At 60.8% G+C, this 55,262-nt stretch carries 57 protein-coding genes, 1 tRNA gene and 2 pseudogenes (2 of these 60 cut by a window edge); 37 read left to right on the top strand and 23 right to left on the bottom strand.

Annotated features, from left to right (window positions below):
• Both ACZ5YD_RS13530 and ACZ5YD_RS13525 read left to right on the top strand, forming a co-directional pair.
• Window positions 1–27 carry the final stretch of a hypothetical protein gene (locus ACZ5YD_RS13530; RefSeq protein ID WP_379741239.1) on the top strand. The gene continues 471 nt to the left of window position 1, outside the view, so the window shows 27 of its 498 coding nt (coding positions 472–498); its start codon lies beyond the left edge, outside the window; it ends in the stop codon at window positions 25–27.
• 87 nt (window positions 28–114) lie between these two features.
• A complete protein-coding gene (locus ACZ5YD_RS13525; RefSeq protein ID WP_379741242.1) occupies window positions 115–765 on the top strand; it encodes an HAD family hydrolase in 651 nt (216 codons plus the stop codon).
• Between the two features lie 43 nt (window positions 766–808).
• Here the strand turns inward: ACZ5YD_RS13525 and panB are convergent, their stop codons facing one another.
• From panB to ACZ5YD_RS13510, 3 genes are read right to left on the bottom strand one after another with little or no spacing between them, the layout of a single operon-like run.
• Window positions 809–1,630, bottom strand: a complete 822-nt coding sequence (gene panB, locus ACZ5YD_RS13520) for a 3-methyl-2-oxobutanoate hydroxymethyltransferase (protein WP_379741245.1) — start codon at window positions 1,628–1,630, stop codon at window positions 809–811.
• Between the two features lie 54 nt (window positions 1,631–1,684).
• Window positions 1,685–1,996 (bottom strand): DUF7521 family protein, encoded by a 312-nt coding sequence (locus ACZ5YD_RS13515; RefSeq protein ID WP_379741248.1) that lies wholly within the window; start codon window positions 1,994–1,996, stop codon window positions 1,685–1,687.
• A 58-nt stretch (window positions 1,997–2,054) separates the two neighbouring features.
• On the bottom strand, window positions 2,055–2,396 hold the full coding sequence (locus tag ACZ5YD_RS13510; protein ID WP_379741251.1) for a winged helix-turn-helix domain-containing protein: 342 nt from the start codon (window positions 2,394–2,396) through the stop codon (window positions 2,055–2,057).
• 408 nt (window positions 2,397–2,804) lie between these two features.
• Here ACZ5YD_RS13510 and ACZ5YD_RS13505 point away from each other — a divergent pair, with 408 nt between their 5' ends.
• The 3 genes from ACZ5YD_RS13505 to ACZ5YD_RS13495 all read left to right on the top strand — a co-directional run bounded on the left by ACZ5YD_RS13505 (window position 2,805) and on the right by ACZ5YD_RS13495 (window position 5,723).
• A complete protein-coding gene (locus ACZ5YD_RS13505) occupies window positions 2,805–3,350 on the top strand; it encodes a hypothetical protein (RefSeq protein ID WP_379741253.1) in 546 nt (181 codons plus the stop codon).
• A gap of 45 nt (window positions 3,351–3,395) precedes the next feature.
• Complete coding sequence (locus tag ACZ5YD_RS13500) at window positions 3,396–3,659, top strand: DUF5822 domain-containing protein (protein ID WP_379741256.1); 264 nt, start codon at window positions 3,396–3,398, stop codon at window positions 3,657–3,659.
• Between the two features lie 192 nt (window positions 3,660–3,851).
• Window positions 3,852–5,723 (top strand): acetyl-CoA carboxylase biotin carboxylase subunit, encoded by a 1,872-nt coding sequence (locus ACZ5YD_RS13495; RefSeq protein ID WP_379741259.1) that lies wholly within the window; start codon window positions 3,852–3,854, stop codon window positions 5,721–5,723.
• Window positions 5,724–5,766: 43 nt separating this feature from the next.
• On the opposite strand, the gene ACZ5YD_RS13490 is transcribed toward ACZ5YD_RS13495, so the two are convergent.
• From ACZ5YD_RS13490 to ACZ5YD_RS13480, 3 genes are all read right to left on the bottom strand, one after another.
• On the bottom strand, window positions 5,767–6,147 hold the full coding sequence (locus ACZ5YD_RS13490) for a DUF5820 family protein (RefSeq protein ID WP_379741262.1): 381 nt from the start codon (window positions 6,145–6,147) through the stop codon (window positions 5,767–5,769).
• A gap of 104 nt (window positions 6,148–6,251) precedes the next feature.
• Window positions 6,252–6,692 (bottom strand): disulfide bond formation protein B, encoded by a 441-nt coding sequence (locus ACZ5YD_RS13485; protein ID WP_379741265.1) that lies wholly within the window; start codon window positions 6,690–6,692, stop codon window positions 6,252–6,254.
• 189 nt (window positions 6,693–6,881) lie between these two features.
• A tRNA-Glu gene (locus ACZ5YD_RS13480) sits at window positions 6,882–6,956 on the bottom strand.
• A gap of 153 nt (window positions 6,957–7,109) precedes the next feature.
• Here ACZ5YD_RS13480 and ACZ5YD_RS13475 point away from each other — a divergent pair.
• A complete protein-coding gene (locus ACZ5YD_RS13475; RefSeq protein WP_379741268.1) occupies window positions 7,110–7,715 on the top strand; it encodes a DNA-3-methyladenine glycosylase family protein in 606 nt (201 codons plus the stop codon).
• Window positions 7,716–7,776: 61 nt separating this feature from the next.
• On the opposite strand, the gene moaA is transcribed toward ACZ5YD_RS13475, so the two are convergent.
• From moaA to ACZ5YD_RS13460, 3 genes are all read right to left on the bottom strand, one after another.
• On the bottom strand, window positions 7,777–8,811 hold the full coding sequence (gene moaA / locus ACZ5YD_RS13470) for a GTP 3',8-cyclase MoaA (protein ID WP_379741271.1): 1,035 nt from the start codon (window positions 8,809–8,811) through the stop codon (window positions 7,777–7,779).
• Window positions 8,812–9,086: 275 nt separating this feature from the next.
• Entirely contained in the window at window positions 9,087–9,299 is a 213-nt protein-coding gene (locus ACZ5YD_RS13465) for a hypothetical protein (protein ID WP_379741274.1), read from the bottom strand.
• A gap of 86 nt (window positions 9,300–9,385) precedes the next feature.
• Window positions 9,386–9,835, bottom strand: coding sequence for a UPF0179 family protein (locus tag ACZ5YD_RS13460; protein ID WP_379741353.1), 450 nt, complete (start codon window positions 9,833–9,835; stop codon window positions 9,386–9,388).
• A gap of 176 nt (window positions 9,836–10,011) precedes the next feature.
• Here ACZ5YD_RS13460 and tmcA point away from each other — a divergent pair, with 176 nt between their 5' ends.
• Both tmcA and ACZ5YD_RS13450 read left to right on the top strand, forming a co-directional pair.
• Window positions 10,012–12,537 carry a tRNA(Met) cytidine acetyltransferase TmcA gene (gene tmcA, locus ACZ5YD_RS13455; protein WP_379741277.1) on the top strand — a complete coding sequence of 842 codons (2,526 nt, stop codon included), beginning with the start codon at window positions 10,012–10,014 and terminating at the stop codon, window positions 12,535–12,537.
• Window positions 12,538–12,636: 99 nt separating this feature from the next.
• Window positions 12,637–13,584, top strand: coding sequence for a D-2-hydroxyacid dehydrogenase (locus ACZ5YD_RS13450; protein WP_379741280.1), 948 nt, complete (start codon window positions 12,637–12,639; stop codon window positions 13,582–13,584).
• Between the two features lie 36 nt (window positions 13,585–13,620).
• Here the strand turns inward: ACZ5YD_RS13450 and ACZ5YD_RS13445 are convergent, their stop codons facing one another.
• Window positions 13,621–14,346 (bottom strand): fumarylacetoacetate hydrolase family protein, encoded by a 726-nt coding sequence (locus ACZ5YD_RS13445; RefSeq protein ID WP_379741283.1) that lies wholly within the window; start codon window positions 14,344–14,346, stop codon window positions 13,621–13,623.
• Window positions 14,347–14,499: 153 nt separating this feature from the next.
• Here ACZ5YD_RS13445 and ACZ5YD_RS13440 point away from each other — a divergent pair, with 153 nt between their 5' ends.
• On the top strand, window positions 14,500–17,589 hold the full coding sequence (locus ACZ5YD_RS13440; protein ID WP_379741287.1) for an FAD-binding and (Fe-S)-binding domain-containing protein: 3,090 nt from the start codon (window positions 14,500–14,502) through the stop codon (window positions 17,587–17,589).
• Window positions 17,590–17,636: 47 nt separating this feature from the next.
• Here ACZ5YD_RS13440 and ACZ5YD_RS13435 read toward each other — a convergent pair whose 3' ends face one another.
• Both ACZ5YD_RS13435 and asd read right to left on the bottom strand, forming a co-directional pair.
• Complete coding sequence (locus ACZ5YD_RS13435; protein ID WP_379741290.1) at window positions 17,637–18,338, bottom strand: SDR family NAD(P)-dependent oxidoreductase; 702 nt, start codon at window positions 18,336–18,338, stop codon at window positions 17,637–17,639.
• An 88-nt stretch (window positions 18,339–18,426) separates the two neighbouring features.
• Complete coding sequence (gene asd, locus ACZ5YD_RS13430) at window positions 18,427–19,467, bottom strand: aspartate-semialdehyde dehydrogenase (RefSeq protein ID WP_379741293.1); 1,041 nt, start codon at window positions 19,465–19,467, stop codon at window positions 18,427–18,429.
• A gap of 156 nt (window positions 19,468–19,623) precedes the next feature.
• On the opposite strand from asd, the gene ACZ5YD_RS13425 reads away from it, so the two are divergent.
• From ACZ5YD_RS13425 to ilvD, 4 genes are all read left to right on the top strand, one after another.
• Complete coding sequence (locus ACZ5YD_RS13425; protein WP_379741296.1) at window positions 19,624–21,303, top strand: Na+/H+ antiporter NhaC family protein; 1,680 nt, start codon at window positions 19,624–19,626, stop codon at window positions 21,301–21,303.
• 924 nt (window positions 21,304–22,227) lie between these two features.
• The gene (locus ACZ5YD_RS13420) at window positions 22,228–24,552 is read left to right on the top strand and encodes a hybrid sensor histidine kinase/response regulator (RefSeq protein WP_379741299.1); all 2,325 of its coding nucleotides are present in this window, start codon (window positions 22,228–22,230) and stop codon (window positions 24,550–24,552) included.
• 329 nt (window positions 24,553–24,881) lie between these two features.
• Window positions 24,882–26,249, top strand: coding sequence for an Nramp family divalent metal transporter (locus tag ACZ5YD_RS13415; protein WP_379741302.1), 1,368 nt, complete (start codon window positions 24,882–24,884; stop codon window positions 26,247–26,249).
• Window positions 26,250–26,329: 80 nt separating this feature from the next.
• A complete protein-coding gene (ilvD, locus tag ACZ5YD_RS13410) occupies window positions 26,330–28,021 on the top strand; it encodes a dihydroxy-acid dehydratase (RefSeq protein WP_379741305.1) in 1,692 nt (563 codons plus the stop codon).
• A 128-nt stretch (window positions 28,022–28,149) separates the two neighbouring features.
• Here ilvD and ACZ5YD_RS13405 read toward each other — a convergent pair whose 3' ends face one another.
• Window positions 28,150–28,950, bottom strand: coding sequence for a DUF8170 family protein (locus ACZ5YD_RS13405; RefSeq protein WP_379741308.1), 801 nt, complete (start codon window positions 28,948–28,950; stop codon window positions 28,150–28,152).
• A 115-nt stretch (window positions 28,951–29,065) separates the two neighbouring features.
• On the opposite strand from ACZ5YD_RS13405, the gene ACZ5YD_RS13400 reads away from it, so the two are divergent.
• The gene (locus tag ACZ5YD_RS13400) at window positions 29,066–29,554 is read left to right on the top strand and encodes an ArsR family transcriptional regulator (RefSeq protein WP_379741311.1); all 489 of its coding nucleotides are present in this window, start codon (window positions 29,066–29,068) and stop codon (window positions 29,552–29,554) included.
• A 69-nt stretch (window positions 29,555–29,623) separates the two neighbouring features.
• Here the strand turns inward: ACZ5YD_RS13400 and ACZ5YD_RS13395 are convergent, their stop codons facing one another.
• Window positions 29,624–29,821, bottom strand: a complete 198-nt coding sequence (locus tag ACZ5YD_RS13395; protein WP_379741314.1) for a helix-hairpin-helix domain-containing protein — start codon at window positions 29,819–29,821, stop codon at window positions 29,624–29,626.
• A gap of 75 nt (window positions 29,822–29,896) precedes the next feature.
• On the opposite strand from ACZ5YD_RS13395, the gene ACZ5YD_RS13390 reads away from it, so the two are divergent.
• From ACZ5YD_RS13390 to ACZ5YD_RS13380, 3 genes are all read left to right on the top strand, one after another.
• Window positions 29,897–30,897 (top strand): IS630 family transposase gene (locus ACZ5YD_RS13390; RefSeq protein ID WP_379801110.1). Its coding sequence is split into 2 segments (ribosomal slippage): window positions 29,897–30,389 and window positions 30,389–30,897, totalling 1,002 coding nucleotides; the frame shifts between segments, so codons are not numbered across the junction.
• A gap of 143 nt (window positions 30,898–31,040) precedes the next feature.
• Complete coding sequence (locus ACZ5YD_RS13385; protein WP_379743760.1) at window positions 31,041–31,559, top strand: hypothetical protein; 519 nt, start codon at window positions 31,041–31,043, stop codon at window positions 31,557–31,559.
• A 23-nt stretch (window positions 31,560–31,582) separates the two neighbouring features.
• Window positions 31,583–32,275: a hypothetical protein gene (locus ACZ5YD_RS13380; protein ID WP_379743763.1), complete on the top strand. Its 693-nt coding sequence runs from the start codon at window positions 31,583–31,585 to the stop codon at window positions 32,273–32,275.
• Between the two features lie 145 nt (window positions 32,276–32,420).
• Here ACZ5YD_RS13380 and ACZ5YD_RS13375 read toward each other — a convergent pair whose 3' ends face one another.
• Window positions 32,421–32,771: a nuclear transport factor 2 family protein gene (locus ACZ5YD_RS13375; RefSeq protein WP_379743766.1), complete on the bottom strand. Its 351-nt coding sequence runs from the start codon at window positions 32,769–32,771 to the stop codon at window positions 32,421–32,423.
• Window positions 32,772–33,153: 382 nt separating this feature from the next.
• Here ACZ5YD_RS13375 and ACZ5YD_RS13370 point away from each other — a divergent pair, with 382 nt between their 5' ends.
• The 6 genes from ACZ5YD_RS13370 to ACZ5YD_RS13345 all read left to right on the top strand — a co-directional run bounded on the left by ACZ5YD_RS13370 (window position 33,154) and on the right by ACZ5YD_RS13345 (window position 37,098).
• A complete protein-coding gene (locus tag ACZ5YD_RS13370) occupies window positions 33,154–33,990 on the top strand; it encodes a tyrosine-type recombinase/integrase (RefSeq protein ID WP_464384451.1) in 837 nt (278 codons plus the stop codon).
• 220 nt (window positions 33,991–34,210) lie between these two features.
• Complete coding sequence (locus ACZ5YD_RS13365; protein ID WP_379743772.1) at window positions 34,211–34,459, top strand: hypothetical protein; 249 nt, start codon at window positions 34,211–34,213, stop codon at window positions 34,457–34,459.
• A 161-nt stretch (window positions 34,460–34,620) separates the two neighbouring features.
• A complete protein-coding gene (locus ACZ5YD_RS13360) occupies window positions 34,621–34,968 on the top strand; it encodes a hypothetical protein (protein ID WP_379743775.1) in 348 nt (115 codons plus the stop codon).
• 42 nt (window positions 34,969–35,010) lie between these two features.
• A protein-coding gene (locus tag ACZ5YD_RS13355) for an IS630 family transposase (protein WP_379743778.1) occupies window positions 35,011–36,011 on the top strand; the annotation gives its coding sequence in 2 pieces (ribosomal slippage) (window positions 35,011–35,503 and window positions 35,503–36,011; 1,002 coding nt in all).
• A 268-nt stretch (window positions 36,012–36,279) separates the two neighbouring features.
• The gene (locus tag ACZ5YD_RS13350) at window positions 36,280–36,945 is read left to right on the top strand and encodes a hypothetical protein (RefSeq protein ID WP_379743781.1); all 666 of its coding nucleotides are present in this window, start codon (window positions 36,280–36,282) and stop codon (window positions 36,943–36,945) included.
• A 9-nt stretch (window positions 36,946–36,954) separates the two neighbouring features.
• Window positions 36,955–37,098: a hypothetical protein gene (locus ACZ5YD_RS13345; RefSeq protein WP_379743784.1), complete on the top strand. Its 144-nt coding sequence runs from the start codon at window positions 36,955–36,957 to the stop codon at window positions 37,096–37,098.
• Window positions 37,099–37,128: 30 nt separating this feature from the next.
• Here the strand turns inward: ACZ5YD_RS13345 and ACZ5YD_RS13340 are convergent, their stop codons facing one another.
• Complete coding sequence (locus ACZ5YD_RS13340) at window positions 37,129–37,539, bottom strand: zinc-ribbon domain-containing protein (RefSeq protein WP_379743788.1); 411 nt, start codon at window positions 37,537–37,539, stop codon at window positions 37,129–37,131.
• Between the two features lie 165 nt (window positions 37,540–37,704).
• Here ACZ5YD_RS13340 and ACZ5YD_RS13335 point away from each other — a divergent pair, with 165 nt between their 5' ends.
• From ACZ5YD_RS13335 to ACZ5YD_RS13290, 10 genes are all read left to right on the top strand, one after another.
• Complete coding sequence (locus ACZ5YD_RS13335; protein ID WP_379743791.1) at window positions 37,705–39,345, top strand: hypothetical protein; 1,641 nt, start codon at window positions 37,705–37,707, stop codon at window positions 39,343–39,345.
• Window positions 39,311–39,673 (top strand): helicase-related protein, encoded by a 363-nt coding sequence (locus ACZ5YD_RS13330; protein ID WP_379743794.1) that lies wholly within the window; start codon window positions 39,311–39,313, stop codon window positions 39,671–39,673. Before ACZ5YD_RS13335 ends, ACZ5YD_RS13330 begins: the two co-directional genes overlap by 35 nt.
• A 58-nt stretch (window positions 39,674–39,731) precedes the next feature.
• Window positions 39,732–39,929 carry a hypothetical protein gene (locus ACZ5YD_RS13325; protein WP_379743797.1) on the top strand — a complete coding sequence of 66 codons (198 nt, stop codon included), beginning with the start codon at window positions 39,732–39,734 and terminating at the stop codon, window positions 39,927–39,929.
• Window positions 39,929–40,399 (top strand): PIN domain-containing protein, encoded by a 471-nt coding sequence (locus ACZ5YD_RS13320; protein WP_379743800.1) that lies wholly within the window; start codon window positions 39,929–39,931, stop codon window positions 40,397–40,399. The genes ACZ5YD_RS13325 and ACZ5YD_RS13320 overlap by 1 nt, the downstream gene beginning before the upstream one ends.
• Before the next feature lie 311 nt (window positions 40,400–40,710).
• Window positions 40,711–41,088, top strand: a complete 378-nt coding sequence (locus tag ACZ5YD_RS13315) for a hypothetical protein (RefSeq protein ID WP_379743803.1) — start codon at window positions 40,711–40,713, stop codon at window positions 41,086–41,088.
• Between the two features lie 252 nt (window positions 41,089–41,340).
• Window positions 41,341–41,697, top strand: a complete 357-nt coding sequence (locus ACZ5YD_RS13310) for a hypothetical protein (RefSeq protein WP_379743805.1) — start codon at window positions 41,341–41,343, stop codon at window positions 41,695–41,697.
• Between the two features lie 200 nt (window positions 41,698–41,897).
• A complete protein-coding gene (locus tag ACZ5YD_RS13305; RefSeq protein ID WP_379743808.1) occupies window positions 41,898–43,838 on the top strand; it encodes a hypothetical protein in 1,941 nt (646 codons plus the stop codon).
• 197 nt (window positions 43,839–44,035) lie between these two features.
• A complete protein-coding gene (locus ACZ5YD_RS13300) occupies window positions 44,036–44,662 on the top strand; it encodes a hypothetical protein (RefSeq protein ID WP_379743811.1) in 627 nt (208 codons plus the stop codon).
• 497 nt (window positions 44,663–45,159) lie between these two features.
• Window positions 45,160–45,390 (top strand): hypothetical protein, encoded by a 231-nt coding sequence (locus tag ACZ5YD_RS13295; protein ID WP_379743814.1) that lies wholly within the window; start codon window positions 45,160–45,162, stop codon window positions 45,388–45,390.
• Entirely contained in the window at window positions 45,380–45,610 is a 231-nt protein-coding gene (locus tag ACZ5YD_RS13290) for a hypothetical protein (protein ID WP_379743817.1), read from the top strand. The genes ACZ5YD_RS13295 and ACZ5YD_RS13290 overlap by 11 nt, the downstream gene beginning before the upstream one ends.
• 335 nt (window positions 45,611–45,945) lie before the next feature.
• Here the strand turns inward: ACZ5YD_RS13290 and ACZ5YD_RS13285 are convergent, their stop codons facing one another.
• Complete coding sequence (locus tag ACZ5YD_RS13285; protein WP_379743820.1) at window positions 45,946–47,031, bottom strand: tyrosine-type recombinase/integrase; 1,086 nt, start codon at window positions 47,029–47,031, stop codon at window positions 45,946–45,948.
• 441 nt (window positions 47,032–47,472) lie between these two features.
• Here ACZ5YD_RS13285 and ACZ5YD_RS13280 point away from each other — a divergent pair, with 441 nt between their 5' ends.
• Together ACZ5YD_RS13280 and ACZ5YD_RS13275 are read left to right on the top strand one after the other, a co-directional pair.
• Window positions 47,473–47,838: a hypothetical protein gene (locus tag ACZ5YD_RS13280; protein ID WP_379743823.1), complete on the top strand. Its 366-nt coding sequence runs from the start codon at window positions 47,473–47,475 to the stop codon at window positions 47,836–47,838.
• Window positions 47,839–48,026: 188 nt separating this feature from the next.
• Complete coding sequence (locus tag ACZ5YD_RS13275) at window positions 48,027–49,049, top strand: DUF7961 domain-containing protein (RefSeq protein WP_379743826.1); 1,023 nt, start codon at window positions 48,027–48,029, stop codon at window positions 49,047–49,049.
• Between the two features lie 274 nt (window positions 49,050–49,323).
• On the opposite strand, the gene ACZ5YD_RS13270 is transcribed toward ACZ5YD_RS13275, so the two are convergent.
• The 6 genes and pseudogenes from ACZ5YD_RS13270 to ACZ5YD_RS13245 all read right to left on the bottom strand — a co-directional run.
• Window positions 49,324–49,593, bottom strand: a complete 270-nt coding sequence (locus ACZ5YD_RS13270) for a type II toxin-antitoxin system HicB family antitoxin (protein ID WP_379743829.1) — start codon at window positions 49,591–49,593, stop codon at window positions 49,324–49,326.
• Between the two features lie 328 nt (window positions 49,594–49,921).
• Window positions 49,922–50,365 carry a toxin-antitoxin system TumE family protein gene (locus ACZ5YD_RS13265; protein ID WP_379743832.1) on the bottom strand — a complete coding sequence of 148 codons (444 nt, stop codon included), beginning with the start codon at window positions 50,363–50,365 and terminating at the stop codon, window positions 49,922–49,924.
• Window positions 50,362–50,937, bottom strand: a complete 576-nt coding sequence (locus ACZ5YD_RS13260; RefSeq protein ID WP_379743835.1) for a DUF7342 family protein — start codon at window positions 50,935–50,937, stop codon at window positions 50,362–50,364. Before ACZ5YD_RS13260 ends, ACZ5YD_RS13265 begins: the two co-directional genes overlap by 4 nt.
• 512 nt (window positions 50,938–51,449) lie before the next feature.
• Window positions 51,450–51,890, bottom strand: a complete 441-nt coding sequence (locus tag ACZ5YD_RS13255) for an HNH endonuclease (RefSeq protein WP_379743838.1) — start codon at window positions 51,888–51,890, stop codon at window positions 51,450–51,452.
• An 86-nt stretch (window positions 51,891–51,976) separates the two neighbouring features.
• Window positions 51,977–52,231 (bottom strand): hypothetical protein, encoded by a 255-nt coding sequence (locus tag ACZ5YD_RS13250; RefSeq protein ID WP_379743841.1) that lies wholly within the window; start codon window positions 52,229–52,231, stop codon window positions 51,977–51,979.
• A gap of 87 nt (window positions 52,232–52,318) precedes the next feature.
• A pseudogene (locus tag ACZ5YD_RS13245) lies at window positions 52,319–52,405 on the bottom strand (adenine-specific DNA methylase); the annotation flags it as partial.
• Between the two features lie 127 nt (window positions 52,406–52,532).
• On the opposite strand from ACZ5YD_RS13245, the pseudogene ACZ5YD_RS13240 reads away from it, so the two are divergent.
• Both ACZ5YD_RS13240 and ACZ5YD_RS13235 read left to right on the top strand, forming a co-directional pair.
• A pseudogene (locus ACZ5YD_RS13240) lies at window positions 52,533–53,013 on the top strand (IS6 family transposase); the annotation flags it as partial.
• Between the two features lie 43 nt (window positions 53,014–53,056).
• Window positions 53,057–55,262 carry the 5' portion of a helicase-related protein gene (locus ACZ5YD_RS13235; protein WP_379743843.1) on the top strand. 1,622 nt of this gene lie beyond the right edge of the window, so the window shows 2,206 of its 3,828 coding nt (coding positions 1–2,206); it begins with the start codon at window positions 53,057–53,059; its stop codon lies beyond the right edge, outside the window.

Raw genomic sequence — 55,262 nt, 5'->3', positions numbered from 1 at the left:
CTGCTTGGTCGAGGCAGCGATCGCTGAGGTCCTGCTCGCGTCGCGACGGCGGGCCGGGGAACGGACGCCTCGACGACCACAAGGGCCATCTTCGTCGGGTCCGTACGTTCGGACATGCTCGATAGCGCGTACGACGTTCACCTGTTCGACCTCGACGGGACGCTGGTCGACGCCGAGTGGGCGTACACGCGCGAGGTCTTCGACCGGGTCGAGGATCGGATGGGCCACGCGTTCTCGGACGATCGCGTCCGGATCCTCTGGCACGGACTGGCCGGGTCGCGAAACGAGACGCTACGGACCTGGGGGATCGATCCCGACGAGTTCTGGCCGGCCTTCCACGCCGCGGAGGACCCCACCGCGCGCGCCGAGGCGACCTACCTCCACCCCGACGCCGAGCGCGTGCTCGCCAACATCGAGGGGCCGACGGGGCTCATCACGCACTGTCAGTCGTTTCTGACCGAGCCGATCCTCGACCGGCTCGACCTTCGCGACCACTTCGACGCGGTCGTCTGCTGCGATGCGGACACGGGGTGGAAGCCGGATCCCGACCCGCTTCGGACGGCGATGGCGGAACTCGACGTCGACCCGACCACACACCGGGGGTATTACGCCGGCGACGGCGAGGCCGACGTGGGCGCCGCCTGGAACGCTGGGCTCGATGCGGTCCACGTCGAACGCCTCGGCCACCGCGAGCGGGGGCGATGCGTGCTCGGCGACCACCGCGTCGAGCGTCTCGACGAACTCCTCGAAAGCGAGGTCGGATGACGTTCCAGGGCGAGCCGATCGGAGTGTCACCAGTCAGCCGGGATCACTCGCGATCGTCGAAGCCCTCCAGGTCCTCCTCGATCGAGGCGTGTTCGGGACCGGGGAACTCCCCGTTCTCGACGGCCTCCCGGTAGGATTCGGCCGCCCGTCGCATCTCGCCGCGAACGTCGCCGAACCGCTCGGCGAACGGCGGCGACCAGTCGGAGAGGCCGAATACGTCCGTGCTGACGAGCACCTGTCCGTCACAGTCCGGGCCGGCGCCGATCCCGATCGTGGGGATCTCGAGCCGGTCCGTGATCGCCGCGGCGAGGTTGGCGGGGACGTGTTCGATCACGACGGCGAAGGCGCCGGCGTCCTCGTGGGCCGCCGCGATCTCGAGCGTCTCCGCGGCGGCGTCCCGTTCGGTCCCCTGGCGGTGGTACCCGCCGATCTCGTTGACGTGTTGGGGCGTCAATCCGATGTGGGCCATCACGGGGATTCCCACGTCCGAGAGTGCCTCGGTCAAGGCGACGGTGTGGGGGCCGCTTTCGATCTTGACGGCGTCGGCGCCCTCCTCCTTGAGGAGCCGTCCGGCGTTGTGGATCGACTCCGACTGCTCGACGCCGAAGGAGAGAAACGGGAGATCGGCGACCACGAGCGCGTCCTCGGTGGCGCGGACGACGGATCCCGTCCTGCTCGCGACGTCCTCCATCGTCACCGGGACCGTCGAGTCGTAGCCCATCACCGCGTTCCCCATGCTGTCTCCGACCAGGATCACGTCGATGCCGACCTCGTCGACGATCGCCGCCGTCGGCGCGTCGTAGGCGGTCAACATCGTGATCGGCTCCTCCCCGGCCTTTCTCCGGAGATCGCGTGTGGTCGTCATACACGAGGATTCCGCGGTCGACGTTTTAAGTCTTGCAGCCTCGATCGACGCGGATCAAAGCGAGTAGATCGAGTAGAAAAACAGGCCGAACCCGGCGAGGATGAGGACGCTTTCCGCGCTGTTGATCGCGAGGAGTTCGGCGCCGACGAGTTCGTACGCGCCGTGGACCTGAAGGTCGTACAGGGCGTAAATCCCCTCCAGCAGCACTCCAGCGGTGAAAAGCAGGAACGCGTACGTGGCGAACCTGAACGACGCGTTCTCGTTGCGCCGCGACGTCCGGTAGCTGATGACGGTCAACCCTCCGCCGGCGAGTAGGAGTAACCCCTTAAGCGCGATGAACGACCAGAACACGATCGGCGCGACCATGGAACTCACCTCCGGAAAGGTATTCGCGCGGTCGGTATGTATCTTTTCGCCGCTCCGGTCACTGCAGCTCCCTCCAGAACTCCTCGAACTTGTCGCTCATGTCCCGCTTGTAGGTCACGTCCACCTCGATGTGGCCATCCTCGAGTTCGAACGTCACGCTCTGTAGATTGCTCTCGTAGACGTTCCGTCTGTTTTTCTCCTCGTCGAATCGGATGCTCGGCGTGACGAGATCGAGGTCCTGTAGCACGGTGAGGCGTCGATAGACCGTCGGAAGGGAACTGTTGCAGCGATCGGCGATGGCCTTGGCCGTCATCGGCTCGGAGTGGACGAGAGCCAGTATCTCACGGGTGTAGTCGTCGCCGAAGACGTCGAAAATGGAGTGAGAGTCGTCGGGTCTCACATGTTGTGAGTTCGATCACGGGTTGCCCGGATTTAACTGTTTTCGGAACGCCTCGCGCTCCGAGGACGCCATGGGTGAATCCATACCGGGTTCGGATCCCGATTTTCCGCCTCGGAAAACGGTTGTGGGACTTTTGGAGGTGAGGAGGGATACGTGGATCCATGGTGTCTCGAAGGTGGCTCGGCGACGAACGGGGGATCGCCTCGGGAGGCGATCGCGGGAGACATGAAACGGGAGCCGGCGGTCGATGACCTCGAAACGATCCGTCTCGACGGTCGAATCGAACCCTCACGGTACCGGGGAACCGGCGCTGCGGATCTCCGGAGGCCCGGTGGCGATCGTGTGTGCGCTCGAGCGTGAGCCCATCGCCGACGGACGTTCCGACAGGGGACGCCCGCCACGATCGCCATGACGAGCGGCCCCCGAACGAAACGGCTGCTGACCGAGACCCTGTGGGAGCACCTCGTAAGCGATCGTGAAGTCAACGGCGATCGGGACCGAAAGTACCGCCAACGGATCAGGGACCGTATCACGGACGCGTTCCGGGAGTTCGGACACCTCTATCCGTACTGGTCATCCACGGAGGTCCGCAAGGCGCTTGAGGATCCGGACGTCGAACTCCGCGACGGGATGCGTGGCGTCGTCGCCATCCTGTATCTCGCCTTGGGTCAACGCGAGTTCGAGGAGCTCGTGGGCACGTCGGTCAACATGGTCGAACAGGAGCTGGATCGGACGGCGGTGGACTACGTCGAGTGCAACCTGGAGTTCCACCGGCCGACCGCGATCATGGATCGCGACAGACTCCGACGGAAGCTGTCGGAGAACCCGAGCGCGCTCACCACCCAGGAGGTCGGCATCCTGATGCAGTACGTCGACCTCTCGGAGGACGAGATCGAGCGTCTCCGTTCATCCGCGGGAGATCCGATCGAAGCCGGACAGCTGAGCTCGGACTGAGGAGAACCCCGCGGATTGATACGGTCCGGGATCCAAGTCGCTCGCGTGCAACCCGTCGAACGAACCGAGGTCGAGGGCGTCGACTACGGGTGGGTGATGCAGACCACGTTCGTCGCCACGATCCTCGTCGGCGCCCCGATCGTGGCGTTGTTGTCGACGCAGGTCGCCCTGGAGACGTGGGGCGAACGCGTGCTCTTTGCCGTTCGCGTCGGCGCGCCCGTCTGGTTTCTGACCGCGGTCGTGGTCTACGTATACGCAAAGCGCACCGACGCCGGCGACGTCGTCGACCCGGACTCCGAGACCGAGTGAGGATCTCGGTCGAGCGGGACACAGCTCGGATCGAGAGCGGGACACAGCTCGGATCGAGAGCGGGACACAGCTCGGATCGAGAGCGGGACACAGCTCGGATCGAGAGCGGGAGCGAGTTCGACGATCGACGACCCGCGATACCACGAAGAACCGATAGAGTCAGGTACCCGCTTGCGGAAACCACCCACAGGAATGTTCGATACGGTCCTTGTGGCAAACCGCGGCGAGATCGCGGTCCGCGTGATGCGCGCGTGCGAGGAGTTGGGGATCGAGACGGTCGCGGTGTACAGCGACGCCGACAAGCACGCCGGCCACGTGCGGTACGCCGACTCGGCGTACAACGTCGGTCCCGCCCGCGCGGCCGACTCCTACCTCGACCAGGAGGCGATCGTCGACGCGGCACGACGGGCCGACGCCGACGCGATCCACCCGGGATACGGCTTTTTGGCCGAGAACGCGAGCTTCGCCGACCGGGTCGAACGCGAGGAGGGGATCACGTGGATCGGCCCGGCCAGCGAGGCCATGGAGCGTCTCGGCGAGAAGACGAAGGCCCGCCAGTCGATGCGGGAGGCGGACGTTCCCATCGTTCCGGGGACGACCGAGCCGGTCGAGGACGTCGAGGCGATCCACGAGTTCGGCGAGGAACACGGCTATCCGATCGCCATCAAGGCCGAGGGCGGCGGCGGCGGCCGCGGAATGAAGGTGCTTCAGGGGCCCGATGAGGCCGCCTCGAAGCTGGAGTCGGCGAAACGTGAGGGCGAGGCCTACTTCTCGAACGACTCCGTCTACCTGGAGCGGTACCTGGAGACGCCGCGCCACGTCGAAGTCCAGATCGTCGCGGACCGCCACGGGAACGTGGTCCACCTCGGCGAACGGGACTGCTCGCTCCAGCGGCGCCACCAGAAGGTGATCGAGGAGGGTCCCTCCCCGGCGCTCTCAACGGAGCTTCGCGAGCGGATCGGGGAGGCGGCACGCCGCGGCGTCGCGGCGACGGGCTACTACAACGCCGGGACCGTCGAGTTCCTCGTCGAGGAGGATCCCGACCGCGATCGCGACGAACCGCTCGGCCCGGAGACGAACTTCTACTTCCTCGAGGTCAACACCCGAATCCAGGTCGAACACACCGTGACCGAGGAGCTCACGGGACTCGACATCGTCAAGGAACAGCTGCGGGTCGGAGCCGGCGAGGAGCTGTCCGTCTCCCAGGAGGACGTCGACCTCGACGGCCACGCGATCGAGTTCCGGATCAACGCGGAGAACGCCGCCGAGGACTTCCAGCCCGCGAGCGACGGAACCCTCGAGACCTACGACCCGCCCGGCGGGATCGGCGTCCGGCTCGACGACGCGCTCCGTGAAGGCGACGAGCTGGTGACGGACTACGACTCGATGATCGCGAAGCTGATCGTCTGGGGGGGCGACCGCGAGGAGTGTCTCGCTCGCTCCAGGCGCGCGCTCGCCGAGTACGACATCGAGGGCGTGACCACCATCGTCCCGTTCCACCGGCTGATGCTCGAGGACGACCGGTTCCTCGAGGGTACCCACACGACCAAGTACCTCGACGAGGAGCTCGATCCCGACCGGATCGCGGACGCGCAGCGCCGATGGGGACCGGACGCGGACGACTCGGCCCCGACGGCGGAGGGGGACGACGACTCCGACGAGGAGGCCGGAGAGCGCGAGTTCACCGTGGAGGTGAACGGCAAGCGCTTCGACGTCTCGTTGGAGGAACACGGCGCACCTGCCATCCAGGTCCCGGAGACCGCCGGCTCAACCGATCGGTCCTCGCGTCCGTCCGCGCCGTCCGATTCCGACGAGGAGTCGGGCGACGACGGCGTCGAGGTGGCCGAGGGCGGCGAGTCCATCGACGCGGAGATGCAGGGGACGATCCTCTCCGTCGAGGTGTCCGAGGGCGACGAGGTCGGCGCCGGCGACGTCGTCTGCGTGCTGGAGGCGATGAAGATGGAAAACGACGTGGTCGCCGAACGCGGCGGCACCGTCGCCGGAGTCCACGTCGCCGAGGGCGACAGCGTGGACATGGGTGACGTACTGATCGTCCTGGAGTGACGAACGAAGGGTCACGGAGCCGACTCGTCGTTTCGATCCCGAATCACTCGCCGACGAGTCGGTCGAGTTCCTCGAAATAGCGCTCTCGTGGCCGTTGGTATGGGTCCCGATAGTCGATCGCGCCGTCCGAAAACCGGCGTGCGACGTCCGCCGCCGACTCGAGCGCCGTCTCGCGTTCCCCGTACGTCTCGGCGAGCGCCTCGATCTCGGGTTCGAGGAACAACACGACGTGCCACTCCCCGGTGCGGTACTGGCCGGCGCCGGGGCGACGGCGACGGGACCCGTTGGTCACGTAGATCGTCGGCAGACACTCCGCGGGAAGGGCGTCGCCGGAGAACACGTCGGGACGGAAAACGAGGATGACCCGACCCTCGGGCTCCTCGTTCCAGACGCGCCAGCCGTCCGGCAGTTCGGGGAGACTCATACCCTCCGTTGGACGCGATCGCTTGAAAGGGGCGCGCTCTCGATCCGTCGGTCACGCCGCCCGGAATCACGTCGACCCAGGACCACGTCAACCCGGAATCGCGTTCACCGCCGCTCAGAGGAGCAGAGGGTGAGCGGATCGGCGATCCCGCGGTCGCAAAGCGCCAGAAGGCCGACGCCGAGGGTGACGAGGAGAAACGCCAGAAGCGACAGCCGCGGGATCGTGAACACGCCGAGCCCGTGCCAGAGGATCGCCCCGCACGACCCGTCGATCCCACAGGAGAGCCCGGAGGAGCGCTGGAGGACAACGTGATAGGCGGCGACGACGGTCCCGAGCGTCGACATCGGGAGTGCGGTCCGCCAGACGCCGACTCGTCCCTCGAGCGTGGCGACGCCGAGGACCACGACGAGCGGGTACATCAGGATTCGCTGGTACCAACACAGCACGCACGGGACGAGTCCCAAGGCCTCGCTGAAGTACAGGCTTCCGGCGGTCGCGATCGCCGCCGTGAGCGTGCAGGCGGCGAGGAGGGTTCGGTGGCGCACGGTCGATACCCGAGGGACGGACGCGAGGACGAAAAAGAACACGTTCGATCGGTTCCTCGGTCGAACCCGTGAACGGTTCCTCGATCGTATCGTCGATAGGCGTTCGATACCTGCAGCGATTCGGGACAGGACGGAACCGGATGGACCGGATGGTCGCCGTCGCTCGCGTCCCGTGGTCGAGTCGAGAAATGCTCGGTCGGGGATTTGAACCCCGGTCATCGGCTCGAAAGGCCGAAATGATTGGCCGGACTACACCAACCGAGCGCCCTGGTGGGCATTCGTAGGGAGTGTGGGGACCCTAATAAATCCCTTCAATCGTCGCCGCCGTGGGTGGTCGACCCGAGGGGAAAGCCGCGGCCGACGCGGCGGGCCACGCGCGGCGAAACCGGTTTCGTTCTCGAGTTCCGATCGGAGAACGTGTCGACGGAAACGCTTCCCCCGGACGTCGAGTCGGTCCTCCGCGAGGACCCGGTTCTCGCGGAACTCGTCGATCGCCACGGCGCGCTCGCGGTGACGCCGGCCGAGAACCCGTTTCGACGGCTGTGTACCTCGATCATCAACCAGCAGCTCTCGACCGCCTCGGCCGAGGCGATCCGTGAGCGGACGTTCGCGCTCCTCGACGGCGAGGTGACGCCGCGTTCGGTACTGGCCGCGGACGAACCTCGCCTGCGGGAGGCGGGCCTCAGCGACTCGAAGGTCCAGTACCTCCAGAACGCGGCCGAAGCGTTCCACGAACGTGATCTCACGGCGTCGGGTCTCTCGGACGCGAGCGACGAGGAGGCGATCGCGGCGCTCACGCGCATCCGCGGGATCGGCGAGTGGACCGCCCGGATGTACCTCATCTTCGTGCTCGGCCGCGAGGACGTCCTGCCGCTTTCGGATCTCGCCGTCCGACGTGGGATCGAGGAACTGTACGCGGATGGCGGGGCGATGAGCCGCGAGGAGATGCGCGAGATCGCAGCGGCCTGGCGACCGTATCGCAGCTACGGAACGCGATACGTCTGGGCCGCATACGAGGGATGAATCGGCGGAACGAAGGATCAACCGGCCGGACGAGAGGTGATCCGTCCGGACGACCGACGGGTCAGTCCGCGACCGACGGGGTCGCCAGGTACTCGTCGTTGATCTCGTAGTCGCCCTCCTCCGTCTCGATCAGGTACTCGCCGTAGTAGGGGACCCGGTTCGCCACCACCGTCTCGAAGGTCTCCGCGATCTCCTCGCGGGACATCTCGCCCATCGAGCGAAGGTCGTCGTTCCGGTTCAGACAGCCCTTGAGGTACCCCTCGTGGGTGACGCGCACCCGCCCGCAGTTCGCACAGAACTCCTCGTTCTCGACGGGATCGACGATCTCGACCATGCCGCCGGGACCCTCAGTATCGGCCGCGTCGCCGTCGTCGTCGCCGACTATACCCTCGCCGACGAAGTACCGCTTCCGGTCGTGCATCTCGCGGTGTTCGACCCGGTCCGCGACGTCGGCGAGCCAGTCGTGGACGCGCTCGATGTCGATGTTCCACTCCGGTCGCCCGGTCAATTCGGGCATGTACTCGATGAGCTGTAGCTGGAGACCGTCGTTTCGCGCGACGTGTTCGACCATACCCTCGACGTAACCGGCGGTGTGCTCGAAGACGACCATGTTGAGCTTGACCGGAGCGAGGCCGGCGTCGAGGGCGGCCTCGACGCCCTCGATCACCCGGTCGTAGGCGCCCGATTTCGTGATCTCCGCGAACGCCTCCGGCTCGAGGGCGTCCTGTGAGACGTTCACGCGATCGAGGCCCGCCTCCGCGAGGGCCTCGGCGCGTCCGGGGAGGAAGGTCCCGTTCGTCGTCATCGAGACCTCCATCGAGTCGGGGGTTCGAGCGATGATCTCCTCGAGGTCCTCCCGGAGCATCGGCTCGCCGCCGGTGAACTTCACCTTTCGAACGCCGTAGCCCTCGACGACCTCGAGAAACCGGACGATCTGGTCCGCGGTCATCTCGTTCTCGCTCGGCTCCATCGGCCCGCGCGTGTCGCCGAGCCCCTCGTTGTGACAGTAGACGCAGTCGAAGTTACAGCGATCGGTCAACGAGACCCGGACGCCGGTGACCTCCCGACCGAAATCGTCCGAGAGCGGTTCGTTCATGTTCGCATGAAGTCCCCATGCGCGCTTAAACACCGGGGTCGGATCCCCGTCCGCGTAACCTTCCAAAGTTACGATCAGGGGGGACCGATCCGACGGTTTATCACAGATTACGACCCAGCCGCCCCGTGCGATAACGACCCGCCGCGCGGCGAGCAGCGATCGTCCGGCGTCCTCCCCGCGCGACCGTCAAGCGATGCCGGCTGTTCGCCATCATCGGTTCGGAAAGCGATCGCTCACCCGCCCTTCAGATCGCACTCCGTGATCCGGATCGGAGTTCACTCGCCGATCCGAACGAGGCCCGAAACGTCGAGGAGACCACGAAGGGTCAGGTAGACGGCGAGGATTCCGCCGAGGACAAGCGAGGGGACCGACACAAGGATCGCCGTCTCGTAGCCGGCGACGAGACGGGCCAGACCGCGGGAGACGAACGAGAGAAGCAGCAGCCCGAACGCGAGCACGGCCAGCCGAACGAACCGCGATCGGTTCATCGATTCATCGATCCGTTATCCGCTCCGATCGTCGACCGGAGGTCGTCCCATCGATCGGTGCCGTCGGAATCGCCGCCATCGGCCGATCACTGCTCCTCGGGAGCAAACTCGACGAGGGTGAGGTCGCGATCGAGGGGACAGTGGTCGTGTGGGGGCTCGCCGAGAACCTGCTGGATCGTCCGTTCCTCCTCGAAGTCGACGCCGTCGGGCACGCAGTACTGGTGGCTCGGACACTCCGTGTGCGGGCAGTCGCCGGCGAGAGCGGTCGTGCTTCCGGCGTAGGCCCGCCTGGAGGGGACGTTCGCGGGCACGGAGGCGGGTTCGACCTCGACGGCGCGAACGCCGCCGTCGTGGACCGCACACTCGAGCGTCTGCGCGTTCTCGCGGACGTCCGTGATCCGGTAGCGCGTTCCCTCCGTGAGATTGAGACACTGCCCGCGATAGGGACAGCCCTCGCAGGCGTCCGATTCCCCCCCGTAGACGAACTCGCGGCCGACGTCCGCGAGTCGGGTTCCGACGAGCGTGACGGTCGACATGCTCCGATCGAGGTCCCCCGGCGCGTTAAGCCTCTCGGCTGGCGACGGCCGCTTTCCGAACGCGATCGCCAGGTCCGAGGCGACGGAGACCGATCGGTCTCGTGATCCGATGGGGTCGGGACGGGCGACGTCCTCCCCCGAAAGCGACATACGCTCGCTCGACCAATTCGAAACGAATGACTGCGGACCGAGCGGTCCAAGGGGATCCCGCGTTCTTCGATCTCGTCTCGCGTCTCCGCGCGGAGGCGATCCGGACCGACGAACGACGGGGAGTGGTACTCGCCGGGGATCGAGACGCCGGCATCGACGCCGCGTTCACGGCCGTGGACGCGGCGAACGTGGACGGCGCCGACGTTACCATCGTCTCGACGCGGGAGGGGTTTCGCTTCGATCGCGTCTCGCCGAGGAGGTCCAGGGAGCTTCTGGGTACGACGCGTGAGGTCGTGATCCTCGACTGTCACGGCCGGTTCCGGCCGAACACGCTCGGACAGGTGCTCGGCGCCGTCGACGGTGGCGGGCTCCTCGTACTCCTCACCCCGGATCTCGACGATTGGCCCGGGATTCACGACGGGTTCGACGAGGGGCTCGCGGTGCCGCCGTACACGATCGACGACGTGACCGGCCGGTTTCGTCGCCGACTCATCGGAGCGCTTCGCGAACACGAGGGGATCGCGATCGCGAGCGTTCGCGAGGGGGAGGAGACGAACGGCCCCCCCGAGGTGCGGGTCAGGGTTCGGGGACTCACTGAGTCGACGGAGCGTCGGGGAGGATCCGCCCAAACGTCGATGCGATCGTCGGCGAACGACGCGTTTCCGGACCTCGTCTACGACTCGTGTCTCACGCGTGACCAGGTTCGAGCGGTTCGTGCGCTCGAGTCGCTTCGCGGACCGACGGCGAACGCGGCGGTCGTCCTCGAGTCGGACCGGGGTCGCGGAAAGTCGAGTGCGGCCGGCCTCGCGGCCGCAGCCCTGGCCGCGGCGGGCGAGCGGGTACTCGTCACGGCCCCCGAGACGTCGAACGTCTCGAGCCTGTTCGATCGAGTCCGTGAGGCCCTGACCGGTCTCGAAGCGGTCGAAACCGTCGACGAGGACGGGCGACGGTTCGAAACCGACGCGGGCGGGGCCGTCGAGTACGTGTCGCCCGAGACCGCCGCCGCGAGCGTGGACGGACGGGGGACGACACGGCACACGGAAGGGGTACAACACACGGAACGGATGCGTGATGAAACGGACCGTTCCCGTTCGGACGCCCTCATCGTCGACGAGGCCGCCGCGCTTCCGGTCGCGACCCTGGAGCGGCTGCTGTCGGCGGACGCGATCGCGTTCGCCACCACGATCCACGGCTACGAGGGCGCCGGGCGGGGATTCTCGGTTCGGTTCAGGGACCGACTCCGGGAGGCGGAACGCGAGGAGGACCGAACGGTCCGCGACGTCCGCCTCGAGGAGCCGATCCGGTACGCCCGCGGCGATCCGATCGAGCGGTTCGGCTTCCACGCGCTGCTTCTCGACGCGGCTCCGGCACCCGAGCCCGCGATCGATGATCTGCGGATCGAGGACGAAGGGAGGTCGGAGCAGGAACTCTCGACCGGAGTCGCTGTGGGCGAGCCCCTCGACGGTTCCCCGATCGAGTACCGATCGCTCGAGCCGGAAGCACTGCTCGCCGACGAGCAGCTGCTGTCCGAGGCATTTGGGCTGCTCGTGTTCGCCCACTACCGGACGGAACCGAACGACCTGGCTCGGCTGCTCGACGCGCCGAACCTGTCCGTGCGCGCGCTGATGGCGCGTGGACACGTGCTCGCGGTCGCGTTGCTGGCTCGCGAAGGGGGACTCGATCCGGAGCGTCGAGCCTCGATGTACGAGGGATCGCGGGTTCGGGGGAACATGATCCCGGACGTGCTCACGAGCCAACTCCGAGACGAGGAGGCCGGACGCCCGGTCGGACTGCGAACGATGCGGATCGCGACCCATCCGGCGCTTCGAGGCCGGGGGCTCGGAAGCCGCCTCCTCGATCGGATCCACGCCGAGTTCGCCGCCACGGGAGACCAACGCGGGGTCGACGGCGAAACGGGGGGCGCCTTGGAGGACGAGGGTGCGGTCGACTACTTCGGTGTCAGTTACGGGGCAACGCCGCGGCTCGTTCGGTTCTGGCGCCGGGCGGGCTATTCCACCGTCCACGTCTCGGCGACGCGGAACGCGGCCTCCGGGGAGCACTCGGCGGTCATGCTCCGTCCCGCGAGCCAGGCCGGGGAGGGGCTGCTCGCGCGGCACGCGGACGCGCTCGCGGACCGTGCCCGTGATGGCCTCTCGGACGCGCTTCGGGCGGTCGATCCGGACGTGATACGGGCGTGTCTCGGCGCGTGTCCGGCGTCGCGATCCGACGAACTCGACCTCTCCGACCGGGAGTGGCGCGCCGCCGCGGCCGCGGCCGTCGGCCCCGGAACCTACGACGCCGTCCCCGGCGCGATCCGAGATCTGGCCGTCGCGTACCTCCTCCGTGGGACGGACGGAGAACTCTCCGCACGCGAGGAGCAAGTGCTCGTCGCGAAGGCGTTGCAGGGTCATCCGGCGGAGCGAGTCGCAGAGGACCTCGGTTTCGAGTCCGAACGCGCGTGTATGCGAACGCTCGGCTCGGCGATCGACGGGCTGCTCGACGTCTACGGCGGCGACGTCGCCGACGCGGAACGCGCGCGGTTCGAGGGGTAGCGTTCGCCTCCAGTCGAGGGCCGGAAGTCGGTCTTCGACGACGAGGACGGACATGCCGCGAGCCGGGGGCTTATCCGATCGCTCGACGAACGCCCGCGCATGTCAGATCCGGACGTGCTGGTCCAACGACAGAAGATCCACGGAATGGACGGGACGACCTACGCCGCGGCGCTTCGCGAGCGGCGTCCGGACCTGACGGTCGTCCACCCCGACACGCCGGAGGAGGAACGCGAGCACCTGCGGACGGTCCGGGCGTCGACCGGATTCGCGCTCTCGCCCGAACAGCTCGAGATCGCAAAGAACCTGGAGCTCTTCGCCGGCGTCTACGCGGGGACCGGCCACCTCGATCTCGACGCCTTCGAGCGCCACGGCGTCGCCGTCACGAACGGCGCCGGGGTCCACGTTCCGAACATCTCCGAGTACGTGATCGGGATGTTGATCGCCCACGCGAGGCGGTTCCCGCGGTCGATTCGCAACCAGGAACGCGAGAGCTGGCACACCCACCCGGTCTCGGAGGTGTCCGGTTCACGCGTCGCGGTCGTCGGACTGGGCGCGATCGGCAGGGGGATCGTGGAACGGCTCGACGCCTTCGACGTCGAGACCGTCGGCGTCCGATACTCGCCAGAGAAGGGAGGCCCCACGGAGGAGGTCTACGGGTTCGACGAGGTTCACGCGGCCGTCACCGACGCGGAGTACGTGGTGCTCGCGTGTCCGCTCACCGAGACGACGGCGAAGCTCGTCGACGCGGATCTCCTTCGAACGATGCGTTCCGACGCGGTCCTCGTCAACATCGCCCGCGGCGGCGTGGTCGACACCGACGCGCTCGTCTCGGCGTTGCGGACGAACGACATCAAGAGCGCGGCGCTCGACGTGACCGATCCCGAGCCGCTTCCGGCGGGCCATCCGCTGTGGCGCCTCGAGAACGCGACGGTGACGCCCCACAACGCCGGGAACACGCCGGAGTACTTCGAGCGATGTGCGGACATCCTCGCGGAAAACCTCGAACGACTCGACAGCGGTGAGACGCTTCGAAATCGGGTCGTGTGAACGGTGCGAACGGACAGCAGGCGGGGTGTCGACGCCCTATGGAAACGCGGCGTCCACGACGGTGTTCTCGAGCGTTCCCACGCCCTCGTAGGTGATCGACACCGTCTGTCCGGGCTCGACGAGGCCGGGGTTTGCGGGGCTCCCGAAGGCGATGCAGTCGCCGGGACGGAGCGTGAACCGCCGCGAGAGGTGTGAGACGATCTCGTGGGGATCGAACAGCATCAACTCGGTGGTCGCCTCCTGGCGGCGCTCGTCGTCGACGAACGTCTCCATCTCGACGTCGAAGGGGTCGACGTCGGTCTCGATCCACGGCCCGAGCGGGGCCGAGCCGTCGAATGCCTTTCGGGCCGTTCTGCCGACCTGATCGAGGGCGTCGACGTCGTTCATGATCGTGTAGCCGCGAACGACGTCCGGAACCTCGCCGGGTTCGAGATCCCGGCACCGTTCGTCTATCACGGCGACCAGCTCGCCGGCGTAGGTCAGCTCCTCGGTCCACTCGGGGTAGGGGATCGACTCGCCGTGAGCGCGGAGGCTCGTCGGCGGCTTGATGAAGAAGTCCGGCTCCTCGGGGCGCTCGTAGGACATCTGATCGAGCGTCTCGGCGTAGTTTCGGCCGACGCAGTAGAGCGCCGACGGTTCACAGGGAGCCAACAGCCGGCCGTCGGTCCCGACCTCGTAGACCCCGTCGTCGGCGACGACCGTCCCGTCCTCGTAGCGCCCCTCGATCGGTCCCTCCGGCGTGAGCAGCCGTGCGAGTCGCATACCGCGTGTGGGTTCGGTGTCGGTAAAAACGACCCGGAAAAACGACCCGGTGTGGACGCTCCGATGAAACCGATCCGGTGAAAACGACGAGGGGACCGGATCCTCCCGATCGTTGACGACAGTCTTTATGGGGCGGGGACCGAGTCGGGAGGTATGGCTGTCGACGAGCGGCCGGACCCCGATCCGGCGGCATCAGCGGCGACGCTCGGCCACGCCAGGCCGGACGTCGAGGAGTACGCGGCGCTCGCCGGGGATCTCCGCGAACGCGTCGCGGGCGAGGTCCAGTTCGACGAGTACGCCCAGGTACTGTATGCGACCGACGGAAGCGTCTACCAGGCGCGTCCCGCCGGCGTCGTCTTCCCGACGGACGTCTCGGACGTTCAGGCGGCCGTTCGGACCGCTTCCGACCACGGCGTTCCGGTGTTGCCCCGCGGGACGGGGTCCTCACTCGCCGGACAGGCGGTCGGGCCGGGGTGTGTCGTCCTGGACTTCACGCGGTACATGGACGACATCCGGGAGATCCGACCCGAGGACCGTCGAGCGGTTGTCGAGCCCGGCGTCGTCCAGGACCACCTCGACGACGCGCTCGCGGAACACGGGCTGAAGTTCGCGCCGGATCCGGCCTCCTCCGGCCGGGCGACGATCGGCGGGGGGATCGGGAACAACTCGACCGGCGCCCACTCCGTGCGCTACGGGATCACGGACGCCTACACCGAGGAGCTGCGGGTCGTGCTCGCGAACGGCGAGGCGATCCACACCCGGGAGGTCGTCCTCGACTCGCCGGAGTACGAGGCGATCGTCGACGGGGACGACGCCGAGGCGCGGATCTACGAGACGGTCCGCGGGATCATCGAGGAGAACGAGGCGGAGATCGAGGAACGGTACCCCGATCTCAAGCGGTCGGTCTCCGGATACAACCTGCAGAAGGCGATCTACGAGAACGGGGACGGCGAACGGGTCATCAACCTCTCGAAGCTGTTCGTCGGCGCCGAGGGGACCCTCGGGGTCGTCGTCGAGGCCGAGCTCTCGCTCGTGACGCTTCCGGGGGAGACCGCGCTCGTCCTCTACTGCTTTTCGGACCTGATCGACGCGCTGCGTGCGGTCCCGGAGGCGCTCGAGTTCGAGGTGAGCGCGGTCGAGCTGATGGACGACGAGGTGTTCCGGCTCGCGGCCGACTCCGAGGGCTACGCGGAATACGTCGAGGCGATCCCGGAGGGAACCGCCGCCGCGCTGCTTCTCGAGTTCGACTCGGAGCTCGTCGACGACTTCGAGGCCGCCATCGACGGGACGAACGCGCACTTTCGCGAGGCGGGACGCGCCTTCGCGGCGGTCGAGGCCTACTCCGAAAGCGCCCAGGCCGACCTCTGGAAGCTCCGGAAGGCGGCGATCCCCCTCCTGATGAGCCTGGAGGGCGACCCGAAGCCGTACCCGTTCATCGAGGACGCAACGGTGCCGCCGGAGGAGCTCGCCGAGTACGTCCAGGGCTTTCAGTCGATCCTGGAGTCCCACGACACCTCCGCGGCCTACTTTGCTCACGCCGGCTCGGGGACGCTCCACATCCGGCCGATCGTGAACCTGAAGGAACACGAGGGAGTGGAGACGCTCCACTCGATCACCGACGACGTCACGGACCTCGTGTTGGAACACCGAGGCGCCTTCTCCGGCGAACACGGCGACGGGATGGCCCGAACGGAGTTCACCCCGAAGATGTACGGCGAGACGCTCTGGCGGGCGTTCAAGGAGGTGAAGACGGCCTTCGATCCCGACTGGCAGATGCACCCGGGCAACGTCGTCTACCGCGACGGACCCGAGGACCCGGGGCCGAACTCCGATCGCGGCGTGGGCGCCGACAACCGCGAACACCTCCGGTACGGCCCGGAGTACCAGTCGATCGAGCCGGTGACGGAGATGGACTTCGACGACGAGGGCGGGTTTTCCCACCTCGTCGAGCTGTGTAACGGCTGTGGAACCTGTCGGGAGACCGACTCGGGGACGATGTGTCCGACCTTCCGCGCCTCCCGGGAGGAGGTCCAGTCGACCCGGGGGCGCGCCAACATGCTGCGGGCGGCGATAAGCGGGGAGCTGCCTGCCGAGGAGCTTCACTCAGATCGTTTCCAGGAGGAGGTGTTGGGCCTGTGTGTCGGCTGTAAGGGCTGTAAGAGCGACTGTCCGACCGGCGTCGATCTGGCGAAGCTGAAAGCCGAAGTGAAACACCGCCACCACGAATCGCACGGAGCGAGCCTCCGAGAGCGGCTGTTTCGGGACGTCGATCGCCTCTCACGGCTCGGAAGCCGGCTCGCGCCCCTCTCGAATCTGGCCTCGTCCATACCGGGCGCTCGAGCCGTCCTCGAACGGACGGTTGGGATCGCCGGCGATCGCGAGCTGCCGACGTTCCGCTCGGAGAGCCTGATCGACTGGTTCGAAGCCCGCGGCGGGTCCACAGTCGCCGAGAACGACGCCGAGGGGACCGTGATCCTCTTTCCGGACACCTACACCACCTACAACTATCCGGAACCCGGCAAGGCGGCGGTCGAGGTGCTCGAGGCGGCCGGCTACCGCGTGGAGATCCCCGACGATCTCGCCCCCTCGGGGCGGGCGGCCCACTCGACCGGCTTTCTGGACGTCGCCCGCGATCGGGCACGCGCGAACGTCGAGGCGCTCGCGCCGCGCGTCGAGGCGGGCGCGAGCGTCGTGTTCGTCGAGCCCTCCGACGCCGTCATGTTCCAGGACGAGTATCGCGACCTCCTCGAGGGCGAGGACGCGGAGCGGGTGTCGGCGAACGCCCACAGCGTCATGGAGTTCCTCGATCTGGCACGCGTCGACGAGAACCTCGCGTTCGAGGCGTCGAGCGAGGAGTTGGTCTACCACGGCCACTGCAACCAGAAGGCGACGAACAAGGACCATCACGCGGTCGGGGTCCTCCGGCGGGCCGGCTACGCGGTCGACCCGCTCGATTCGGGATGCTGCGGAATGGCCGGATCGTTCGGATACGAGGCCGAACACCACGACCTCTCGATGGCGATCGGTCGGATCCTGTTCGACCAGGTCGACGACGCCGGCGGCGACGTCGTCGTCGCGCCGGGCGGGTCCTGCCGGTCCCAACTCGGCGAGCGGTCCAACGGCGAGCAGTCCGGCGGCGAGCGGTCCGACGGAAAGCGATGCGGTGACGGGCGGTCCACGGGGGATCAACCGCCCCATCCGATCGAGAAGGTAGCGGATGCGCTCGCGGCCGCCCGAGAGTAGCGGCGAACCCGGCTCGTCTCGGGAGCGCAGTCAGCGGTACATCGGCCTCACCGTCCGGTCGTCGGGTCCCGCGCGTGGAGGTCGATCTCGAAGGTCCGCGCCCGGTCGGGTTGGTCGATCAGCTGATAACAGCTCCGAGCCGCGGCCGCCGGATCGATGTAGTCGTCCTCGTCCACCTCGCCCGGACCCTCGTAGACGTCCGGGTTGAGTAGCATCCCGTCGATGACGACGTGGGCGACGTGGATCCCCTCGGAGTGATACTCGTCGGCCAGCGATCGCGCGAGCCCGCGTGTCGCCCCCTTCCCGCTTTTGAAGGCGAAATCTCCCGCCTCGGGAGCTGCACCGAAGAAGAGGGCCGTCCCGCCCGTGCCGCGCAGGTCCGCGAGCGCCTCGCGGAAACAGCACAGTCCGGCGTAGGCGTACAGTCGCCAGAGGCGTTCGAGCCGGTCCGGGTCGAGTTCGACGTCGCTTCCGCTCGTGACCGTGCTGGCGGTGTGTGCGAGCACCTCGATCGGACCGAACGCGTCACGGAGACGGTCGAAACACGCCTCGACGCGGTCGGGATCGGTGAGGTCGGCCGGGATCGCGATCGCCTCGTGGCCGGCTTCACGGAGCCGATCGGCGACGTCCTCCGAATACTCCTGGCTCCGGGCGATCAGGCCGACCGGGTGTCCCTCCTCGGCGAGCGTCCAGGCGAGCTCCTCGCAGAATCCGGGACCGAATCCGGCGATGACGGCTGTTCCGGGCATGGACGCGACCACGGCGGCACATCGGATAAATCCACGGGCGGGATACGGGACGATCGGCCGGACGGGACGAGCGGACGCCGCCGGTCGCTCAGATCCAGCCGTCCTCGACGAGGAGCTCCCCGTTGAGGAGCGACGCGCCGGCGGCGCCGCGGATCGTGTTGTGTGCGAGGCAGTTGTACTTCACGCCCCCCGAGGTCGTCTGGACGCCGCCGGCGACGACTCCCATCCCGTCCGCGTAGGTGCGGTCGAGTCGGGGCTGGGGGCGTTCCGGCTCGTCGTCGCCGAAGACCTTGATGAACTGGTCGGGCGAGCTGGGGAGGTCGGCCGAGGGCTGCTCGCGCATGGCCTCGCGGACGTCCTCCGGCGTCGGGTCCTCGGCGAGCTCGGCGAAGACGTTCTCGAGGTGGCCGTCGATCGTCGGGATGCGGTTACAGGAGGCGGTGACGTCCGCGTCGTGAAGCGTGACCGACGCGCCGTCGAACTCGCCGAGGAGCTTTCGGGATTCGGTCTCCATCTTCTCCTCCTCGCCGCCGATGTGCGGGATGGCGTTGTCGATGATCTCCATGGAGGTGACTCCGGAGTATCCGGCGCCGGAGACCGCCTGGAGCGTCGAGACGTTCGCGACCTCCAGCCCGAAGCGGTCGAGGGCGGCAAGCGTCGGAACCATCGTGATCGTAGAGCAGTTCGGGTTCTTGACGAGCGCGCCGTCCCACCCGCGTTCGTCGCGTTGGACGTCGATCAACTCGAGGTGTTCGGGATTGATCTCGGGGATGGTCAACGGGACGTCCTCGGCCATTCGGTCGTTCGAGGAGTTCGAGGAGACGACGTAGCCCGCCTCCAGGAAGTCCGGTTCGACCGACGCGGCGGCCCCCGAGGGGAGCGAGGAGAAGAGGAGATCGACGTCGTCGGGAACCGATCCCGGCTCGGTCGTGGACACCTCCATCTCCGCGACGTCCTCGGGGATCGGCGTGTCGACGCGCCACTTGGCCGCCTCGCGATACGTCTTCCCCGCGCTCTCCGCGCTCGCGGTGACCGCGGCGAGCTCGAAGGTCGGGTGGTCCTCGAGAAGCTGGATGAATCGCTGTCCGACGGCGCCGGTCGCACCGAGAATGCCGACTCGTACGGTCATTGCTGGGTGTGGGTCACAAGCGCATAAGTGCGTTCGGATCCGGAACGTCGAGGAACGAATCGATGGAGAGGCGACGACTACTCGATGGAGAGGCGACGAACCACTCGGACGAGTTCCGGGATGGTTTTAAGTCGCAACCGGGAGAATCTCGAAGGTATGGCCGAATTCGGCGCGGCATCGTTGATCCCACCCTTGCTCGCGATCGCGTTGGCGATCGTCACGCGCAAGGCGGTACTGTCGCTGTTTTTGGGCATCTGGTCGGGCGGGATCCTCCAGGCTGGCGGGCCGAACCTCCTCTCGGATCCCACGGGCTGGGCCTCGGGCGTGGTCTCGGCCGGCTTCGGATTCTTCCCGACGTTCGATTGGATCATCGCCGCCGTCTCCGACGAGTTCCACGCGACGATCATCGTCTTCACCCTCTTTCTCGGATCCGGCGTGGCGATGGTCTGGAACCTCGGCGGGTCGTACGCCATCCGGGATTGGGCGCTGGCCCGCCTCGACACCCAACGGAAGGGTGGCCTCGCGATCGGCGCGCTCGGCGTGATCCTGTTTTTCGACGACTACGCAAACACCGCGATCGTCGGCAGCGCGATGAAGGACGCCTCCGATCGGCTGCGTATCTCCCGCGAGAAGCTCTCCTACATCGTCGACTCGACGGCCGCGCCGGTGGCGACGCTCGGGATCTCCTCGTGGGTCGCCTTCCAGCTCTCGCTCATCGACGACGGGTACGAGGCGGCGGGCGTCTCCGATCACCCGCCCGTCTTCGAGGTGTTCGTCAACTCCGTCCCGTTCAACATGTACTCGATCCTCGCCATCGTGATGGTGTTCCTCATCGTGGGGACCCGACGCGACTTCGGCGAGATGCTCACCGCCGAGCGGCGTGCGTGGACGACCGGAAAGGTGAACCGCGACGACGCGCGCCCGATGCAGGACGTTGCCGCCGAACTCGGCGAGCCGGCGGCGGACCACCCACGACTGATCAACTTCCTCGGTCCCGTCGCCGTCCTCGTGGGCGTGACCATCGCCACGGCGCTTTGGACCGGCGGGTTCACCGCCTCGGCGTTCGCGTCCGACCCGACCGGCGCGCTCTGGAGCGGCGTCACGAACGCCGCCTACGATCAGGCGCTCATGTACGGCTCGTTCGCGATGATCGTCTCCGGGTTCGTGCTCGGAAAGCTCCAGGGCGTGGTAAGCCTCGGCGAGGCGACCGACACGACGATCGAGGGGTTCGGGATCATGCTCACGGCGATATCGATCCTCGCGCTGGCGTGGGGAATCGGCGAGGTGGTGAACGCGCTGGGGACGGGCGAGTACGTCGCCGGCGTCGCCGAGAGCGTCGTGAATCCGGCGATACTCCCCGCGCTCGTCGTGGTGATCGCCGCCTTCATGGCCTTCTCGACGGGCACCTCCTGGGGAACGATGGGAATCCTGACGCCGATCGTCATCCCCGTCGCCTGGACGATCACGGGCGGCGGCGCGGCGGGCCACACCCTCGTCGCGGCGATGGTCGGGGCCATCTTCTCCGGCGCGATATTCGGCGATCACACCTCGCCGATCTCCGATACGACCGTCCTCTCCGCGACGTTCACGGGCGCGGACCTCATCGATCACGTCCGGACGCAGCTGTACTACGCCGTGACCGTCGGGGTCGTGGCGATCGCGTTGCTGCTCGTGTGGGGCTTCGTCGGGATCCCGCCGATCGTGTTGTTGCCGATCGGCGCCGTCGTGCTCGTCGGGCTCGTCTACGGGCTCTCGGAACTCGACGCCCGCCGACGTGGCGTCGATCCGATCACCGCGAACGCGCCACGAGAGAACGGGGAGAGCGCCGAGGAGTAGCGGAGTCGACGGTCATTGGTCCGACCGCGTGAGGCCGGACGTGTTAAGGGCGTCCGACGGGTAGAACGCGTACGCGCCTTCGTCCCCGCCGGAGCCGTCCCACATCCGGGAGCGATGACCGAGCGGCGAACCCGGGCGCGGAACATGTCGTCGAACGCGATCGCACGGTCGATCGCGTCTCGACCGTCCGCCGGAACGCATCCGGCCGCCCGGCACGAGGGTTTCCCGGTTGACGCGGCACGCCGCCGGAGATGAGACCGGCCGTTAGTGTTCCGGGCGAACATTTCTGATTTGACGAGCAGTGAGGGCTGAAGTCTCCCAGTGCCTTGGTCCGATTCGTTCCACGCGACCGTCGAAGTCGTCATTGAAGCTCAATATCGCACCGAGGTCACGCGATTCGCACAATCGGATGCTGGACGCGCCCGTGAAACTGAGTTCCTGATCCGTATATTTCCGAAACGTCCCTATCGACGCCCTCACGTCATCGGATTCGACGTGAGCGATCTCGAAAACGTTCGGAAACGGATCCTCGCCGAGGATCCGGCTGGCGACGGTGTCTGCGGCATCAAACGAACCGGTTCGGACGCGAGTGAGTGTCACGGTCTCGTCCAACCCTGTGTCGTTCGTAGTTCGAGTGGATTCCGAACACGGTGACGGCGGTGATGGTACCGATCGGCGAGGCCGTCATCAGCGTTCATCGTCGCGGTCGACGACCCCCGATCGCGACCGTCGATCCCTTCCGAGCACGTGGTTATTTATCAGAAGAGATAGTTACATTATCCGGATCCGAAAAGTGAGTACCGTCCACGTGACACGAGGATCGATCCCGCCGCCAGGAGCGAACGAACACCCGAGACCGGCGTCCGAACTCGTGGACGTCGACGCCGTCGTGACCGCCGCGACTATCGAAACGGAGAACCGGGGATGACCACCGAACCCGATCCGGAGGGGATACGCGTACTGTACGTCGACGACGAGCCGAATCTCGCGGAGGAGTCCGCGGGACGTCTCGAGCGTAGCGACGATCGCCTCGACGTCGAGACGGCGATCGGAGCGAGTAGGGCACTCGATCGCCTCGACGGAGGGATCGACTGCGTCGTCAGCGAGTACGACGTGGCCGAACGGGACGGGCTGGAGCTACTGGATCTGGTGGTCGATCGCGATCCCGATCTCCCGTTCATCCTGTTTACGGACGAGGGATCGGAGGAGATCGCCAGCGAGGCGATCGCCAGGGGAGCCGCGGGCTACCTGCCGAAACGCGAGGACGAGGGGAGATACGATCTGCTCGCACGCCGCATCGCGAACGCCGTGGACCGGTCGCGCGATCGGGGAGCGAGGAAGCGACGTGACCGCATCACCACGGCGATTCGGGAGATCAATCGCGTCCTGATCGACGCGAGAACCCGCGAGGGGATCAACGAGGAGGTCTGTCGAACGCTCACGGGATCGGCGTTCTATCGGTTCGCCTGGATCGGAGCGGTGGACGAGGAGACGGAACGTGTCATCCCTCGGGCAGCAGCCGGGATCGAGGAGGGATACCTCGATTCGATCGACGTGACTGCCGACGATCGGCCGACCGGACGGGGACCGGGAGGGAGGGCGCTCCGGGAGGGGTCGATCGCCGTCTCCCAAGCCGTGGAGTCGGACGCGGACTTCGAGCCCTGGCGCGAGGAGGCACTCGAACGCGGCTACCGGGCCGTCGCCGCGGCCCCGCTCGCCTACAAGGACACGAACTACGGGGTCCTGTGTGTGTATGCGAATCACGAGAACGCGTTCGGCGAGTCCGAACGGGAGCTCCTCTCGGAGCTCGCGGACACGATCGCCCACGCCTACAACCGGATCGACATCAGGGAGGCGTACCGCAACCAGTACCGGGAGCTGTTCGAGGAGGCGCCCGTGATGTTCGCGTTCACGCGGCGGGAGAACGGAAAGCCGACCATCGACGACTGCAACGAGCTGTTCGCCGAACGGCTCGGGTACTCCCGCGAGGATCTTCGAGGGCGACCGCTTGCGGACGTCTACACGGAGGAATCGGCGGAGATCCTGCTCGACGGTGGCGGGTACGAACGGGCGCTTTCGGGCGACTTCTCGCGTGAATCCCGAACCCTTCTCGGGAGCGGGGGCGAGGAGATAGAGACGATGCTTCGTGCGACTCCGCGTCGAAACGGAGGCGGCGAGGTGATCGGGACGCACGCCCTCTACGTCGACGTCACCGATCGGAGCCGGCTGGAGGAGCTCGAGGCGATCCGCGAACGCATGGGATTCGCGCTCGATGCGACCGATTCGATCCTCTTCGAGATCGACCTCGAAACCGGCGTCGAGACGCGCCACGGGCCCTTCGAGCGTCTCTACGGCATTCCCTCGATCCGTGCCGAAACGAGCGGGGAGTTCTACGAGCGATGTGTCCACCCCGACGACCGCGAGGAGCTCGCGACGCTCCAGGAGTCGATCGATGCCGACACCGCGACCGTCGGCTGCGAGTTCCGAACTCACCCGGACCGCGGCGAGGTGCGGTGGATCCGGTTCGAGGCGTACGTCTCGACCGGTCCCGACGGGACGCCGGAGCGGCTCGTCGGTCTCGACACCGACATCACCGCACAGAAACGCCGCCAACAGGAGCTGGAGCGGCAAAACGAGCGGTTGGAGGAGTTCGCGAGCATCGTCTCACACGACCTTCGAAACCCGCTCAACGTCGCGGTCGGCAGAACGGAACTCGCGAGCGAGGACTGCGATAGTCCCCACCTCGAGGCGGTGGAGAACGCCCACGATCGGATGCAGGACCTCATCGAGGACCTGCTCACGTTGGCCCGCGAGGGCGACGAGGTGCGGGCGGTCGAGCCGGTGGCCCTCACGGAGGTGTGTGAGCGATGTTGGAACCGGATCGACGCCGGAGGAGCGACGCTCGAGGTCGAGGTCGACGGAACGATCGAGGCGGACCGCAGTCGCGTACAACAACTCCTCGAGAACCTGTTTCGTAATTCGGTCGAGCACGGCGGCGAGGGCGTGAGCGTGACCGTCGGCGACCCCGATGGCGGCGAGGGGTTCTACGTCGCCGACGACGGCCCGGGGATACTCGAGGAGGACCGCGAGGACGTCTTCGAGGCCGGGTTCTCGACCGCGGAGTCGGGGACCGGATTCGGGCTGCGGATCGTCAAACAGGTCGTCGACGCCCACGGGTGGTCGATCGATGTGACGGAAGGGGACGAGGGCGGTGCCCGGTTCGAGATCACCGACGTGACGCGAGCGTGATCGGACGTCGGCTGCCGGCGTGGTGCGAGCGTGATCGGACGTCGACTGCCGGCGTGGTGCGAGTGTGATCGGACGTCGACTGCCGGCGTGGTGCGAGCGTGATCGGACGTCGACTGCCGGCGTGGTGCGAGCGTGATCGGACGCGATACCGTGTGCCGAAGCGATCCCGGTGCGTGATCCGCTCGATCGCGGTTCTCGCGTCTGAAAGTAACGATCATCGATGTACTTATATGAGCGCTCTTTGCCAATGGTGTGTATAGGCATGCAGATCCACGTCACACGACGCCGGAGCCGGTGGCGAACAGACGGGACCCAACGGAGGACCGAGAATGGCCGCTGATACGGGCGATTCCGTCGACCTCGAGTATCCCTCGAGCGGTTGGAAGGGGTTCTTTTCGGACCACTTCGGCCCCTCGATGCTGTGGGCGCTGATCAGCATCGGCGGGAGCCACATCGCCGTCGGACCCGAGTTCGGCGCGACGTTCGGCCTCTTTGCGGTGTGGGTGTTCGCGATCATCTACATCGCCAAGTACGGGGCGTGGGAGCTCGGCATCCGCTACAACTACGGCGTCGGGGGCAACCCCGTCGAGGCATACGACCAGCTTCCGGGGCCGAAAAACTGGATGCAGTGGTTCACCGTGTTAGTGTTCGGCGTCTTCTACATCGCCATCGTCGGCGCGGTCGGAATGAGTACGGCGGCGATCGTCTCGTTCTTGACGCCGCTTGCGGTGCCACAGGCCTTCGTCGCCTTCGTGGGTGGTGCCGGCGTACTCGTGTTCTTCGCGCGCTACAGCCTGCTCGAGAAGATCCTCGTCGGCTTCACGATCGCGTTGGGCGTGCTGCTCGTCATCGGCGTGATCGTCGGCCCGCCGTCGCCGGACGTCGTGACCGGAACGGCGTTTTCGCTCGATCTGGCCGGCGACCGCACGGTCCGATTCGTGGCGCTTTTCGCCGCGGCCGCGGGCTTCGCGCCGACGGGGTTCAGCACGAGCGTCCTGATCGGCAGCTGGAGCATGGCCAAAGGCGAGGGCGCAAACCAGCTCGAGGAGCACGGACTCGACCCGGAAAACGAGAAATACCACGACTACATCGCACAGTGGATCAAGACCGGGCGTCGGGACTTCAACATCGGCTACGCGTTCAGCTTCGTGCTGTTGGCCGTGATGGTCATTCTCTCGTCGAACGTGCTCTATCCGAACCCGCCCGGCGACGGGCGGTTCGCGGTCGCGATCGGACAGATCCTCTCTGAGTCCTTCGGTCCGTGGTCCTTCTGGGCGATGATGGTCGGCGCCTTCGCGGCGCTCTACTCGACGGTCATCACCCTGCTCGACGGCGCGTCCCGTGCTGTCGGCGACGTGCTCCCGATGGCGATGGAGAACGAGGACATGGACAGCGACCTCATTCGTCGAGTCGTCTTGACGCTCGTCGTCCTCGTCAGCAGCATCACCGTCTTCGTCCTGGGGAACATCCCCGTCACCTTCATCCTCTACATCGCCGCGATCCTCGCGGTGACGGAGATCGTCTTCTTCCCGGCGAACTGGTACGTCGTCAAGAAGAACCTCCCCGAGCGGTTCCACCCGACGACCGCCTGGAACGTCTACTACGTCTTCGCGCTGATCGCGGTGTTGATCTTCGGCGCGATGGGCGCTGCCGTCCGCCTGGGCATCGTCCCCCAGATCGTCGATCTACTCCCCTGACACCGACGTCCGCCATCCGATTCGGTGTCAGCGTTCCGCCGTCCCGTAGTTTAAGGTGAGCCGGTGTCATGGTCGGTGGTATGACCGACGACCGGCTCCCAAGCCAGGATCTCACGGAGGGCGTCAAACGCGCCCCGAACCGGGCGATGTTACACGCCATGGACCTCGACGCCGAGGACCTCCAGCGGCCGATGATCGGCGTCGCCAACACGGCCGCCGAGATCACCCCCTGCAACTCCCACCTCGACGAGGTGGCGGCGGCGGCGAAGGAGGGAATCGATGCCGCCGGCGCCGTCCACGTCGAGTTCGGAACGATCACTATCTCCGACGGCGTCTCGATGGGCCACGAGGGGATGAAGGCCTCGTTGATCTCCCGGGAGGTCATCGCCGATTCCGTCGAACTCGTCGCCTTCGGCGAGCGGCTCGACGCCATCGTCGGGGTCGCGGGGTGTGACAAGAACCTCCCCGGCATGTTGATGGCCGGCATCCGAACGGATCTTCCGACGGTGCTTTTATACGGCGGCTCGCGGCCGACCGGGACGTTCCATGGCGAGGAGGTGAGCGGCGTCGAGGTCGTCGAGGGCGTCGGCGCGGTCCTGGGCGGCGAGATGACCGAAGCGGAGCTGAAGGAACTCGAACGGTCGGCCTGCCCGGGTGCCGGATCGTGTGCCGAGATGGCGACGGCGAACACGATGGCGACCATCGCCGAGACGATCGGACTGGCACCGATCGGATCGGCCTCGCCGGCCGCGGAAACCGACGAGCGACAGGCGGTCGCGAAAGCATGCGGCGAGGTCGTCGTCGACGCCCTCCGGTCGGGACTGCGACCGAGCGACGTCCTCACCCGACAGTCCTTCGAGAACGCCATCGCGGTGCAGGCGGCGATCAGCGGGTCGACGAACGCCGTCCTCCACCTGCTCGCGCTTGCGGAGGAGGCCGGCGTGGACCTCGAACTCGAGACCTTCGATTCGATCTCCGCGCGGACGCCACACGTCTGCAACCTCAAGCCCGGCGGCGAGTACACGATGCACGATCTCCACCGCAACGGCGGCGTTCCGGCGGTCCTCCGGTACCTGATCGACGGCGGCCACGTCGACGGCGGAACGCTCACGATCACCGGCGAGACGCTGGAGGAGGCCGTCGAACGGGTGGATCCCCCGACGCCCGATCCGGCGATCGTCCGGCCGCCCGAGGACCCGATCGACGAGGAGGGCGCCATCGTCGTCCTCCGGGGAAATCTGGCGCCGGACGGGGCCGTATTGAAGGTGACCGGCGAGCACGAGTACCGATTCGAGGGGCCGGCGCGGGTATTCGACGGGGAAAACGAGGCGTTCGCGGCCGTCGAGAACCGCGACCTCGACGGCGGGGAGGTCGTCGTCATCCGCAACGAGGGCCCCCGCGGCGGCCCCGGAATGCAGGAGATGCTCAGCGTCACGGCGGCGATCGTCGGCGCAGGCTACGACGACGTGGCGCTGCTCACCGACGGTCGCTTCTCCGGCGCCACCCGCGGCCCCATGATCGGCCACGTCGCACCCGAGGCCGCCGCCGGCGGCCCGATCGCGGCGGTCGAGGACGGCGACACGATCACGATCGACGTGCCGGAACGGACCCTGGCGGTCGGCCTCTCGGAGGACGAGATCGATGCGCGCCTGGACGACTGGAGCCCCTCCGAACTCGAGTACGGCCGCGGCGTCCTGGCGAAGTACCCCTCGATGTTCGCCTCGGCCGCTGAGGGCGCCGTGACCAGACCGTGTCCCGGCTGGCGGGAGTGATCGACGCGTGTAGCCCGCCGTGAGAGTCGAACCGGGACGCGACGGCTGAAGAAACCTCAGTACGCACGCTCATCTTTTCGCCCGGCCGCGGCGCATCCTCGTTCTTGACCAGCTTCTCGGAGCTGTATTCACCGTTCCCTGCTCTCTTCCCACTCGGGACGTGGTGTGGGAGACGGGAGTTCGTTAACCGCACTTCGAAGTTCGTCCTCCGTCGTCCACGGGAAGCACCGCTCGTGGAGTTCGAATTTGCGGAACTTGTTGAGATGGACCCAACTGTACGTTGCCGGTTCTTCGCCCTCACCCGTCCGATCGTCGATCACATCCCAAATCGCCTGTTCGTCGATGTCGAGATCGGTATCTCGTGTGCGATCAACGAGCGATTCGATCTGCGATTGGACCTCATCCCCCGACAAATCGTCCGAAAACGCAATCTCAAGGGCGGCCTGAATGACGTGCCGTTTCGATTCCAGGTTGGCGTCAGTCACCCACGCGTAATCACGCGGGAACACGTACGACTTGGCGAAATACGGTGAGTCATCAATTTCGCCCAATTCAGGAGCCTCTCCGCCGCTCTCCTTTTCAAAGACACCGACGATGTAGTCGCTGTATGTCGCGAGCAACGAAAACATGATATCGAACGTATTGAGCCGCTCAGCCGGAAGCTCGAGGAGATCACCCATGATGAACGGATAGGAACCGAGTTGCTTCGTGAGTTCGTTCTGCACGGCGCGAAGCCGGCGGAGATGGGGGTCGCGATAGCTCCCGAGGATGAAATACGACGTCCGCTGACTCGAGAGATACGGCAGTTCACGCCGTGTGAACCGCCAGATATCTCGTTTCTCCGCTGGCTCAAGCTCGATGCCCCCGACGGCCTCGTGAACGACAGTCATAATGTCCGCAGCTTCCGTCGGAGGGCTTGGATCGGCCATTAGCTGCCGGTTCAAGCCACTCCAGCTTATTTCCTTTGAATCACTTTGTCTTTTTCTAGTTTAACCAACTTGGATGAACCTAACTGTTATTGCATCCCTCCTCGTAACGTCACACATGAGCGAAACCGACACGGGCACGGCCGAGACAGGGCCGTTCGCGGAACAGCAGCGGCTGTTCAAGCTGCTGTCCCAGGATACGCGCCATCTCATCATCCAGGAGCTGCTGGGCCACCCCGCCCATCTGATGTCGCTCGCCGAACTCGAGTATATGACCGGGAAGAGTCAGGCAGCAATCAAAGACCAGCTGGAGACGTTGATCGACGCCGGGCTTCTCGCACGCTACACGTACGAACCAAGTGAGGGGAAACGCGATCTTCCGGCACAGTTCTACGGATTCACCGAGCGGGGAATCGAGATCCTCCACGACTACAAGTATCTCCGCGGAGTCCCGGTCGCTCGGGCCCTCTACGAAAACACGCGGAAGACCGAGAAAATCGGGCGCCACGAATCGGCGCCTCGCCCGGCTCTTCCGGATGCTGTCGCGGAAGCACTCGAGTTCGACGAGCCCGATCTTGACGCCGTTGATACTGATACGACTTCGTGAGCCGGTGACGGACTGATCGTGGTTCCGTGAGTGAACAGATCCACGACATCCGTTCCTATAACGAAATTGTCACCAGCTACCAAATTCACGCTCAGCTTGGTTTTTCATACTTTTCGCCGTCTTTTCCCCGACACCCTCGGCGGCCATCAGATCTTCCAAATCTGCTTCATATACATCCTTGACCCACCAAATACCGACCTCTTGAAGCGCAACAGCTTTTGTGTAGCTGACGTTGTCGAACTGTGTCGTCGTCCCGTCTTTTCTCATATGGCACATCATGATCCGTACGATCTTATATAGTAGCCGATAGAATTTTTTACTCAGAGATTAATATAGTATCTAATGGATCACCTCAACGAGATCTCCGTCGAAGAACTCCAAGAGGCGCTTGACAATGTTGACGGAAACAAGCCGACACAACGGTTGTTAGCCGCGATCGCGTACAAAAATGGTGTCACGCAAACCGAACTTGCCGAGTGGTACGATACAGAACGAAAAACGATCTATAACTGGCTCAAGCGGCTCGATACTGACGAGCCGTTTGAACAGGCTGTTTCTGATGCTCATCGATCTGGACGAAAGCGGAAACTTTCAGAAACAAAGCAACAAGAGTTTGAGCAAACAGTCCACGAATCACCCCAAGAGGTCGGCCTTGACGCGCCGGCGTGGACGCCGGCGCTCGCACAACAATACCTTGAAGAAACCTACGGCGTTGAGTACTCAGTCCCGAGCTGTCGGCGGTTGTTGAAAGAGGCTGGGTTGAGTTATCAAAAACCACGCCGTTCAGCCGTTGAATCCGACGATGACGAGCAAGACGAGTTCTACAACGAGATCAAAAAAAGCGGCGGGAAATGGACGCCACAGTAGTCTGTATTGATCAAACCAAGAAATCCGTCCAAGTTGAGCCGCGTGCCGCGTGGTTTCCGCGCGGCACGCGGCCGTCTGTCGAATTATCCGGCCAACGGGATTGGACGTGCTTGCTCGGCGCGATCACCGAAGATGGTGATCGCTTCTTCTCTCGGTTCACAGAATACATCACTGCCGATCACGCAAAACATTTCATTTTAGCATTATGTGAAGAATTCAAAGATGACTTGATCGTCGTTCTCGATGGAGCACCGTACTTTCAGGCGTCGGCCGTCACGGACCTCGCGGCCCGTGACGACCTCGCGTTTGTGACGCTTCCGTCGTATTCGCCGGAGTTGAACCCAGTCGAGGAATGCTGGAGACAGCTTCAAACAGCGCTCAGCAATCGTTTCTTTGACTCACTCAACGAGCTTACAACAGCGATTGACACCGCTCTTGAACAACTCTCTATTCCAAAAGTGAGTAACTATTTCTAACATCTACTATAACTATCCAGGGAACCCCCCGTATTCTTCCCGTGTTATATCCAGCGCGTGTCCCACATGCCGCTTCGATCGGAGCAGGTTTGGCGAATCGATCTGTACAAAAGCTATTCCGCATCAGTCATCGAAAGTGAACTATGGTGAGCGACGAGCAGACGAGACGGACGGTCCTGGGATGTCTCGCGGGCGGAACGCTCGCCGGCATCGGTGGCTGTCTGCAGGTGTTCTCGGGGGACGAAACCCGTTCCAACCCCGAACGCGAAAGCTGGAAGACTGTCTCGCCGAACCCGTTCACCGCGGTTTCCCAATCCCGGTCTCCGGTGGCCACTCTCGGCGGGCCTGATCGATCGGAATCGTTCGGGCAGGTGGTCGCTACGACGGGCGATGCCGTCCTTGTCGGCGTTCCCCAGGCTGCTCGCGATGGCGTGGAAAAAGCCGGAATGGTGGCCGTGTTTGAGCCGTTGGAGAACGGTTGGGACCAGACGACGACGCTGACTGGTCGGCAACGGAAACGCGACTACTTCGGCGGGCAGATCGCGGCCAGCGAGTCGACGCTGCTGGTCGGCAACGAGTACAACTACTCGGGGACGTCGCGGATCCCCGTGTCGGTGTTCGAGCGATCGAACGGTGACGGCTGGCAGCTGCGACGGAGCTAACCGAGGGCGTCTACATCGAATCGATGGCGGTGGACGATGATACGGCCGTCCTGCGGACAGCGGACGGCGACGGGCTCGTAGACGTCTACGAACGCGAAAGCGGGGAATGGGGACGGAAACAGACGCTGTCTGGTGCTGACCGGGACGACGGACGGGCCGTCAGATCAACCGCGATCGATGGCGAGACGATACTGGTCGGAATGCCGCCGAAGTCAGGACCGAAACGTCGGCGCGCCGAATCGGGTGTCGTTCACGTCTTCAGCCGATCGAGCGGTACCTGGGGCCACCGAACGACCCTCTCCGGAGCGACGGGGGGAGACCACTTCGGCTGGTCGGTTTCGGTGGGTGATGGGACGGCATTGATCGGCGATTACAGCAACGATACAGCGTACGTGTTCGACCGTTCAGATGGACGGTGGTCTCGCGAACGGATGTACACTGCCCCCAGTGGCCATTCCGATTGGTATTTTGGTAACACTGTTGTGATGGATGGTGATGCGTTGCTAGTCGGCGCACCGCACGCTCGGTTCGACGACTCGGTCGGTGCGGTTTACGAACTGGATCAGCCGTCTAGTACGAACGATCCGCGAGGGGTATATTTCACTGCGCCCGGTTCATCCGAGCGGTTCGGCGACGCGATAGCGACCACAAACGGGACGATGATCGTCGCAGGCGAACGTTCCGAGGGGAGAGCGGTCTACATCTACGAGCAATGACTCCCGTCGCTCCCGGAACGTGGGTTTTCCGTATGCAGCAACCCCCGGACGACGTGGTCGAACCACTTTAGTCTTCAACAGCTCGTGGGTCCAGTCCCGATGTTGGCGGTGTTTCGACGGACGGGACTCAATGGGTACCAGCCGTTCAGTCCTTGGGTTCGATCTTGCCGGCAAACGTCTGGAACTCGATCGTCTCGGCAGGGATGTAGAAGGTATCCGTACAGAACTCATAGACGTTGTCCGGCGTTTCGCCGTGCCAGAGGAGATAGGCAAACTCGTCTTCAACGATCGTATCGATCACTTCGATCGTCGACCCCTCCTGTCCGAACTCGTCGAAGATGTCCGCGAACAGGCCCTCGATCTCAGTCATCCCGCGAAAGACGCCGAGGTTCGTGACGACGGTCGACTCCTCCGCGTAGTCGATCATGACCTCGTCTAAATCCTGAGTGGCGAACGCCTCCAAGTGATGGTCGAGTACGGCTTCGGTATCGCTCATTGGAAATCCACGTGAGAGTATGACAATCAATAGCAATAAGTATTGACCATCTCACACGACGGGGACACAACGATCATGAAAAGGAGATACTGCTGCCACGACAGTACTATTAATCGTGCGGATTCCGGATGGGTTGGGGCGGACTAATTTCGAGGTGCGCTAGTTCGCTTCTCCCCCGATTTCGGCCGCTTCACGCCTTCTACACGGGGCTCGTGAAAATAGAATGAGCGACAATCACGACCTCGATCCGATCGATCCGAGCACCGCGCGCGAGCTGTTTCTCGACCACAAGGCGACCCACTGTACCGAGAAGACGGTTCGGAGTCACAAGTACCGATCCAAGCACTTCAGCACGTGGTGCGACGAGAACGGCATCGACAACATGAACGACCTCTCCGGCCGGGACCTCCACAAGTTCCGGCTCTGGCACATGGAGGAGCACGACATCAACAAGATGTCGCTGCGCCACCAGATGTGCTCGCTGCGCGTGTTCCTGAAGTGGGCCGCTTCCATCGAGGCCGTCCCGCCGAACCTCTACGACAAGGTCATGGTTCCGACGCTCAGCCCCGGGCAACGGCAGCGCGACGACATGCTCGAGGCCGATGCGGCCGAGGCGGTCCTCGAACACCTCTGGAAGTTTCACTTCGCCTCCCGGGAGCACGCCATCATCGCGCTGCTCTGGGAGACGGGCATTAGACTGGGCGCGGCAAACTCCATCGACCTGAGCGACGTCAACGTCGACGACGGATACATCAGACTTGTGCACCGACCCGAGGAAGGAACCACTCTGAAGAACGGTAAGAGCGGCGAACGGCCCGTCGCGATTACCGACGAGCTCGCCGAGGTGCTTCGGGCGTTCGTCGAGCACGACCGTGCTGACGAGGTCGACGACTACGGCCGAGAGCCGCTCTTCACGAGCTGTTACGGTCGCTTGAGCCGAACCGGGATCCGTCGGGCAGTATACAAGACGACCGCACCGTGTTTCAGGGACGCCCCGTGCCCGGGTTGTGAAGACGACTCCGATACTCCCTGTCCGGAGTCCGTGAGTCCGCACGCGATTCGGAGAGGCAGTATTACGCACTTCCTGACTGAGGACGTGCCGACGGAGGTAGTAAGCGATCGAATGAACGTGAGCCGTGACGTGCTCGAACAGCACTACGATCGGAGATCAGAGGAGGTCAAGCTAGAGCAGCGACGAGGGTATCTCGAGAACATCTGAGAGTCTCTCGGTAGCTCCTCCAATTTTTAGAGTAGTACGACACTATGGAGGTAGATATCTTGTACAAGAACGAATTTCGTTGTTCTATCTCTATTGATACACTCCGCATCCAGTAGGAATCGCGTGCTATTCACGCCTTGATCCGGTAAGACACGTTTCCGGACGTCATACGTATCTCGGGGGGAATCCTTTTATCAACGATCTCCTAATTGGTAGGATAATGCCCCTCCTTCAAGGCGTCCCCGTCGGTCCAGAACTGTTGATCATATTTATCGTCACCGGGATATTCCTCATCCCAGCACTGGTCGTGACTGCGCTCATATATCGGGACGCAAAGGAACGGAACAGCAGCCATACGCTCGCGTGGGCGCTCGGCGCGTTTTTCGGAGGCATCATCGTCTGGATTCTCTATTTCGTCGTTCGAGATGAAGTTGGAACGGGGAGCCGATCTGCAAGCAACGGAACATAACCCGAAGAAATCGGGTGACGGAACCGAATCAGTCGGTCTTGTTGGAACCCTCACTCGGTGATAGTTCTCTGAGACCGTGCTGAATACACAGCGCAAATTCAGCAATTCTGATAGCCTGACCGACACTACATTTACCAGCAATAAGGATAATTGAATTCAGTATGCCGTTCGGTATTGATAACGTATTGAAAATGGCGCCACCTATGCTGTTTTGGCCTGCAGTAGTTGCATCACTTCTTTGGGTTGAACTGGGTGAGTTCATTTACATAGCTTCTTTTTTTGGTTTGGTAGTAACGGGCGGTATTAGCTATGTCTGTGCTAGAAGAGTCCGGGAATATCATGAGCGAGGTAAATATAAAATGTTTGGTAACATCAATTTAGATTTAATGTATGAATGGAAATTTAGAATGTTTATTGAAGAGTACAGTCCGCTTGCAGCAGCTTCCCTTCCAAAGACCTCCGGTCCCTTGGTGATCGCATTTATTTCCTTGTCCATAACATTTCTATAGTAACCGTTAGAACTTTTTGCTCGGAGACTGCTGTAAGAGATAGTGGAACATCTCGACGAGATCTCCGTCAAGGAATTGCAAGACGCTCTTGACGACGTGGACGGAAAGAAGCCGACACAACGGCTCTTAGCCGCAATCGCGTACAAGAACGGTGTCACGCAGACCGAGCTAGCCGAGTGGTACGATGTTCAGCGGCGGACGATCTACAGCTGGCTCAAGCGACTCGACACCGACGAGTCGCTTGAGCAAGCCGTTTCTGACGATAAACGAACTGGGAGAAACCGTAAACTCTCAGAATCACAGCAAGAAAAATTCGAAGAAACCGTTCACGAATCACCTGAAGAGGTTGGGATCGACGCGCCGGCGTGGACGCCGGCGCTTGCCCAACAGTATCTCGAAGAAACGTACGGCGTCGAGTATTCAATCCCCAGCTGCCGGCGGCTGTTGAAAGAAGCGGGATTGAGCTATCAAAAACCACGCCGCTCAGCCGCCGAAGCCGACGAAGACGAGCAAGAGGAGTTCCACGAAGAGCTCAAAAAAAGCGGCGGGAAATGGACGCCACCGTAGTCTGTATCGACCAAACCAAGAAATCCGTCCAAGTTGAGCCGCGTGCCGCGTGGTTTCCACAGGGCACGCGGCCCTCTGTCGAGCTTTCAGGCCAACGTGAGTGGACGTGTCTGCTGGGCGCGATCACCGAGGACGGTGATCGCTTCTTCTCTCGATTTACCGAATACGTCACGGCTGAACACGCGAAACATTTCATTTTGGCATTATGCGAAGAATTCGAAGATGACTTGATCGTCGTGGTGGACGGAGCGCCGTATTTTCAGGCGTCGGCGGTCACGGACCTGGCGGCCCGTGACGACCTCGCCTTCGTGACGTTACCCTCGTATTCACCGGAGTTGAATCCGGTCGAAGAATGCTGGAGACAGCTGCAAAAGGCTCTTAGCAACCGCTTCTTTGACTCGCTCGATGAGCTAACAACAGCGATCGACACCGCTCTCGACAAACTCTCTGTTCCTAAAGTGGGCAATTACTTCTAGTGCCTACTATATCATTTCCTTTATTTTGGTTTAAACTAGTTTTACATATCTATTACAACCCAGAACCAATGTCGGGAATAGTTATACTGGCTGTTATGCCATTCCTATTTTTGGGCGTTGTTGTTGGTGCTATAATCTTCCATTTTGATGAATAGATGCTCTGTATTCAGCACGTCACTCCTGTCAATATCAGTGGATTTCAACAGATCCAAAAATCTGTGTTATGACCTCCCAAACCACTATATATCGTCTCTCATATTACGCCCGTATGAATCGAAAAGTACTCGCAGCGGTTGCAGTAGCTCTTTTAGTAGGGCTTTCAGGATGTGCGACGATATCAGTGACTGCAGAGGTAGGGGATGCGAACACGATCGAACGGTATGATCTGAATATCACGACCTCGACGACAGTCTATGGCTGGCTGAATGAAGCAGCTAAGGAAGAGGGGTATGAGAGCCTCCGCGATCAAATGACGGATGATGTTGATGTGGAGTCTGATCGTATCGAGTATAGTGAGGAGATCGATGGAGATGAAGCGACGATTAACATCCAGCTATCCGAGATACCGAGTTCGGAGATGGATGCGATTACACTCGAAGAGGATGATGGTGAACTCACATACACAGATACTGCATTCGTGAATGAGTCTGCACAATCTGAAGAAACATCAGAACTCGGTGGAGAGGCTATGTCTGGCTTGGTTCTCGATTATACTCTACATATGCCTGGCAATATTGTAGAATCTAATGCGGATGAGGTAGATGGTAATACCGCAAATTGGACACGGACAGGGGGAGAAGCATATACAAATACACACATTGAGGCGCGCAGTGAGATGCCGAGTGCACTTCCAGTAACTGGTTTCGGAATCGTCGCTGCAGGCCTCGGTATCCTGATGTTTACCTTGCTACTCACTCGTACCCGTAAACAGTAGCACGAACTCGTGGTTGATGTCGACGACCTCAAGGACGCCCGCGTGTTCCTCGGCCGCGCGCTAGTCGAGCTCCCGGAGGACGTCCCCGGACGGGCTGCCGCCGAGGATACCCAGCTGATTCTCGAGGAGGTGCTCGATAAGCGCCCAGACTGAGCGATAGGATGAGGCAGGTGAGAAGCCGCCCTAGATAAGCAAGAGGAATCCGATGAGGATCCCGGCGAAGAACGCTAGTATCAGGAAGTTCCCGTACCACCGGAAGATCAAGAACGTCCCTTTCATGGCGGGGTTGTCTCGGGCATCCCGCGAGAGGTACTCGAGCGTTCCGTGACCTCTGACGAGATGGAGGATCGCCTCGGGTAGCGCGACCAGGAAGAAGACGTACGGAAACACGACGACGCCGAACACACCGAGCACAGCGCCGATATAGAACATCGACTCCCGGGACGTGTTGCTCGATCGATCAGCCTCTCGCTCGAGATCGACGTCAGAGCCGGCGACCTGCGTCTCCCCGATGTCGTCAAGCGATGTCCCGCATTCCGAACAGTACTGCGCTATGTCGGTCACGGCCGTCCCGCACGCGGGGCACTTGGGCATACGGTCATGAGCGGACTGTCAGATACTAAAGGTTCGGCCGGCTGTTTCTCTCTTCGCGACATCAAGTGGATGAGGCGGCTAGCCCCGGATGTGATTTCGTTCGTCTTGAGGATGGTGTATTTGAGGACTTATATTGAAGTACTGGTGGTATAATTATCTCTAGATATGAGACTCGAAGATCTTGTCGATCAAAACTGGCACCGGTTTGAGCGTGATCGGTTCATAAAGGCTGATACAAAACTCCAGGTTGGCGATTTCGACCCAGAGGAGTTCAAACATGATGGATTCGACAATCGAGAGGCCTATCTCGAGACACACGTCCCTGCGCTCGTATCCGAGACACGTGTCCGGGAGGAGCTGAACAACTTCACACCACCCCGTGTCGGCGAGATCAATGATTCGGCTTATCAAGCACTCACTATCCGATACGGTATCCTCCGGCAACTGATCCAGCAGTCCGACTACAGCATGGAGAAGGACGAGCTTCTGGATGAGGTTCAGGCCTGGCAGCGCGACTTGATTTCGTCATATGATGATGAATCATTCGCAGAGTCCGACGATCTACTTCACCTCTCGAAAGCAGCGGTCGATTACAAAGACCAGATCGATGACTCGGAGCTTCATATGGTGTATAGCTACTTTGAGCTACACAACCGCTCCTGTGAACACAAACGCGATTACTTCACGTGGCTCGACTTCTTCCAGCGGCTTTCTGCAATCGGACGATTTCCCAAAGTCTCCCGGTCAGAGAACCCCGAACACGCACTGAAGACGATCGAGAAAGGGCTCTGGTCGCTCCAAGAGCAGGCACTCGTATATGAAGTCAGCCCTGATGACGGCGGTGAACTCGTCGGCATCCCAGATGATTACATCGATTACGTTCAGGACTGGCTATACTATGAGATGTCTGAGTCGAACTTTCAGCGGATGCTGGATACACTCGATGTTTTCGACCGGCAACAGGTTCTCATCGACGCTCGTGAGGTGTTTGATGTCACCGGAAAGAACTATGGTAAGAACGCGAACCGTCGCGAAAACATCGTCAAATCGGGTGTCTACCCCAGCGAGTTGCTGAAAGAAGTGGTCCCGAAAGACGACCTGAAAGCGATCGTGGACGAGTACGGCTTGGATGCTCACAAGCGAAGGACTGACGAGATGGTGTCGGCGATTATCGAGTACTTCGAGCAGTCCCAGAAGACGGTTGACGATGACGATCCCGCCGTTGAGTTGTACTTAGATACCTACGAAAAGATCGCCGATGGGTCGGTGACCGAGATACCACCGCAGATCCAGGATCTCGTTGACGCAGACAACCCTCGTGAGAAGATGGATATTCTCTTCGAGGACGCCACAGCCGAGATCTTTAGCGAGGTGTTCAACCTCGAGGGGACGAACCAACTCGGTCAGCATTCGAGTGGTGTCGTCGCCGACGGTGAAATCGAACAAGATGAGGAGTGGTTGCTGTGGGACAACAAACGTCGACGTCAGAAATTTCGGCTCGGGAGCAGCACTCGAAGCAAAATAAAAAATTACATCGACACGAAAAGCCAGCAGCACGATGTCGAGTGGTTCCTGATCATCGCGCCTGATTTCACTGAAAAAGCGGAATCGGATGCGTTACAACTGGAGATGCAGGTTGGAACCCATATCAGGTTAGTCCGAGCACGCGATTTCCAAGAGCTAGCAACGCTCTGGAAAGAAGACTACGCACAGGAAGACCGAGAATTACCCTTGTCAGTGTTCCGAGGATCGGACGCGTTCGACGTGGAACATGCGGAGAAGCTCCTCGATACACAGTTCTCGTAACCTATGCACCGAGACGAGCCACGCCGATCGCGAGGAACTATACGAGCAGTTCCGAGAGGGAGCCCTTGAGGCGCTGATCATCTCCCGCGTCGGTGACGAGGGGATCGACCTGCCCGACGCGGAGGTGGCCATCCTCGCGTCAACGATGTGCTCCTCGAGGTCACAGACTGGCCAACGTGCGGGTCGGACGATGCGGCCGTTCGGCGACTCGCAGGTGTACTTGCTGCTGACGAAGGGGTCCGGCGAGGAGGACTGGGGTCGTGAGTCAACGCAGTATCTCGCCGAAAAGGGCATCGACATCACGAAACGAGAGGTTGGGAGTGTCTGACGATGGCGAGTGACATCTCAGCCCCATACTTAATTACTCTGGGGGCGTAGCATCGTGTATGACTGAATCGGCTGCCAACCAGATCGCGGATTCACTCTCATCCGAGGTCGACCTCGAGGAGACGCTTGAGGAGCTTGACGAGCTTGAAGAGGAAGCTGGATGGAGTCCGATCGACTTTCGAGAACCTGACGAGCGATCGTCAGACACCTCCACTAAGTCACGGGATCCGGAAGACGAGTTGCTCGATCGCAGTTAATGGATCTTTTCGATTCGAATATCTGGCTACACGGGTGTCTCTTCCGGGATTCTGAACCAGCAGACCTTGTCAATGAGGCTGCACGTGGTGAGCGAGATGTCTATGTCTCGGCCTACATCTTTAATGAGGTGATAAGCCGATTAGAGAATCCGAAGTCACGATACGAACCAGATCATATCGAGCGCGCAAAGCAACTGTTCACACAAATTGCTGTCCACTCCCCGTCTGTTGATATGCCGTCGCAGTCGAGTGTAGAGCGAATGGACCATCGGCAAGAAGCGATCGCACCTTCAAACTCGTTTCTCGGAGAATTGTTAGACATTCAGGCGAAGGACGCCCCGGTACTCGTTGCTGCGTGGGGACTAAATCGCCACATCGACCTCTACACGTGCGACCGAGCGTTTGCAGCGTGTGACCTTTCCAAATACGGTATCGACTATATCCCGATCTACCACGTTGAGCCACCCTAGATCATCGCTCAATTCGGCTGTCGATCGGCAGCAGCACCCGTCCCCACAGCTCGTTGAGCGGGGTCGGCACGGGTATCGAGTACTCGATGAGCGTGTTGTCGAGGACACTTCGTAGCGTCAGTCGTCATCCCTAATACCGGGATATTTAGACCTCGCTTGTCATTCGTGTTGTCGACGTGCTACCTCAACAACTGCTTTACATCCTCACTGGCGCTTTGTTTAGTGCAATCTCGACATACGTGCTGAGTACTCACCGCGAGTACAGGCAGTCGAGACGGACGCGACGCGCGCTTTACGGTGAGATGGAGTCGATGGAAGAACTCTTGAAATCGCTTGCGGAGGAAGAAAACGATATACGGTCAGTTCGAATACAGATTGAAGATCAAGTATCGACGAAGATGTACGATCAACACCTCCCGTATCTTGGTCGGTTAACTGATGACGAGATCGGCCATGTTATGGCATTCTATCGGCAGATGAGCTACATTCTCGACTCACACCAGACTTATAATCAAGCACGGGAAGCAGACACTCCAGATAATCGAGACGAACGAAAAAGGCAGAGTAGAGAGGAATGGTTTTCATCATATAATATCAGCCTCTCCGCAGAAAATGCACTTTCCAACCTACAAGACGCTCGAAATGTAAAGGAGGATGTCAATTTCTTTCGGTACGTAGTTGGTAGCTGAAACCACCGGTCTACCGGCCATCCGCAATCCATAGTCCAGCCGATCTCTATTACCTTAAGGGGCGAGAGATCATCGAGAAGTAGAACCGTGACGACGAAATGTGGGTCAACCTGAATGTCGACGGGTTCATCGAGGTCCGCAAGACAGCTGCTCAACGAAAGAAGACCGAGCATCTGATGAATGAGCTGTAGGGTTACTTGACACCTATTGGATCACCCATCACTCATGTTCTGGGGGCGATAGTATTGACATATGAGCGGAGATGAGGTCGATGTATACGGTGTGCTGGATGTGAATGACGAAAATGAGGTTCTTGCTCCGGACTGGTTCACTACCGATGGGGACTGGTTGGTTGTAACGCCGAACTCGACACATCAGGCGGGAGCGAGTGATCTCAACGTTCCAAGATCAAACGATATAGAAGAGGTAGGTCCATTCCCGATTTCCTTATCCGATTGGGAGGGGGTTGGGTTAGCACCGCCTGATCGAGAACATCTGATGCGTGTGAAGAACGAGGTTAAAGAAAAACTCCCTCCAGACAAGATTCTGATTGAAGTAAATGGAGAGCGACGGTTCTATCGAGTTCCTCGTGAAGATCCGCTCGGTTGAGAGAGTGACGATTGCGACCGACAATGCTCAACCGACGCTGTTTTTACACACAGATCAGGAGGAAAGATACAGCCCGTCGACAACATCCACCCACACCACTCTCACCACCACATCACCACTCACCACCGTCGCCGCCGGGCTGTGCTTTTCTAGTTCATTTCGACAAAGAGACTATATGATCACCAACTGTGAGTTCATTTATGCTCCTCCATTTTGTCGCAGATGACAGGTATGGGTATTATTTCCCAGATGAATCGGAATTTGACGAAACTTGGCAAGCAGCACAGAATAATCCCGAGAAAGAGTTCCATATCATGGCGAGCCTCCGGTCGGTGTTTGGTTGGATAGACGTAGCAGAAGATTTTGGCGATTCACCTGATGAACAGATCCGGGAATTGGTAGAGAATTCAAGTACCGGAAGTAGAGCCCTAGTTGCGGCCGGGGCCGCTGTTGAGTGGGATAAGAGAGACGAACAGGGATATAATAGCCGGGAAGCGTATAACAATGGACGAGCTGCAATCGCATTGCTAGATCTAGAGTATGAATATGCTCTGCGCCAAGGATGGCATTCTGTTGCAATTTTTTGTCTCCAAGCTATCGTAGAATTTGAGAGTCAAATCGATTCTGCAGGCCGATTAGAGGTTGAAAGGGCCGTTGAACTAATCGATAGGGTCACCGCTACGTCAGATATTCACCTAGGTAATTTACGTCGCTTGCTTCAGTTACTATTGGACAACGAATTTCTTCTCTCCCCGGATTCCCCTCCCGAAAAAAGGACATTTGGTCTGTGTGTGCAAGTGGTAAATGAATTGTCTGACAAAGAGCAATATTTCCAGGAACGCCAGGTGCTTAGCCATACTATGGAGTTAGCTGATGTGCTTAATATTCCCACCCAAGATCTTAAAGAACGCTATGTTGAGACCTATCGACTAAGCGCAGATCTTCAATCAGAAAGAGGGGCTGGTCTTGAAGCTAACGAGCTTGCAGAGGCCTTAGAGGACGAGGCTGTACGTGAATATCTATCTGATGACGAAATGCGGGAGTTGAAACAAAGGTTGCGATCCGCAATCAAATCTGCATCTCGTGAATTAAAACGAGAAGGTGCGGTCGTCGATTCACCCCGTCAGCGATACCTGCACCAAGATAGTGTAATCAAATTTGTTCGACAATTCAATCAGATCAAGTATGTATATAATACAGATGCAGCATTATTCTGGTTGTTAACTCGGGACGAACTTGTACCAGCGTTTCGGGAGGGTGGAGATACTTATGGTCTTCATAACGCACTCTCGAAAACTATGTATTCACTACAGGGACACTATATTGAGTTTGACCCCAAGGAGGCAGATCTTCCAGCAAGATACTCCATTGAGGCCCGAATTGCGACGTCAACTCTAATCGGTGTACTTGACAAGTTAATCTATGAAGGCGACCTAATGGAGGTAGACATTTACAGATTTATAAACTCGATACCGGATCTTGATTCTGACAATTTGAGTTATCTAACTCGGATTGTCACAAATGTATTCGAAGAAAACCATATGGAGGCTATTCATATTGGAGGTACTCAGATAGAGGCGGTACTATACAACCTTCTCCGTGAGAAAGGTGAAGATGTGGATGCTCTTATGGACGAAGGGACGGGGACTCGTACGCTCGGTAGCCTTATCCCGAGACTAAAAGGATATGTCGACGAGGATTTTCTGGAGTATATTCGATATATGTATAATGAACCCATTGGACAGCAATTTGGCGGAAATATCCGAAATAGGGTCGCACACGGGCTACTACGTTCGGGCGAAAATAATAGGTTGATCTCGTTCATCATTTTGAGCGATATACTCCGAGTACTCGCCCGTGTGAATCGTACTACACATCACGCTAAATATGGCATCCCTGAAACATTGCTAGTCCCAAAACTAGGCAGGTACATATTCCCAGTAGTCATCCGACCATATAGTTGGTCACGACTACCCGAACAGGAGAAATTCCTGAGATACGTGAATGGCGGACGAAATCTTCAGGAGATCTCGGAGTACTTCCAGATACCACACCAATTAGCGTTGGTTCGTGTACGTCTCTCCGAAGCTGAAGGGAGTGTCAGCTTTGATGAAGAATCAACGACAGTAGAACGTATCTAACTGCGGTCGAGACGTCCACACCTACCGGTCCCTCGGGTGTGACTCCGACAGCTAGATGGATCCACCTTCTGAAAGCAGAGAGTTCCACGCGGAACGAGTCATTCCCAAGGAGCATCATATCGAGGATCTCGGGACAGTCGACATCGATTGAACAACGCTGCATAGGGATTTATTCGCAAAGGATGATATGCTGAGTTATGGTCGATTCATACCTCGTACGTTCCCTGAAGCGTGTTCATGATCAAGCAGCTGAAATGCTGGAGGTGAAAGAACCTACCTCTTCAGAGACGGTAGCTGAACAGTTTAATCAGATTCTCGAGGACTTCCTGGATGAATATCCAGATAACGAACGTATACATCAAATTGATCCGGTAGAAGGGACAAGGGCATCACTACGGCGTGTGCAGACAGTTGAGGCTGCAAATGAGGATATTCGGAAAATCAAACTCCAAACAGAGCAAATTGCAGATATATTCGATTTAGATGTTGCTGATTTTGAACAGATCGATGAAGTCACAGAGATGCGCCCGATCATTATCCAGCAAAATACCGATGTAACTCAGGAAACAGAGGTCACACAATCACAGGCATACACTCAAATCATCAGTCAAGTTGACGATGCAATGCTTGAAGATGAGGAGGCAGAGGATTTGAAAGACCTAATTCGTGAATTCAAGAATGAAATCGAAGATGCGAACACAGATGAGTCTCGTCTTCGCGACCTCGTTGGGCGAGCAAAACAGTATGGTGCTGGTATCGGAACACAGGTTGGTGCGAAGCTGACTATGGAAGGACTGCAGGCTGGTTATGACCTCATTCCATGATGTACGATGGCGACGTCGACGATTTTGAGGCCGCCCACGTATTCCTCGTGAGGATCCGCTCGGTTGAATCACCTTGAACCTGGGTCAGACCGTGACCATCTTGGCAATATGTTTATATCATGTTCGTCCTTGTTATTGTATGTCAAGCGATAACGATCGGGGGTGGAATATCGTTAATGGTGTTCCGCGATCTGCGATAGTCACATGGCTTCTTGGTAATAGTAAAGATGGTCAGCTAGGAGTTGGTGACCTGATTCTACTAGTCACGATCGGGATAGTGATTGGTTCTATCACCGGTGTTATCTAATTGATTCAGCTATTCTGGAGTGGTCACTGATCGGTGTCCTTTTTATCACCTACAAAGGAACAAAACTCGCAGCCGGCCGGTGACTTTCCACATCACCACAAACTACCACACCACTCACCAGGTTCGGTCGGCTGCTTCTCTCTTCGCGACGTCACGAAGACCTATCCACGTTGCTCACGAACGAGCGCGTATGTCCGAGGAGCCACGCCAGTCTCGCGAGCGGCCATCCAAGAAGTTCGTTCGGAGCGTCGTCAAGCACAACCGTGGGTCGCCGGCGACGTCGATCAGCGTGATCGCGACGCATGGCTACTACGACGGGTCGCAGGTTGCGGACGTCCTAGAGGAGCTCGTCGACGAAGGCGAGATCGTCGAGCGAGACGGGAAGTACTGGGTGGCTGAAGACGTCGACGATGCCGAGTGACGACGTCGACGCGATCGTGGAGCTGGTTGCCGAGCATCCTGGATGCACAACTGACGAACTCGTGGACGTCGTCGACGAGAAGGAGGTTGCTTCGGAGCAAGCACGCGAGTTACTTGAGATCGCCCTGAGACACAACCGTGTTCTCGAAGCGGACTCGAAGTACTGGGCAATCCGAAAAGGGGAGTACGCGTTTCAGGAGTACGACCATCCAGAACCGTAGAGGTTCAGTACCGGTGTACTGAGTGATGAAAGATGTTTGTGTCCCTCGGTCGGCTTCACGGACACATCGACGCGAAGCATCACGGATTCGGGGCGTTCAACCTGATCCCAAACCCCTTCGCAATCGGGGACTTTTCCCACAGTATGGAGATGATCGATGTACATTTGCTCCTGATAGGGCATAAATGCAGTTTTAGATAAACTGTTGGATACACTCTCTGTCTCGGTCACACCCTTTCTGACCGAGGTTGAGTAAGTGACAAACACACTGCTGAATAGATCCTCTGTATTCAGTACGCCTCTCCTGTCAATTCCAGAAGATTTCAACAGAGTCAATCAGTCCTTATTCTCGTCCACAGGTCGACCGCCGTCCGTCATCGCGTACTGAGAAAGGTTTGCTTCGAGCGCTTCCCGTCTCCGACGCGACTTCCGTTCCTCCGTCCGCTGGTCGTAGTGCTTGTCCAGAACGGGCACGGAGACGTCGACGCGGTCACTGAGCAGTTCCTTCGGAAGGCCGGCGTCGAGTTGCGACATGATTGCCCACTTCCGGAGCGGATGTGTACTGAACGAGGAGGGACAACTGGCAGCCTCGGCGTTCTGGACTGCATCGCAGTCGTCGATCTCCCGGTCGTGGGGACACTCCGGTGCGTACTCGCACGGTCGACTCAGCTTGTAGAAATCCCGCCGAATGGTCGTCGTCGAGACACGCCCGTTCGTCGTCGTGAAGAGTGGTTCGCGATCGAACGTATCGGTACCGTCGTTGCGGTTGTGACCGATGTAGGCCTCGAGCAGGTCCACCAGCTCCGGCGGGATGTTGATGATTCGCTCCCCGTCCGCGCCGTTCTTCAGCGGCGTCCCGTACACGTCCGACGATTCGGGGCGATGCTGGAGGTGGATGACCGCCTCCGTTGTCTCTATATCGTGGAGGTCGATCGCTCGAAGCGCCCCGAGGCGGATGCCGACCTCGGCCACGAGTTCGAACTGGGCGTGACGGCGAGAGGCGTATTCGAAGCGGTGATAGAACGATCGAATGGCTTCGACGGCTTTGTCCTCGGGGACGTCGGTTCGGACTTCCTCGTTGGGCGGCACGTTGGGCAGTGGGACGCGGTCGGCCAAATCCTCCTCGACGGCGTCGATCGTCTCACAGAACCGGAGGAAGCGTTGGATAACCGCGAGCGTCCCGTTCAGACTAACCGTCTTGATGTCGGTCTCCGACTTTCGCCAGGTCTTGAACGCCACGAGATCCCGACCACCGAGGTCATTCAAATCGGCAAGGTCCGCTTCTTCCGTCCAGTCGTGGAAGATGTTGAGCGCGGAGCGATGCGTGTACCGGGTCGCCTTCCGGAGTTCGTCGCGACGGTGATCGAGATACCAGTCGATCGCGTCCTCCGGTGTGATTGGTTCCAGTTCTCTACCGGCCATCATCCGTCTCAATCTCTCCCTAGTATAAATACGGTCCAATTAATTGGGATTGGTGAAATTGTCAGAATTGGTGGCTGGGTAGAATAATTGGTGAACTGGCTTCCGGAAATTCGACTTCTCCGACAGAATGCTTGCTTCAGCTCCCGTCTCCGCATTCAGGCGCGTGAGTGGTGTCCCACTATTCGATAGCTAACTTGCTAACCAGGTCGTGACCTGGTGCTGTGTCGTCCCGGCGCGTCACGACTTTGGTTGTTGAAGTGATCTCGGGTACCCAGCCCTTGGTAATCCTGGATTATCGTCCAATGGCAATTTCGCGACATGGACGTTAGCAATCTCGGGATACGGACGTTGGCAATTTCGGGATACGGACGTTGGCAACTTCGGGATACGGGCATTGGCAATTTCGGTATTCAGATATTAGCAATTCCGGGATTGCTGGTGATGGCAAACGGCGGACTGCTACTGTCGGCAGTCCCTGATTATATAGGGACTCGGATTGGAATCCACGACGTGCATCGAGACTTGGAGTTGCGAATCAGGGGCCATCTCTACGAGATCGCGGCGGTAAACGATGAGGTGCTCGGCTCCCGTCAGGGATTTCCGGCATCGGAGACGGGCTATCGAAAGACGTTACAGAGTGTTACCGACGTCGCAGGACCTGATCTGATGGACGAGGTGGCGGCCTCGATCAAAGAACACATCCGGACACACGAGGAGCGTCCCGCGAACCAAGCCGTCCGGAAGGACGCACGGAAGCTCGTCTCGAAGGCCGGGTATCCCCCTGACGACTACCTCAACGCGGCGTAGGTCCGGGGGGAACACGCATCAGCAAGGGGGAGGCCGCCGGCCGACGCATCGGCGTCGCCGACCGGTCCGGGGAGAATCACGCAACAGCAGGGGGGTCGTCGACGATCGGGATTGTAACACCGCACGGAGTTCCGTTACCGACGGTTCCATACTGAAGCTATTTCTAGACGCTGGCTGATACGCAAGCCATGTATCGGTTCACCCCGGACGAGATCGATCACGAACGAGCCCACCACCAGGCGGTCATTCAGGGAGCCGACGACCTGGACGTCAAGCGGATCGGCAACCTCGGTGAACTCGCCTTCGAGCAGTTCTGTCGCGAGTATCTCCCCGTCGAGATGTGGGAGTGGAAGAATGAGGAGGCGATCCGGCGATGTAACCCCGAGAGCTTTGCCGGGCACGACTTCGAGGTGTTCGGGTACTCGATCGACGTGAAGTCGTCCCGAGACGTCTCCGCCTTTCTCCCCGAGTCCCTTGTCGATCGGGACCCCGACGACGACATCGTCGTGATGGTCTGGCACCGGGACAACGAGGACAGTCTGATGCTGCTCGGGTGGGAACGCCTCGAGACGTTGACGTCGAAGGTCGAAACCGAGGCCGCCTTTTCGGGCGACTCCCCGGAGAAACTCGACCACCTCGCGGCTCGACCGATGAACGAGCTGCTCGACCTCGGCCCCAACACCGCACACATGAACCAGAAGCCGGAGAACCCGTTCTCACCGGGGGATCGGGTAGTGAAGGACGGCGACGCGGAACCATCGGTAGGGATCGTCGTCGAGGTACTCCCGCCGGAACAGAACACCGGGGCGTTCGGACACGAAATGGACGGCGAAGCGGTGCGAGTCGCGTTCCCGAGTACGCTCGACGAGGGACCTGGTGCATGGCGTGACTACCACCCCGCGATCCTCGCGTCGTACTGCGATGACCAGGACGTCAAGCTCTGGACGTACAAACACGAGAACCTCGCGTTCGCGGAGAATCCATACGTTCCGGGCGATCAGGTGATCAAGACCAGCCATAGTGATCCGGACACGGCGGTCGTCGTCGAAGGCTTCGAGGAGCGCAGCGATGGCAACGTAACAGTCGCATTCTTAGGTGACTTCGAGGAGGAGGATGTCTCGCCGGGGGAGCTTACGAAGCACTGTGAGGCGAACGGGATCAAGTGCTACACGTACGAGTATTCGGAACTAGATTTCTTAACACAAGACTGATCCAGCTGCTGTAACGTACTGTTTACTCTAGCGAGATGTTCTGTTTTAGATTTCGACATACCTTACGCAGGTCAGACTGCTTGAACAGGGTAGAGGGACTTATTTGAACACTCTCCCAAGTACCACCAGTAGCCTTTTGCGAATCGGCAGGTGAGATCTGGTATGAGTCTCACCTCGGACGACTTCGAGGAGTACGTTTCCTCGGATCCTGACGATGACGAGCGTTGATGAGAACCTTCACGACCTCGTGTCCCGAAAAGGTCCGTCTCCCCATTTATTTGAGCACGTCCGGGGGTTCTTCATCGCCCGTCGTGTTGTCCGCCGGATCGATCCCCAACTCCTCGAGCTCCTCATCCGTCGGTTCGTGCCCGATCTCTCCGCGATGGAGTGCGACCGCTTCATCGAGGTTCTCGAGCGCAGCGTCGCGGGACTCTCCTTGGGTTGTCACACCTGTCTCGACGTCCTTGGCGATCCACCAGTCATCCTCCTGCCAGAGGCGGATCTCGTCCTCGTGTGCGGTCCCGTCCCGTGTCGACGTTGCCATGTTTGCACTGCATACGTGCTGAAAGAGGAATAAGCGTTTGGCCACCGGGACTGTTCGCGGGCGTCTGTAGCCACGTATTTGCCTTTCATCCGTGATCGGTATGCAAGAGATGACCGGAATCGTGATCCTCCCCGCTGGTCGGGACGACGCCTTTGCGGACTACGAACAGTACATCCAAGTTGGACACCCGATCGACGACATCGAGTCCTTCCTCAATGACGAGATTGTACTGTCCGGGTATCTGTCCGGGGATTGGCATTATACAGACAACAGGTATCTGGGGTCAAAAAGGGATACGTTCGGGCGCTCGAACACTGCGACGGATATTCTACTCGCCCCAAAAGGCACGCTGTCGGGTTTCGATCTCCGAAATCACCATCGAGAGCACATCGCGCCAATCAGCTGGATGTGACGTGTCATCACCAGGCGTCGGTGCATCGGGCCCCGGATGAACGTGGTCACGGGCGTTATGGCTGGATGGGTGTCTGTCCCATCTGTGATCGAACTCACCGGTCTCGTCTTCCTCGTGGTAATGAAGCGAGAAGTCCCCGTTCTCGAACCAGACGACCTCCAAGCGAGCAGCACGAACTCGTTCCGGGTAGAATCGTTGATCGTACACACACACCAGACGATCCGGCGCAAACGCCGGTTGCTCATCGATTCGCTCGAAGCGATCATCAGCCGAGAAACGCTCTCGGATCGCGTCGATCCGGTCGAAATCGATCGGCGCACCGCAAAGAAGGTCAGACGAGTTTTCGTCGCCGCCACTCATACTGCAGATTGTAGATCAGCGCCGTCACCGGATTTGGTCGTGAGGGCTCGTTCGAGCAGCGCCACCCGACGACGCGCTGTTTGCCACGCGGAGAGACGCTCCCAGACATCCTCGATGGATCGATCGGTCTCGCTCGCATATCGCGCAAGCGAGATCTCGTCCGGCGATTCGACGTCGAATTCGCTCTCCAGTTTCGCTGCGCGCTCCGACTCCGTCTTCAGAAGGTCGAGAAGCTCTTCAGTGGCGTACTCCTGCCGGAGTTTCTGGACCCGTCGCCAATTCAGGTACTCCTGATTCCGTTCGTAGGTGGCTGGTGAGTCCGTGACCTGTGTCACGATTCCCATTCGTTCGAACCAGTCCAAGTACTCGCGTGCGGCATCGACACCGTGTCCCGCGATTTCGGCGACGTCGTTCGCCGTCGCTGGACTGTGGAGTGCGAGGACGGCGTCGAAGAAATCGTCCCGCGTTCGATCACCGCGCACCAACTCCTCCGGGGGAGTCAAGGCCTCGAAGTCCGGTGCCTCAGGACGCTCATCGGCATCGGCCGCCAACTCCTCGCGCGGTTCTTCCATACGCTGTTTTTCGACCTGAGACGGGATAAATCTTCTCCACGCGTAATAATCCGTACCACTCACAGACACCGACGGGTAAACGTCGTCGGGGGTGTGACTCGCTCCAAGAGCGTTTCTCCATCAACCATCCAAGGTTCCATGTCACGGGGCAACCGATCAATTATCGAGCGTTGAGGTGCTGCGTGGAGCCTGTGTGACCATGTCCCGGAAGCCCGGCGGCACAAGCCAATAGGCGTCGAAGACGGACGTGGGCTCAGGAAACGCACCTGATTTCTCACGCTCGGATCGCCGAGACCGGTCGCTCGTCAGTCACGCAGCCCGTTCTCACCGATCCGATCGATCACGGCGCACTGCCGGCGTCGACGGTGACGACTCGATCGGAGTTTTGACCCATTCGAACGCGTCCTCGTCGCCGCAGACGAACGTCCGGTTGGCAGCGTCGTGTGCACCGTCAAGTCGAGGCGTCTCGATGTCGGTGACGGCACACACCGACAGGCAGCTACCGATCCCGTTCAGAACTCGGAGAGGCTTCGTTGAGACGCAGTGTCGGCAAAATCCGCATCAAGAAACATCTCTGAGTCGGCTTTCGTAATGGGTTTTATAGTGAGTTCATCCGGCCCGGTCTGAATAAGTCGTGTATTGACTGCCTCGCGAGTCTCCTCCGAGAGCAACAGCTCCTCCAAATCTGATATCTCAAGGGCACCGAGTTGGTAATCCAACGATCGGGGCTCAAGTTCAGAGTGACACGTTCGACACAGGGAAACGAGATTCACCGGAAGGTGAGCATCGAATCGGTCGGGCACGTGCGAATCTGGAATGAGGTGATGGACACTCAGTCGTTCCTCGCCTTCCGGCGTCCCGCATCGACGACATCGACCGGCGTCCCTATTCCGGACCGTAAGCGCGATCTGTTCGAATCGGTCGTTTCGGTCTTGGTGAGCTGTATTGGACATATCGGTCGGTACTATCGGTCGGGTTGGAGGGATTGCTGTGACGACACCGCGATCGAGGGCTGATTCCCGTCGATCGCCGGAGCGAATCAGTCCATCTCATCCGACGAACCGTTGTTGACACCGCGACGGGTGATGATCGGATCCGTGACTGATCGATCGCAGCGCGTGAACCGGACAAACCGTCTCGGATCTCGGTTTGCCCGCGCCGTGTACATCTCGAACGCCTCCTCCCACTCTACATTGAGGGCGACACCCCGACGACGTGCTCGTCGTGCACGCGCTGCAGTCTCGGATGGGGCAGCGAGATCGCGGTCAAATCGGTCGGGCAGTTCGGTGCTCATACGCAGCTGTCTACCTGTACACCCCCAACTGACTCAATTGTTTCGGGCGTAACCGGCTACAAAGACTCGGCGAATGCGGACCGACGCTCAGTAGCTGGTGATGTCGCGATCTCCGAGCACTCGCGTGTACGTGTCGTCGCCGGTCACGTCGGCGAGTTCGCGAAGGTCGTCGTCTGAGACAGTGGTGTCAAACTCATCAAAATCAAACTCAGTCTTTGCGTCGGAGGCCGACATTAATGACGGCTTTCGCGCCCGATGACATGAAAGTGTGTGTGCGTATCTACACAGCCGCCGGAAACGTGGTGTCGAGCGGTCGCGCAAGGCAATCCACGAATTGGATACAGAAGGCCGATCTACAGCCCACGGACGGTCGAAGCCCGAATCACGTTGCGATTCACGAGACCGTGATTCGATTCAATGATCAGCAATTCTGGCTGTACGCTGCAGCTGATCCTGAGACGAACGATCTGCTGCATCTCCGATTATTTTCGACGACAACGACCGCATTAACCGAGATCTTTCTCCGAGAACTTCACCAGAAACACGATATTGACTCCGCCGTATTTCGCGTCGATGTCGCTCAACACCTCCAAACTGCGCTTGCCAGAGCTGGGCTCCGATTTCAGACAGAACGCCATGGGAATCGGAATGCCATCGAACGAACCTTTCGAGAACTCAAACGCCGAACATCGTCCTTCTCGAACTGTTTTAGCCATGTTGAGCCTCAAACCGCCGAAAATTGGCTCCAAGCATTTGCTGCCTGGCTCAATGCTCCAAACTAAACACGACCGTTTCGTCCCCCTCAAATACTAAGTTAACAGCAACATGAGTGCCAGTAACAGAATGCTTTCCCTCCCCCCTCTAGTCGACAATTCCGATAGAACACTCGAAGATATTTATAATAAAATCATTCCTCAGATTGAGGAAGCGCGTATCGCGACAGGGTACTTCTATCTCTCCGGTTTTGATTTGTATCGCGACGATCTCAAACAACTTGCCGATCCCGAAGAACTCGGACACGCCCCAATTCGCATTCTCATGGGACGCCAAACGAATCAGAGTACAGCGGACGAAATCGGGGAGGGGCAAAGCCTGCGAGCTGACCTAGAGCAGGGGGTGGAAGAGAGTATCGAGGGGCTCAACAACGCTCAACTGGACCGACTGGACCGGCTCCGGGACTTCATAGCCGAAAACAAGGTCAGTGTCCGTGTGCGCAATCCCAAAAACGGTTACTTCCACGCGAAGGGCGCATCGTTCCGCGCTCCACAAGACGATGCTGACTGGGAAGACGACGATACCGATACGCGACCATGTGCGACTGTTGTGGGGTCCTCGAATTTCACCGCGAGTGGGCACCGGAACAATATCGAGCTAAACCTTACGAGTCAAGATCGCCCCGAAGCAGAGGCGTTCGAATACTGGTACGACAATCAGTGGGCCAACGCGGAGGACTTCAGCGAAGAACTCATCCGAATTATCGAGAACAGCGAGAAGTACCAAGACTGGCAGGACCAACAAGAAGACGACTCGGATGATGACGATGCGCCCGATGACTTGGGGACTTACATCGAGCCCTTCGAGTTGTACAAGCTGCTGGCGTACGACGAACTAAGCGGCAACGTCAACATCCGCGATAGCCCGCTCTACTACTTCCAGACACTGGGATACGAAAGCGCGAAGGAGAAGCTCAGCCAGTTTAATGGCTGTATCATCTCTGACTCCGTCGGCCTCGGGAAATCTTTCATCGGCGGGGAGCTCCTCCACGACTACCGCCAACGGGGTGACCACTGTCTGCTCATTGTGCCGGCGAATCTAACCGAACAGTGGGAAGACCTCCTTCAAGACGATACTGACGAAGACGGAAATCCGTATTTCGGTCTCGAAGTCGATGGGACGCACTTAGATGTGATGAGCATCAGCAAGTTTCAGAATCTCACCTATGGGGAAGTTCAGGACTTGAAGGACACGTTTGATGTCCTCCTTATCGACGAAGCCCACCGATTCCGGAACCACGGGAAGTGGCGACCTAACCCAGAGGACGACGACGATTACAAGGGCACACGCCGGCACGCCAACCTACGCGAACTCCGGGGGAAGACTATGATTATGTTGACGGCAACGCCGATCAACAATTCAGCGACGGATTTAGAGAATCTTATCAGCCTCTTCACGAGCGCCGAAGAAATCCGCAACAAGTCCTCCCTGGATTTCGGCGCATTCGAGGAGTACATCGAACTCTCCGAGACGCGGAAGAAAATCGCCGCCGGAAAAGAAGACGCCAGTGAGGCCACGCAACAAGAACTCACGGAGCAGCTCCAGCGCCACTCCGAGGAGATTTCGAAGATCTTGAATGAGGTGATGGTTCTCCGGACGCGAAAGCACGTCAAGGACCAAATTCAGGACGAAGAAGACTTCGAGATGAGCTTCAAACCCCCCACGCTCAGCAAGGAGCAATACTCCCTCCCGGCGGCATACCAGCCCGTCTATCAGATGCTTCCGGACGTGATGGACGCACTTCACTTGCCACACATTACGGTGAAGAATCCGAACGCAGGGGGGACACTCAAAGCGCTATACAAACTGAATTTACTCAAGCGGCTGGAGTCCTCAACGTACGCGTTCGTCCAATCGATCGAGACACTCCACCAGAGCGAACGCCAACTCCTCGGCTTACTCGATGGCCTCCCAGAAGACGAGGACATCGACATGCTACGGACCGTACAGAACGGAGACACGCCGGAGACAATCGATGACTTCATCGAAGGAGAGGACGCTGCCGAAGATCTTGAACAGACACTCGAGGAGTTTGGATTCGACACAACCGCCGTGCGTGCGGATGATGCTGGCGAAACCGACAGTCCGGACGAATTAGCTGATGCGACGATTGGTGAGGTCAAGACCTACATTCGAGAGGACCTAACGCTCTTAGCGTACTTCCTCTCGCAGTTCATCGGTGACGTTGCCCGTGACGCCGGTGGCGTGAACGATCACGCTGTGTCGACGCGACAGTGGCTTCACGACCACAATGCGG

The organism is Halopenitus salinus, from assembly GCF_055397165.1.
This window is presented reverse-complemented; position numbering and strand designations above follow the sequence as displayed.

What these genes read in the sequence shown, in the direction of transcription:
- ACZ5YD_RS13525 (WP_379741242.1), top strand. Translation starts at nt 115, where the DNA reads ATGCTCGATAGCGCGTACGACGTTCACCTGTTCGACCTCGACGGGACG.
- panB (WP_379741245.1), bottom strand. Translation starts at nt 1,630, where the DNA reads ATGACGACCACACGCGATCTCCGGAGAAAGGCCGGGGAGGAGCCGATC.
- ACZ5YD_RS13515 (WP_379741248.1), bottom strand. Translation starts at nt 1,996, where the DNA reads ATGGTCGCGCCGATCGTGTTCTGGTCGTTCATCGCGCTTAAGGGGTTA.
- ACZ5YD_RS13505 (WP_379741253.1), top strand. Translation starts at nt 2,805, where the DNA reads ATGACGAGCGGCCCCCGAACGAAACGGCTGCTGACCGAGACCCTGTGG.
- ACZ5YD_RS13495 (WP_379741259.1), top strand. Translation starts at nt 3,852, where the DNA reads ATGTTCGATACGGTCCTTGTGGCAAACCGCGGCGAGATCGCGGTCCGC.
- ACZ5YD_RS13490 (WP_379741262.1), bottom strand. Translation starts at nt 6,147, where the DNA reads ATGAGTCTCCCCGAACTGCCGGACGGCTGGCGCGTCTGGAACGAGGAG.
- moaA (WP_379741271.1), bottom strand. Translation starts at nt 8,811, where the DNA reads ATGAACGAACCGCTCTCGGACGATTTCGGTCGGGAGGTCACCGGCGTC.
- ACZ5YD_RS13465 (WP_379741274.1), bottom strand. Translation starts at nt 9,299, where the DNA reads ATGAACCGATCGCGGTTCGTTCGGCTGGCCGTGCTCGCGTTCGGGCTG.
- ACZ5YD_RS13460 (WP_379741353.1), bottom strand. Translation starts at nt 9,835, where the DNA reads ATGTCGACCGTCACGCTCGTCGGAACCCGACTCGCGGACGTCGGCCGC.
- tmcA (WP_379741277.1), top strand. Translation starts at nt 10,012, where the DNA reads ATGACTGCGGACCGAGCGGTCCAAGGGGATCCCGCGTTCTTCGATCTC.
- ACZ5YD_RS13450 (WP_379741280.1), top strand. Translation starts at nt 12,637, where the DNA reads ATGTCAGATCCGGACGTGCTGGTCCAACGACAGAAGATCCACGGAATG.
- ACZ5YD_RS13445 (WP_379741283.1), bottom strand. Translation starts at nt 14,346, where the DNA reads ATGCGACTCGCACGGCTGCTCACGCCGGAGGGACCGATCGAGGGGCGC.
- ACZ5YD_RS13440 (WP_379741287.1), top strand. Translation starts at nt 14,500, where the DNA reads ATGGCTGTCGACGAGCGGCCGGACCCCGATCCGGCGGCATCAGCGGCG.
- ACZ5YD_RS13435 (WP_379741290.1), bottom strand. Translation starts at nt 18,338, where the DNA reads ATGCCCGGAACAGCCGTCATCGCCGGATTCGGTCCCGGATTCTGCGAG.
- asd (WP_379741293.1), bottom strand. Translation starts at nt 19,467, where the DNA reads ATGACCGTACGAGTCGGCATTCTCGGTGCGACCGGCGCCGTCGGACAG.
- ACZ5YD_RS13425 (WP_379741296.1), top strand. Translation starts at nt 19,624, where the DNA reads ATGGCCGAATTCGGCGCGGCATCGTTGATCCCACCCTTGCTCGCGATC.
- ACZ5YD_RS13420 (WP_379741299.1), top strand. Translation starts at nt 22,228, where the DNA reads ATGACCACCGAACCCGATCCGGAGGGGATACGCGTACTGTACGTCGAC.
- ACZ5YD_RS13415 (WP_379741302.1), top strand. Translation starts at nt 24,882, where the DNA reads ATGGCCGCTGATACGGGCGATTCCGTCGACCTCGAGTATCCCTCGAGC.
- ilvD (WP_379741305.1), top strand. Translation starts at nt 26,330, where the DNA reads ATGACCGACGACCGGCTCCCAAGCCAGGATCTCACGGAGGGCGTCAAA.
- ACZ5YD_RS13405 (WP_379741308.1), bottom strand. Translation starts at nt 28,950, where the DNA reads ATGGCCGATCCAAGCCCTCCGACGGAAGCTGCGGACATTATGACTGTC.
- ACZ5YD_RS13400 (WP_379741311.1), top strand. Translation starts at nt 29,066, where the DNA reads ATGAGCGAAACCGACACGGGCACGGCCGAGACAGGGCCGTTCGCGGAA.
- ACZ5YD_RS13395 (WP_379741314.1), bottom strand. Translation starts at nt 29,821, where the DNA reads ATGAGAAAAGACGGGACGACGACACAGTTCGACAACGTCAGCTACACA.
- ACZ5YD_RS13385 (WP_379743760.1), top strand. Translation starts at nt 31,041, where the DNA reads ATGGTGAGCGACGAGCAGACGAGACGGACGGTCCTGGGATGTCTCGCG.
- ACZ5YD_RS13380 (WP_379743763.1), top strand. Translation starts at nt 31,583, where the DNA reads ATGGCGGTGGACGATGATACGGCCGTCCTGCGGACAGCGGACGGCGAC.
- ACZ5YD_RS13375 (WP_379743766.1), bottom strand. Translation starts at nt 32,771, where the DNA reads ATGAGCGATACCGAAGCCGTACTCGACCATCACTTGGAGGCGTTCGCC.
- ACZ5YD_RS13370 (WP_464384451.1), top strand. Translation starts at nt 33,154, where the DNA reads ATGAACGACCTCTCCGGCCGGGACCTCCACAAGTTCCGGCTCTGGCAC.
- ACZ5YD_RS13365 (WP_379743772.1), top strand. Translation starts at nt 34,211, where the DNA reads ATGCCCCTCCTTCAAGGCGTCCCCGTCGGTCCAGAACTGTTGATCATA.
- ACZ5YD_RS13360 (WP_379743775.1), top strand. Translation starts at nt 34,621, where the DNA reads ATGCCGTTCGGTATTGATAACGTATTGAAAATGGCGCCACCTATGCTG.
- ACZ5YD_RS13350 (WP_379743781.1), top strand. Translation starts at nt 36,280, where the DNA reads ATGAATCGAAAAGTACTCGCAGCGGTTGCAGTAGCTCTTTTAGTAGGG.
- ACZ5YD_RS13340 (WP_379743788.1), bottom strand. Translation starts at nt 37,539, where the DNA reads ATGCCCAAGTGCCCCGCGTGCGGGACGGCCGTGACCGACATAGCGCAG.
- ACZ5YD_RS13335 (WP_379743791.1), top strand. Translation starts at nt 37,705, where the DNA reads ATGAGACTCGAAGATCTTGTCGATCAAAACTGGCACCGGTTTGAGCGT.
- ACZ5YD_RS13330 (WP_379743794.1), top strand. Translation starts at nt 39,311, where the DNA reads ATGCGGAGAAGCTCCTCGATACACAGTTCTCGTAACCTATGCACCGAG.
- ACZ5YD_RS13325 (WP_379743797.1), top strand. Translation starts at nt 39,732, where the DNA reads ATGACTGAATCGGCTGCCAACCAGATCGCGGATTCACTCTCATCCGAG.
- ACZ5YD_RS13320 (WP_379743800.1), top strand. Translation starts at nt 39,929, where the DNA reads ATGGATCTTTTCGATTCGAATATCTGGCTACACGGGTGTCTCTTCCGG.
- ACZ5YD_RS13315 (WP_379743803.1), top strand. Translation starts at nt 40,711, where the DNA reads ATGGAAGAACTCTTGAAATCGCTTGCGGAGGAAGAAAACGATATACGG.
- ACZ5YD_RS13310 (WP_379743805.1), top strand. Translation starts at nt 41,341, where the DNA reads ATGAGCGGAGATGAGGTCGATGTATACGGTGTGCTGGATGTGAATGAC.
- ACZ5YD_RS13305 (WP_379743808.1), top strand. Translation starts at nt 41,898, where the DNA reads ATGCTCCTCCATTTTGTCGCAGATGACAGGTATGGGTATTATTTCCCA.
- ACZ5YD_RS13300 (WP_379743811.1), top strand. Translation starts at nt 44,036, where the DNA reads ATGGTCGATTCATACCTCGTACGTTCCCTGAAGCGTGTTCATGATCAA.
- ACZ5YD_RS13295 (WP_379743814.1), top strand. Translation starts at nt 45,160, where the DNA reads ATGTCCGAGGAGCCACGCCAGTCTCGCGAGCGGCCATCCAAGAAGTTC.
- ACZ5YD_RS13290 (WP_379743817.1), top strand. Translation starts at nt 45,380, where the DNA reads ATGCCGAGTGACGACGTCGACGCGATCGTGGAGCTGGTTGCCGAGCAT.
- ACZ5YD_RS13285 (WP_379743820.1), bottom strand. Translation starts at nt 47,031, where the DNA reads ATGGCCGGTAGAGAACTGGAACCAATCACACCGGAGGACGCGATCGAC.
- ACZ5YD_RS13280 (WP_379743823.1), top strand. Translation starts at nt 47,473, where the DNA reads ATGGCAAACGGCGGACTGCTACTGTCGGCAGTCCCTGATTATATAGGG.
- ACZ5YD_RS13275 (WP_379743826.1), top strand. Translation starts at nt 48,027, where the DNA reads ATGTATCGGTTCACCCCGGACGAGATCGATCACGAACGAGCCCACCAC.
- ACZ5YD_RS13270 (WP_379743829.1), bottom strand. Translation starts at nt 49,593, where the DNA reads ATGGCAACGTCGACACGGGACGGGACCGCACACGAGGACGAGATCCGC.
- ACZ5YD_RS13265 (WP_379743832.1), bottom strand. Translation starts at nt 50,365, where the DNA reads ATGAGTGGCGGCGACGAAAACTCGTCTGACCTTCTTTGCGGTGCGCCG.
- ACZ5YD_RS13260 (WP_379743835.1), bottom strand. Translation starts at nt 50,937, where the DNA reads ATGGAAGAACCGCGCGAGGAGTTGGCGGCCGATGCCGATGAGCGTCCT.
- ACZ5YD_RS13255 (WP_379743838.1), bottom strand. Translation starts at nt 51,890, where the DNA reads ATGTCCAATACAGCTCACCAAGACCGAAACGACCGATTCGAACAGATC.
- ACZ5YD_RS13250 (WP_379743841.1), bottom strand. Translation starts at nt 52,231, where the DNA reads ATGAGCACCGAACTGCCCGACCGATTTGACCGCGATCTCGCTGCCCCA.